Source organism: Neorhizobium galegae (genome assembly GCF_017877135.1).
Lineage (GTDB): Bacteria > Pseudomonadota > Alphaproteobacteria > Rhizobiales > Rhizobiaceae > Neorhizobium > Neorhizobium galegae_A.
The window spans coordinates 56220-111861 of record NZ_JAGIPH010000007.1; the positions used below are offsets into that span (position 1 = coordinate 56220).

Here is a 55642-nt window from a genome sequence, read left to right on the forward strand (position 1 = left end):
AACGAATTTCTCTTCGCCCTGACGTTCACACTGACGGACGAAAACCGCACCGTGCCTGTGGCCATCGGCCTGATTGCCGGCACCAGCCGTTATGAATATCCCTTCGGGCAGATCATGGCGGCGTCCGTCACCGTGACGCTGCCGCTGATTGCCGTGGTCCTCGTCTTCCAGCGACGCATCGTTGCCGGGCTGACGGCCGGGGCCGTGAAGGGCTGATAGAGAAGGAACTGACCCATGGACATGCTTGTCAAACTGTACGACCTGAAACGCGATCCCTCCCTCGACAGCCGCATGGCGGCGCAAGGCATCGTGATCCGTCGGGTGCTGGCACCGGAATTGCCGGCGCTGACGGCCTGGATCGAACCGCGTTTCGGAGCGGGCTGGGCCGCCGAAGCAACCGTTGCTACCATGCGCCAGCCGACCACCTGCTTCATCGCCATCAAGGACGACGAGCTCATCGGCTTTGCCTGCCATGAGGCGACGGCCAAAGGCTTCTTCGGCCCGACAGGGGTCGATCCGGCCGCTCGCGGACAGGGCGTCGGCCACGCGCTGCTGCTCGAAACACTGCTCGACATGCACGCCCAGGGTTATGCCTATGGCGTGATCGGAGGGGCAGGCCCCATGGAGTTCTACCGCAGAAGTGTGGGCGCGGTACCGATCGAAGGCTCCGTGCCCGGCATCTATCGCGGTATGCTGCCGCTGGCGCATCCCACGGAAGTCTCGGGCTGACCCTAAAATTCCTGTGTGCTTAATTTATGGACGCCCAATTTCCTTGACACTTTTTTGAGCCACCTTTACCCCTTTAGACCAACTGGTAAAAAAAGGGGACTGGAGATGACGAAGCAGTTTTTGATGTCGCGCCGCACCGTGCTGGCCTCGGGCATGGCGCTCGGCGCCACGGCCTTTGCGCCGTCCTTGCGGGCCGCAGCACCGCTGAAAGTGGCCGGCATTCACGGCTCGCCGGTGGAAAATGCCTGGAATTCGGTCCTCCACAAGGCGCTGCAGGATGCCGCCAAGGAAGGCGTGATCGAATACGTGTTTTCCGAAGGCGTGTCCGGCACGGATTACCCGCGCGCCATGCGCGAATATGCCGAACAGGGCGCCAAGCTGATCATCGGCGAGACATTTCCGGTGGAAAAGCAGGCGCGTGAAGTGGCCGGCGATTATCCCCAGACCGCTTTCGTCATGGGCTCCAGCGGCAAGCAGGCCGGCGACAATTTTGGCGTCTTCGGCACCTGGAATTTCGACGGCGCCTATCTTGCCGGCATGCTCGCCGGCAAGATGACCAAGTCCAACGTGGTCGGTTCCGTCGGCGCCATGCCTATCCCGGAAGTGAACATGCTGATCAATGCCTTTGCCGCAGGCGTGAAGGCCGTCAACCCGAATGCCAAGCACCTCGTGACCTTCATCGGCACCTTCTTCGATCCGCCGAAGGCGCGCGAAGCAGGCCTTGCCCAGATCGATGCCGGCGCCGACATCCTGTTTGGCGAGCGCATCGGCACGGCCGACGCCGCCAAGGAACGCGGCATCAAGTCCGTCGGCTCGCTCATCGATTACACGCCGCGCTATCCCGAAACAGTCTTTGCCAATGCGCTGTGGAATTTCCGCCCGATCCTCAATGCGGCCATTGCCGATGTGGCGGCCGGCAAGCCGACCGGTCGCGATTACACCGCCTACGGCCTGATGAAGGAAGGCGGCAGCGACATCGTCTTCGTCAAGGGTGTGGCGCCTGCAGAGGCGGAAGCAGCGATGGAAGCCAAGCGCGCCGCGATCAAGGCCGGCACCTTCGAAGTGCCGCGCATCATGGACGAGCCGAAGTAAGCCTGACAATGCACGCCGATGCAACCGCGCTGGCCGAGGCGATCGCAACAGGCCGCCTCTCCAGCCGCGAGGCCATGCAGGCTTCCATCTCTGCCGCGTCCGCCTTTGAGGGGCTGGGCGCGGTCACCTATCTGGATGGGGCAAAGGGGCTGGAGGCGGCGGCCGCCATCGACGCGCTGCCGCACGGTTCGCCGGAACGCGCAGCGATGGCGTTTGGCGGCGTGCCCACGCTTGCCAAGGATCTCGGCGGGCCGTTTGCGGGCTTTCCGGTGGTGGCGGGATCGCGCCTGATGGCGCGCCGGGGCGGACATGTCGATTCCGACCTCGCAAGCCGCTTCCGCAAGGAGGGCCTGTGCGTTTTCGGCCTCACCACCAGCCCCGAATTCGGCCTTGCGCTGTCGAGTGAACCGGATATCGGGCCGGTCTGCCGCAATCCGCTCGATCCGGCCCGCACGGCGGGCGGGTCCAGCGGCGGCGCCGCCGCAGCCGTTGCCGCCGGCATCGTCGCCATTGCCCATGCGACGGACGCGGGCGGTTCGATCCGCGTGCCGGCCGCCTGCTGCGGTCTTGTCGGCCTCAAACCCAGCCGCGGGGCAATGCCCGCCGGCCCCAGTTTCGGCAATCACCTTGGCGGCCTTGCAAGCGAGCTTGCCGTTGCCCGCTCCGTACGCGACATCGCCCGGCTGTTTTTTGCCACAAGCGGCAACGCCCATGGGCCGTTTGCACCCTTTGTCCCGACGCCTGCAAAAGAGGGCACGCTGCGCATCGGGCTTCTGACCGATACCGGCCACCGCTATCCGACCGACCCGGAGCGCAGCTCCGTTATAGAAGAGGCCGGCCGGGCCCTCGAGGCGCTTGGCCACCAGCTGGTGCCCATCGATTTCTCCGCGATCGAGCAGGCGGTTCTGAGCAGCGACAAGGCCTTCGTCGATATCGCAAGCGCCAATCTTGCCAATACGATTGCGACATTCAATCTCGATGCGTCAAAGACCGAAACGCTGACGCAGGCGGTGATTGAACGGGGCCTGCGCCTGTCTGCGACCGACCTGTCGGGCAGCCAGAACGCCATGGTTCTCTCAAGCCGCGATCTGTGGAGACTGTTTGAAGACATCGACTGCCTGCTGTGCCCGATCCTGTCGTCGGCGCCGCTGCCGATCGGCTCCTTCCCGAGCGATCATGGTGACACGGATCTTCATTTTTCACGCATGGCGCGCTTTGCGCCGCTTGCAACGCTTGCCAATGCCTCCGGTTTCCCGGCGATCACCCTGCCTTACGGGTCAGACGGTGACGGACTGCCGCTGCCGGTGCAGATCATGGCGTCGATGGGCGCAGAACCGCTGCTCATCGAGCTTGCGACCCTTCTCGAGCGCGACGAACGCTTTGCGCAGCGTTTCCCCATTGCCGGATTGACAGCATGACGTCCCCCATCCCAGTGCTCGACATCGTTGGCGTCAGCAAGCGGTTCGGCAGCAATCTTGCCAATGACGATATTTCGCTCTCGCTCGCCAAGGGCGAGATCCTTGCGCTGCTCGGGGAAAACGGTGCCGGCAAGACGACGCTGATGAGTATCCTCTTCGGCCATTACGTGCAGGACAAGGGACAGGTGTTGATCGATGGCGTGGCGCTGCCGCCGGGCAAGCCGCGCGCCGCCATTCGCGCCGGCATCGGCATGGTCCATCAGCATTTTTCGCTGGCGGCCAACCTGACCGTGCTCGAAAATGTCACCACCGGCACGGAAAGCCTGTGGTCGGTCGCCTCGCGCCGCAGTGAGGCGCGCGAAAAGCTGCTGGCGATCTCCAGGCGGTTCGGCCTGACGGTCGACCCCGATGCGCGGCTGGGTGACCTGTCGGTCGGCGAGCAGCAGCGAGTGGAGATCCTGAAAGCACTCTACAACGACGCGCGCATCCTTGTGCTGGATGAACCGACGGCCGTTCTCACGCAGGTGGAAGCCGAAACGCTGTTTGCAACGCTGAAGGACATGGCAGCGCAGGGGCTTTCGCTCATCTTCATTTCGCACAAGCTGGACGAGGTGATGGCGGCGGCCGACCGGATCGTGGTGCTGCGCGGCGGCCGCCATGTGGCAGAGCGCCGGGCAAAGGACACCAGCAAGGCCGAGCTTGCCGAACTGATGGTGGGACGCACCGTCACGCGGCCGGTGCGCGAAGCCTCCACTCCGGGCGAAATCGTTCTGGAAGCGGCTGCCGTTTCGGTGCGCGCCCAGGGTGTGGATGTTCTCAAAGCGGTTGATTTTCGTCTTCGCGCCGGAGAGGTGCTCGGTATTATCGGGGTCTCCGGCAATGGGCAGGGCGCTCTGGCGCAACTTCTCTCCGGCACGCTGGCGCGAACGAGCGGCGATTTGATACTGTTCGGCACGCCCGTCGAGGATCGCCTTTCGGTGGCAGACGTCGTTGCAAGCGGCATCGGGCGCATTCCCGAAGACCGCAACCGGGAAGGGGCCATCGGCGAGATGGCGATCTGGGAAAACGCCATCCTGGAGCGCGTGGCCGACTATTCGCGCCGCGGTCTGGTCGATCGCAAGGCCGGCAAGGCGTTTGCCAGCCGCATCATCGATCAGTTCGACGTGCGCGGTGGAACACCCACCAGTCGCACCCGGCTCCTGTCGGGCGGCAACATGCAGAAGCTCATCCTCGGGCGCAATCTTATCAACCGTCCGCGCATATTGCTTGCGGCGCAGCCGGCGCGCGGGCTTGACGAAGGGGCGGTCGCCGCCGTCCATGAACGCATTCTGGAAGCGCGCCGCGCCGGAACGGCGGTCCTGCTGATCTCGGAAGACCTCGACGAGGTCATGGCGCTGGCCGACCGCATCCAGGCGATTGTCGGCGGCAGGCTGTCGCCGCCGATCACGGCGGAGGAGGCCAGCGCGCAAAAACTCGGCCTGATGATGGCCGGTGAATGGCAGGCGGAGCAGACACATGCGGTTTGAGCGGCGCGAACATCGACCCCTCGCACTGGTCCTCCTGACGCCGGTGATGGCCATCGTGGCAGCACTTGCCCTGTCGGGCATTCTGATCGCGATTGCCGGTGCTCCGGTTCTCGAAGCCTATTGGCGCATTCTGACCGGCGCGTTCGGTTCGCGACTGTCGACCACAGAAACGCTGACCCGCGCCACGCCGCTGATGCTGACGGGCCTTGCCGCAGCCGTCGCCTTTCGGGCACGGCTGTGGAACATCGGCGCCGAAGGCCAGCTTTATCTCGGTGCAATTGCAGTGGCGGCGGCAAGCTCGCATCTTCTCGGCGGACTTCCCGCGGCCATCCAGATCCCGGCGCTTCTGGCGATCGGGGCGCTTGCCGGCATGCTGCTGCTCCTCGTGCCGCTCTGGCTTCGCCTGCGCTTCTCAGTCGATGAGGTGGTGACGACGCTGCTTTTGAATTTCGTCGCCGTGCTCTTCGTCTCGATGCTGATCGATACGGTCCTGAAGGACCCGACGGCATTCGGCTGGCCGCAGTCGCAATCGGTGGCAGACGCCGCCATGCTGCCAAAGCTCCTGGCGCGCTCGCGCCTGCATATCGGTCTTGGCCTTGCCGTCGTCCTGGCCTTCATCCTGCAATTCGTGCAGCAGCGCACGGTCTTTGGACTTCGGTCGCGGGCGGCCGGCCTCAATCCGGCAGGTGCGGTCTTTGCCGGGGTGCCGCTCGGGCGCACGCTGGTCGTGGTGGCCTGCATTTCGGGCGGCCTTGCGGGCCTGGCCGGTGCCGTGGAAGTCATGGGCGTCAAGGGTTACGTGACGACCGACCTTTCTCCCGGTTACGGCTATTCCGGCATCGTCGTTGCGATGCTCGCCAATCTCAATCCGCTCGGTGTCGTGCTGGCGGCGCTGTTCACGGCCACCATGTTTGTCGGGGCAGACGGCATGAGCCGGGCCATGCATATTCCGAGCTATATTGCCGATGTGACGGTGGCGCTGTCGCTGCTCACCATGCTGACCGCGATCTTCTTTACCCAGTACAGGATCCGCCGATGAGTGCCGTCCTCGACATACTGGCCTCTGCCGGGCTTTGGGCCGCGGTGCTGCGCATCGCAACGCCGCTTATTCTGGGAACGCTCGGGGCGCTTCTGTGCGAACGATCCGGCGTTCTCAATCTCGGCATCGAAGGCATCATGACATTCGGCGCGATGATCGGCTGGCTTTCGGTCTATAATGGCGCGGATCTCTGGACCGGTTTTCTGATTGCAGCCCTGGCCGGCGGCCTGTTTGGAGCGCTGCACGCGCTTTTGACCGTAACGCTCGGGCTCTCCCAGCATGTGTCGGGCCTCGGCGTCACGCTGTTTGCCTCCAGTTTCAGCTATTATGTCTTTCGACTGGCCGTCCCCGTCGCCGGTTCGCCGCCGACCATCGTACCGTTCAAGCCGATCGCCATCCCCGGCCTTAGCGATCTCCCCTTCATCGGTCCGGCCTTCTTCGTCCAGACGCCGCCGACCTATCTCGCCATATTGCTTGCGCTTCTCCTCGCCTATGTGGTGTTTCGCACCCCGCTTGGCCTTGCCATCCGCATGACAGGGGAAAATCCCCATGCAGCGGAAGCGCAGGGCATCAACCCAATGGCTGTGCGTTATGGCGCGGTCATTGCGGGCTCTGCCCTGATGGGCATGGCCGGCGCCTTCCTGACGCTGTCGGCCTTCAACAGTTTCTTCCCGACCATGGTGCAGGGACGCGGCTGGATCTGCATCGCGCTCGTGGTGTTTTCCTCCTGGCGTCCGGGCCGGGCGCTGGTCGGAGCGCTGCTCTTTGCCTTTTTCGACGGCTTCCAGCTGCGCCTGCAGACCACGCTCGGCGGCGCCGTTCCCTACCAGCTTTTCCTGATGATCCCCTATATCCTGTCCATCGCGGCACTTGCGGTGATGGCGCGGCGCGCGCGCGTGCCCCAGGCCCTGATGCAACCCTACAGGCGCGGCGAGCGCTGAACGAAGGACGTCTTGATGTTCGACCTCATCATCCGCAATGCCAACCTGCCCGATGGACGCCAGGGCTTCGACATCGGCCTCTCCGGCGGCAAGATTACCGCCATCGAAAAGACCCTCGACGCTGTCTGTGGCGAAGAGATCGACGCCACTGGCCGCCTTGTCAGCCCGCCCTTCTGCGATCCGCATTTCCACATGGATGCAACGCTGTCGCTCGGCATGCCGCGCATGAACGTCTCGGGCACATTGCTGGAAGGCATTGCGCTCTGGGGCGAACTGCGCCCGCTTCTGACGAAGGAAGCGCTGGTGGAACGGGCGCTGCGCTACTGCGATCTCGCCGTCTCGCAGGGCCTCCTGTTCATCCGCAGCCATGTCGATACATCCGACCCGCGCCTTGTGACGGCCGAAGCGCTGATCGAGGTGCGCGAACGGGTGGCGCCCTATATTCAGCTTCAGCTGGTGGCGTTCCCGCAGGATGGCTATTACCGGGCCGAAGGCGGCGTGGCCTCGCTTGAGCGGGCGCTCGACATGGGCATCGACATCGTCGGCGGCATTCCACATTTCGAGCGCACCATGGAGGAGGGGCGCATGTCGCTCGAGGCGCTCTGCCGGATCGCGGCCGAACGCGGCCTGCCGGTCGATATCCACTGCGACGAGACCGACGATCCGCTGTCGCGCCACATCGAGACGCTGGCAGCCGAAACCATCCGCCACGGCTTGCAGGGACGCGTTGCCGGATCGCATCTCACCTCCATGCATTCCATGGACAATTACTATGTCTCCAAGCTCATCCCGCTGATGGCCGAGGCAAAGATCAACGTCATTCCCAACCCGCTCATCAACATCATGCTGCAGGGCCGCCACGACACTTATCCGAAGCGGCGCGGCATGACGCGCGTCCGCGAACTGATGGCTGCAGGCCTCAATGTCTCCTTCGGCCAGGATTGCACGATGGACCCGTGGTATTCGATGGGCTCGGCCGATATGCTCGAGGTCGGCCATATGGCCATTCACGTGGCCCAGATGGGTGGGCTTGACGACAAGAAGCAGATTTTCGATGCCCTCACCGTCAATTCCGCAAAGACCATGGGGCTGGAAGGCTATGGCCTGGAGATCGGCTGCAAGGCCGACCTCATCGTGCTGCAGGCGGCCGACGTCATCGAGGCGCTGCGGCTGAAGCCGTCGAGGCTCTATGTGGTCAAGGGCGGCAAGGTGATTTCCCGCACGGCACCGCGCATTGGCGAATTGTTCCTCGACGGCCGCCCCAAATCCATCGACAGCGGGCGCGATTACGTCCCGAAATACTAAACTAAGGAATGGCTTGGCTCGGGTGTGGGGAAGGGAAGCGCCGCGCCCGGGTGCAAGCCACTCTTAATGAACGGGTGGGCGCGACGCTTCATCCGGTCAACGACCGAGGTGCGCGTGGGGTTCCAGCACCTGTCGCCTCAATAGCAGGAGGTTGGGGCGCTTGTTTGGCGGGCACAGTGCAGAGAGCATGGCCTTACTGACACTGGACTCGCGGGCCACCGCCATAGGGCTGGTAGGTGTTGTCTTCTGCCGAGTAGGAGCGGTAGCGGGTCGAACAGGACTGCGCATGATCCGCCGTCACAAAGCCGGTTGAACCTTCAAGACTTGCCTGTTCCACCTGCGGCTCCAGTTCGCCGGCCACCTCCGAGCGCGGGAAATTGTCATCGGCAAAGCTGTCATGACCTTCGGGCGGGGGAGAGGTCGGCTCGTTGGCAGCAACCGTTTCTGCGGCCTTGGCAAGGAAGGGCGAGACGCACTCCCGCCGCCCGCCGCTATAGGCCGTATAGCTGTTGTCGCGCGGGCGGTAGGAACGGTAACGGTTCGCGCACCATTCCAGATGCGCCTCGTTGAACGCAGGTTCCGTCTGCGTCTCCATGGCGGTTTCCGACACGTCTGTCGTGGCGACAGTTCCGGATGCGGCCTGATCTGTATTCGTGCCTTCGCGGGAGGAGACAAGGGTGGCTACCACCTCTCCATCTGCGCCGGAAGCCGGGACCTCGGAGGCCACCTGCACGCCCGGAACGCGTTCCAGCGTGTTGCGTGCCGGATCGACGCGCACCGGTTCACTGGTCCACAGGCTTGCCACGTCCGAGCCGCCAAGTCGCCTCGGCGTTTCGTCGGTATGCAGCAGGAAGGTTGCAACGAAAAGACCCCCGATAAAGGTCATCAGGGACAGTCCGAGGCTTGCAAAAAGCGTAAAGACGCTCTTCATGGCTATGCTCCGCAATTCGATTTCGGAAAGGAATGCGAAGGTCGGGAGCCGGTTCCTCAAAAAAACAACGGACGATTGACGGAACATTTGCGGGAACGGATTAAACCGGTACCGGATTACAGTTAAGGCGGGGGCGTTGGGGCCTTGTCCTGCATTTGGCGCCCTTGGCGGTGGCCGTGACGAGGTACTTTATGTCTGCCTTCAACGAGATCCGCGATGCCGACGGCAAGCAGACGAATGATGCCGGTGACGAGCCCGCAACGCCCCTGCCATATGTTCGGGAGCCGATGATCAACAAGGGGCGGGCGGCGGTGATGATGATGATCGCCGTGACGCTGTTTGCCTTCCTTGACAGTTCAGCCAAGATTGCCGGTGCTGCAGTTCCCTCCCTCGAACTGGTCTGGTTCCGCTTCGTCGTGCATTTCCTGCTGGTCGCGGTCATCCTCAATCCCTGGTGCGCGCCTGAGACCTGGAGAACCGGACATCCGAAACTGCAGACCCTTCGCGCACTGATCCAGATCGTCTGCACGGGCCTCAATTTTCTGGCGCTCAGCCAGTTGCAGATCGCCCAGACCCTGTCGATCCAGTTCACCGGCCCGGCCTTCATCACGCTGTTGTCGATCGTGTGGCTCGGCGAAAAGGTGGGGCGCTACCGCTGGACGGCAATCGCCATCAGCTTTATCGGCGTGCTCGTCATCACCCAGCCGAAGCTTGACGGCATCGAGCCGGCTTTTGGCGTCATGCTTTTGTCCGTCATGATCGGTGCCAGCTACTCCATCCTGACGCGACGCCTGGCCGGCAGTGAATCCCCCGGCAGCATGCTTTTGATCATGGCCGGCCTGCCGGCGCTTCTGCTGACGCCGCTGATGCCGTTCGTGTGGGTGTGGCCGGCGCATCCTTCCACGTGGTTTGCGCTCTTCGCCACCGGCGCGTTTGGTGCGCTGGCGCATTATTTCTACATCGGGGCCCACCGGCTGGCGCCCGCCTCGTTCCTGGCGCCCTTGCAGTATTTCCAGTTCCTGGCGGTTCTGGTGCTGGGCTTTATCGTCTTCGGCGATGTTCCGACGCTGTCCACCTTCCTCGGCGCCGCCATCCTCATCGGGTCCGGGCTCTACATCTGGCACCGCGAACGGGTTCTGGCGCGGGCTGCCACACGTTCCGCGGCCGCTTGACGCACAAAACCATCATCATGTGGAAAAGCGTGTGATGACAAGGTGTTGCATGCAATAAAATGCACAGCTGTGCATTCTTGCTCTTCTCTTGTCTTCAATTGCCTTCTAAAAGAGGGGCGTGGTCAGGGAGGATCATGGCGCGCGACGCGATGTCGCCACTGACTAGAACCGACAATAAACGGGAGGAAACCATGTCTTTCGGCAAAATTCTTGCGAGCACGACCGTATCCGTCGTGGCGATGATGTCTGCGTCCCAGGTACTGGCCGCTACGGAACTGCAATGGTGGCACGCCATGTCGGGTGCCAATAACGAGGTTGTCGATACCCTTGCCAAGGAATTCAACGCCAGCCAGAGCGAATACAAGATCGTTCCGGTCTTCAAGGGAAGCTATCCTGAAACGCTGAATGCCGGCATCGCCGCCTTCCGCGCCAAGCAGGCACCCGCCATCCTTCAGGTGTTTGACGCCGGCAGCGGCGTGATGATGGGTGCCGAAGGCGCCGTCATGCCCGTCGCCGACGTTTTGAAAAAGGGTGGCTTTACCTTCGACAAGGCCAATTACCTCGCCGGCATCGCCGCCTATTATTCCAAGCCCGACGGCTCCATGCTGTCCTTCCCCTACAATTCGTCTTCGCCGGTGATGTACTACAACAAGGACACATTCAAGAAGGCTGGCCTCAACCCCGACGAAGCGCCCAAGACCTGGCCTGAAGTGTTCGAAGCGGCCAAGAAGATCAAGGCGAGCGGCGCCAGCGCCTGCGGCATGACCTCCACCTGGCTCACCTGGATCCAGACCGAGAACTTTGCCGCCTGGAACAACGTGTCCTATGGCACCAATGAAAACGGCCTCGGTGGCACCAAGGTGGAACTGAAGGTCAATGCGCCGCTGTTCGTCCAGCATTTCCAGGCCCTGGCCGATCTCGCCAAGGACGGCACGTTCCGCTACGGCGGCCGCACCTCGGAAGCCAAGCAGCTGTTCACCTCCGGCGAATGCGGCATCCTGACGGAATCCTCCGGTGGTCTTGGCGACATCATCAAATCCGGCATGAACTACGGCATCGGCCAGCTGCCCTATTATCCGGGCGAAGGCCGTCCGCAGAACACCATTCCCGGCGGCGCCAGCCTCTGGGTCTTCGGCGGCAAGTCGGATGCGGAATACAAGGGCATCGCGCAGTTCTTCAATTTCCTCTCGCAGACGCCGATCCAGGCGCGCCTGCACCAGGTGTCCGGCTACCTGCCGGTGACCATGGCGGCTTATGAAGACACCAAGAAGTCCGGCTTCTACGAAAAGAACCCGGCCCGTGAGACGCCGATCCTGCAGATGATGGGCAAGGCGCCGACGGAAAATTCCAAGGGCGTGCGTCTCGTCAACCTGCCGCAGGTTCGCGACATCATGAACGAGGAATACGAGGCGCTTCTCGCCGGCAAGCAGGATGCCAAGACGACGATGGACAAGATCGTCGAGCGCGGCAATGCCGCCATCAAGCAGGCCCAGCGTTAATCCACCCTCCTCGTCAGCCCGGCGGCCTTCGGTCGCGGGCTGACGTCAGAACAGGACAATCGCCGTGCAACGCGTTGTGTTTCCAAACAAGGTGCTCCCCTATTTCCTGGTGGCGCCGCAAATCATCCTGACGGTGATTTTCTTCTTCTGGCCGGCAAGCCAGGCGCTGTATCAATCGATGCAGCGCGAGGACCCCTTCGGCCTTTCAAGCGGCTTTGTCGGCCTCGACAATTTCCGCTTCGTGCTGTCGGATGAGAATTACCTGCATTCGCTGCAGGTGACGGTCATCTTCAGCGCCGCAACCGCCATCCTCGCAATGGTTGTCGCCCTGATGCTGGCAACCGCTGCCGACCGGGTGGTGAGGGGAAAGGGCTTCTATCGCACCATGCTGATCTGGCCTTATGCGGTGGCGCCGGCCGTGGCCGGCATGCTGTGGCTTTTCATGTTCAATCCGTCCATGGGCACGTTCGCCTATATCCTGCGCCGCAACGGCATTGCCTGGGATCCGCTTCTGAACGGCGATCAGGCCATGGTGCTCGTCGTCGTCGCGGCCGCCTGGAAGCAGATCAGCTACAATTTCCTGTTCTTCGTCGCCGGCCTCCAGGCCATTCCAAAATCGCTGATCGAGGCCGCCGCCATCGATGGCGCCCGCGGTGCCCGCCGGTTCTGGACCATCGTGTTTCCGCTTCTGGCCCCGACGACCTTCTTCCTGCTCGTTGTCAACACCGTCTATGCCTTCTTCGACACGTTTGGCATCATCCATGCGGTGACCGGCGGCGGGCCTGCCAAGGCCACCGAAACGCTCGTCTACAAGGTTTATAACGATGGTTTCGTCAACCTCGACCTCGGCTCGTCGGCGGCACAATCGGTCATCCTGATGATCATCGTCATTGCCCTGACGGCCTTCCAGTTCCGCTTCGTCGAGAAGCGCGTGCATTATGCGTGAGGACAGATCATGATTGAAAGACGTCCAATCGCCGGCCTCCTCGGTCATTTCATGCTGATCATCGGCATCATCATCGTGGCCTTCCCGATCTATTACACCTTCGTGGCCTCCACGCTGTCGTCGGGGGAAATCCTGCGCCCGCCGATCTCGCTTCTGCCCGGCAGCCATCTCGTTGAAAACTATTCGACGGCGATCAATGGCGGCGTCGAGCGCGTCTCCGGCGTCAGCCTCGAACGCATGCTGTGGAACACCTTCGTGGTGGCCATGGCGATTGCCATCGGCAAGATCCTCATCTCCTTCATCTCGGCCTATGCCATCGTCTTCTTCCAGTTCCCGTTCCGCATGGGCTTCTTCTGGATGATTTTCGTGACGCTGATGCTGCCGGTGGAGGTGCGCATCCTGCCCACCTACAAGGTGATCGTCGATCTTGGCCTCATCGATACCTACACGGGCCTTACTCTGCCGCTGATGGCCTCCGCCACCGCCACGTTCCTGTTTCGCCAGTTCTTCCTGACGATCCCCGGCGAACTCGTCGAGGCTGCCCGCATCGACAATGCCGGCCCCTTCCGCTTCATGAAGGATATCCTGCTGCCTTTGTCGCGCACAAATATCGCAGCGCTCTTCGTCATCCTCTTCATCTACGGCTGGACGCAGTATCTGTGGCCGCTGCTGGTCACCAACGACGCGCAGATGGCGACGATCATCATCGGCCTTCGCAAGATGGTGGATTTCGCCGACGCTTCTACCCCCTGGAATTATGTCATGGTCACGGCGATCCTCGCCATCATCCCGCCGATTCTGGTGGTGGTTCTGATGCAGCGCTGGTTCGTGAAAGGCCTTGTGGAGACTGAAAAGTAATGGCCAAGATCACCCTCAACAATGTCCGCAAGACCTATGCCGGCACGGTGGAAACCATCAAGGGCGTCTCGCTCGATATCGCCGACGGCGAACTGCTGGTGCTTGTCGGTCCCTCCGGCTGCGGCAAGTCCACACTTCTGCGCATGATTGCCGGGCTGGAAAGCATCACATCCGGCGAAATTTCTATCGGAGACCGCGTCGTCAACACGCTGGAACCGTCCGAGCGCGATATCGCGATGGTGTTCCAGAACTATGCGCTTTATCCGCATATGACGGTCTACCAGAACCTGGCCTATGGCCTGAAAAACCGCAACACGCCGGCTGATGTGATCGAGGCACGCATCAAGAAGGCGGCGACGACGCTCGAAATCGAACAGTATCTGGAGCGCAAGCCGCGCCAGCTCTCCGGCGGCCAGCGCCAGCGCGTCGCCATGGGCCGCGCCATCGTGCGCGAGCCCTCGGCGTTCCTGTTCGACGAGCCTCTGTCCAACCTCGACGCAAAACTGCGCGTTCAGATGCGGGTGGAAATCAAGCGGCTGCAGCGGGCGCTTGCCACCACCAGCGTCTATGTCACCCACGACCAGATGGAAGCGATGACGCTCGCCGACCGGCTGGTGGTGCTGAACGGCGGCCACATCGAGCAGGTGGGCACGCCGATCGAGCTGTACGAGAAGCCGGCGACAACCTTCGTCGCCACCTTTATCGGTTCGCCCTCGATGAACCTTCTGGACCGTGCCCGCGGCGGTTTCGACCTCTCCGGTGTTCCGGAGGCGGCAACCATCGGCATCCGCCCGGAAGACCTGAAGGTGGTCAGCGATGGACAAGTCGCGGGCTATGCCTTGCGCGCGGACGTGACCGTCGGCGCCGTGGAACTCGTGGGCGCCGAAAGCTATGTCTATGGCAAGCTGTCGTCCGGACAGGACATCGCATTTCGCGTCTCCGGCCGTTCGCAGATCGAGACCGGCGCGCAGATGACGGTTGCGGCACATAGCCACGACATCCATCTGTTCGATGCAGGCGGCGCGCGTCTTGCCGGCCATTGATCGCTGACCGGGCGACCATCATGTCGCCCAGTCACCCGCCTATGACGGGTTGGCGAAATCGGAATGTGGCAGTTCGTGGCAATCTGCCTGTAAACCGTTTGCAGAGACCTTAGCCTGCATACTCCTGTGCCGGGAGGAGAGCAGCGGAGAAACGAGAAAGGCCGGAGGGATGAGCTCAACCGCCGTCATGATCAACCTGTTCGGAGCCGTGGCCCTGCTGCTGTTCGGTCTGTCGCAGGTCAAGGACGGCGTGTCGCGGGCTTTTGGCGCCCAGCTTCGCACGGGCCTTTCCACGGGGACGCGCAACGGGTTGCGATCCTTCGTCTCCGGCCTCTTCGCCACGATTGCGCTGCAAAGCTCGACGGCCACCGCGCTGATGACTGCCTCCTTCGTGGAACGGGACCTCATCCGGCCGCGCATGGCCCAGATCGTCCTTCTCGGCGCCAATGTCGGCACCGCCATCACCGCCTGGATCGTCGGCTTTGGCATCGGCTGGCTGTCGCCGCTCCTCATCCTCGTCGGCATCGGCTTTCACCGCAGCAGGGCCAGCAACCGTCAGGGGCTCGGGGCTGCGTTGATCGGCATCGGCATCATGCTTCTGTCGCTGCACCTGATGAGTGCGGCGACCGAGCCCTTGCGGGAATCGCAGGCGCTCTTTGCCTTTATCGGCCTTCTGGACAATGCCTGGCCGGTCGCCTTTGCGCTTGCGGCTTCCATCGCCTTCCTATCCTCGTCCAGCCTTGCCGCAGTGGTTCTCATCCTCTCGGTTGCCGCAACCGGTGCGGTTCCGACGGCGCTGATCCTCGTCCTCGTGCTTGGGGCAAATTTTGGCGGTGCCATTCCGCCCTACATGGCGTCGCTTTCGGCCGCGTCCTCTGCGCGCCGCGTCACGCTTGGCAATCTCATCGTGCGCGGCATCGGCTGCCTGCTGGTACTGCCGCTTGCCGGCTACGGTGCCATGCTTCTGGAAATGCTGCCGACGCCCGGTGCCATGCTGCCGGTCGATGCGCATCTGGCCTTCAACCTGGCGCTTGCCCTGGTGGCCTGGCCCTTCTCAACCTTGCTGTCCGGCTGGATGGCGCGCCTGATCCCGGAAGAGGTGCGGCCCGATCTTGCGCCAAAATTCCTCGACCGCGAGGAACTGTCGAGCCCCGTCGTTGCACTGACCAGTGCCACGCGCGAGGTGCTGGGCGTCGGCGATCTCATCGAGCGTATGCTGATGAAGACATCGGATGCCTTCTCCCAGAACGATCTCTCCCAGCTCACCGAGGTGGCGCAGCTGGAACACCGCGTCGATACGCTGCAGCAGGAGGTGAAGGTCTATCTCTCCATGCTCTCGCGCGTAGGCCTCAGCGAAGACAACAGCCGCCGCTCGATCCACATCATCGACTATGCCATCAACCTGGAACACATCGGCGACATCATCGAAAAGGGCCTGTTGCCGCAGGTCGTCAAGAAAATCTCGCTCGGCCTCAAGTTCTCCGACGACGGCTATGACGAATTGATGCGGCTGATGACGCTTACCATCGACAACCTGCGCGTGGCGCAGACGATTTTCGTCACGCGCGATTTTGACCTTGCCCGTCACATGATGGAGGTGAAGGTGGAGGTGCGGCGGATGGAGAAGGAATCCGCCGAGCGCCACCTCAAACGCCTTCAGGACGGCCGGCTGGAAAGCCTGCAGACCAGCTCGCTGCATCTCGATCTTCTGCGCGACCTGAAGCGCATCAATGCGCATATCGTCTCTGTCGCCCATCCGATCCTGGACGAAAGCGGCCTTCTCGTGGAAAGCCGCCTTCGCGCCTCGCAGTAAACCTGTGCGGCTCAGGCCACGCGCTGCCCTTCGCGCCAGACGGAGCGCACGACCGGCACACCGTCCGTGCGGCGAACCCGCACGAGATCGGCGCGAAGGCCGGGCGCAATGCGGCCACGATCGTCAAGGCCGACGGTGCGCGCCGGCGTTGCCGTCACCATGGCAAGCGCTTGCGGCAGCGTCAGGCCTTCGATGTCGTCTGACAGAACGAAAGGGGCGTGGAGCAGGCTGAACGGCACGTAATCCGAAGAGAGCACGTCGAGCACACCCCGTTCGGCGAGATCGCGCGCCGCAATATTGCCGGAATGCGATTTGCCACGCACCACGTTCGGAGCGCCCATCAAGACGCTCATGCCGGCCTTGTGGGAGGCATCGGCGGCATCGAGGCTGGTCGGGAACTCGGCCAGCCGGACACCGTAGCCGACAGCCTCTTCGACATGGTCAAGGGTCGCATCGTCGTGGCTTGCGATGGTAATGCCGCGGCGATGGCAGAGCGCTGCCAGATGATCGCGGTGCGGGCCGGAATAGCGCGCCGAGGATTCCTGCCGGCGCGCCACGAAGCGCTGGAATTCCTCGTCCGACAGGCCGCGCTTGCTTTTGTAATAGAGCGTGTAGTGCTCCATCGTCTGGAACTGACGCTGGCCCGGCGCATGGTCCATCAGCGACACAAGCCGGACAGCCGGGTCTTCCTCGAAATCGGCGATATGCTCCAGCACGTCGGCGGAGGATACCTCGCAGCGCAGGTGCAGCAGATGGTCGGCACGCAGCCGGTCTTCCTGTTGCGCCAGATGGATCGCATCGGCCATGTCGCGCATCTCGCCGGGGCGAAAGCCGCCGTCCTCGTCCGAGCCCATGCGCAGGCAGTCGAAGACCGTGGTGATGCCCGAGGTGACGACCTGCGCATCATGCGACTGGATGGCGGAAATCTTGTTCCAGCGCACGCCCGGACGCGGCGAATAATGGGCTTCCAGATGGTCCGTATGCAGTTCCACCAATCCGGCAATCAGATAATCGCCCCCGAAATCCTCGCCAAGCGCGCTCGATCCTTCCGCGATATCGGCAATCTTGCCGTCGGCGATCCGGACACTGCCTTCGATGAGGCGGTCTTCGAGAACGATTCGGGCGTTGGACAGAATGATTTCGGGCATGACGGTTTTTCCAGATGCAGGTGGCGCAGGCCGCGCCGGTCAAAAAGTCAGTGGTTGCGCTTGCCGATGAGGCGTGAGCGCAGCGCGTTGGAGATGGCGTCGAAGATGAAGACGACGATCAGGATGAGGATCACCATGTAGGCGACGTTCTTCCAGTTGGTGTTGGTGCGCATCGCTTCCCAGAGCTTGAGACCGATGCCGCCGGCACCGACCGCCCCGATAATGGTGGCCGAGCGGGTGTTGCTTTCCCAGAAGTAGAGCGCCTGGCTGGCAAAGACCGGCAGGACCTGCGGCAGGACACCGAAACGCTGCACGGCAAGCGGCGGCGCGCCAACGGACTTGATGCCTTCACGCTGCTTGTCGTCGATGTTTTCGAGCGCTTCCGAATAGAGTTTTCCAAGCGTGCCGGTGTCGGTGAAGAAGATCGCCGAAATGCCGGCGAGCGGCCCGGGGCCGAAGGCGCGGGTGAAGAACAGTGCCCAGATCAGCATGTCGACCGAGCGCTGGAAATCGAAGAAGCGCTTGACCAGCTGATTGACGGGACGGTTGAGCGTGATGTTGCGCGCAGCGATGAAGCAAAGCGGAAAGGCGACGACAGAGGCAAGCAGCGTGCCGACAAAGGCCATGACGATGGTCTGGAACAGCTTTGTCCAGACATCGAGATGCTGCCAGGATGGATTGTAGAGAATATTGTCGATGGCAAGCGACAGGTTGCTCTGGGCCGGATCCAGCCGCTCGTCGGAGCGGATCAGCGTGAGAACCTCGCTCAACGGCTTGCCGAAATAAGGCGAGTCGATGTCGAACAGAAAACCCGGCCAGCCGAGATAACGTTTGTGGACGATGACCGCATCGCTGCGCACCTCCGCCCAGCCGGAAAAGCCGAAAGCGACCACGATCTTTTCGCCCGGCGCGCGCTGCGTTGCCCACGCGGGAAGCGGGCCGGATGCCCGCACGCTGTCTCGGCCAAGCGAAATGGCAAGCGTTTCACCGGAGCGGGTGATGGTGACGCCGGGCGGTGCCACCTCGATCGTGGCGTCCGGGGTCATTTTCACCACCGCATGGGTCACCACCTCCTCGCTCACCGTCTGGCTGGCGGGCGCTGCGTCACCGGTTCCGATCGGAGCCGGGGCAGGCGCCATGAAGGAGAAAGTGGAGGCGGGTGCGGAAGGCTGGGCTGCGGCAGCAGGGGCGGTGATCGTGCGGGTGATCGTTTCCCGCTTCGCCTGCAGCCAGTCCGGGTTCGGATTGGGGCCGATCGGATCGAAGCGCGAAAATTCCACCTTCATCGTGGCATCATCCCGGATCGCAATCGTCGGGCGCTCCTCATAGGAGACCCAGTCGGCAAGATAGTTGCCGGCAATGGTCCAGTTGGCCGAGGACATCACCTGCGGGACGGAAAACAGCCAGGAGCAGAAGGCGAGGTAAAGAATGCCGCTGGTGAGGATCAGCGGGATCCGGAACCGGCTCCAGACGGAGGCGGTGACCAGATGCGGATGGCGGGCGGCAACGGCGTCGAGATCGGTGGCGGACAGGCTCTGCATGGTCAAATCCTCACACGACCGGACGGAAGGCCTGATCGCCCACCAGCTTGCGGCGCAGCCAGGCGGACAGCTGGTCCACGGCGATGATGGTCAGCAAAAGCAGAAGCACGATCGCAAGCGTCTTTGCCTCATGGCCGCGGGTGATCGACAGGCGAAGCTGCTCGCCGATGCCGCCGCCGCCGACCGCACCGATAATGGTGGAGGCGCGCACGTTGATCTCCAGCCGCAACAGGAAATAGCTGACGAAATTCGGCATGACCTGCGGCACCATGGCAAACCACACGCGCTCGATCCAGCTGGCGCCGGCCGCCTTCAACCCCTCGTCGGGACGCATGTCGGCGTTTTCGATGACCTCGAAGAACAGTTTGCCGAGCGCTCCGATGGTGTGGATGGAGACGGCAATCATCGCCGGGATCGGCCCGAGCGACAGGATGGCGAGAAAGAAGCCGGCGAGCACGATCTCGGGAAAGGCGCGCAGGATTTCCATGAACCGGCGCACGGGGCCGCGGATCCAGACGTTCTTCATCATGTTGCGCGCGGCAAGGAAGGACAGGATGGAGCCGAAGAAGAACCCGATGATGGTGGAGGCGAGCGCAATGTTCAGCGTCTCAGCCATCTTGTAGAAATATTCCGGAATGTAGAGGCTCTGAGTGATATAGTAGCGCCCGTCCGGGTAATCATATTGCAGGCTGCCGTCGAAATAGGGCGAGGGCAGATCAAACAGCGCCCGCCAGATTTCCATGCCGTCACGCGGAACGAGCATTTCGACAAAATCAAACAGGTGCGGCAACCGGTCGATGAACTTGCCGGAATTGCTGTCATTGGCAAACCACAGCGATCCGGTCAGCGCGACAAACAGCACAGCAAGGCTGAGGATGGTGTAACGGCGACGCCCGCGCGCCAGAACCTGCCAATGGGCCTCGATCTGGGCGCCACGTTCTCCCAGAGGGGCATGGGTCGGGCTGGTCTGCATTCTGGGAACTACCATTGGCTGGGGGGTGTGCTGGACTGTCACAGCGGATCAGCCGCCGGAGGATAAGGCTCCGGCGACTGGAAGAAGTCGAGGCGCGCGCCGATCAGCCGCCGATGGTTGCCTTGCGGGCGTCGATGATCGGCTTGTAGAAGCTCTCGTTGACTTCGGCGAAGCCCTTGAAATCGCCGCCTTCGATGGCCGAGAAGCACTTGGGATCCGTCTTCGGCAGCGCCATCATGTAGGCGGTCAGCTTCTTCTTCATGTCGGCCGAGAGCGACGAACGAACGACGATCGGGCCGTTCGGGATGAGCGGCGACTTCCACAGCTCGACGAGGTCGTCCATGTTGACGATGCCCTTGTCGGCCATCTTCTTCAGGTTGCCCGAGGTATAGCCGTCCTTGAAATTGCCAACGCCCGAACCGAAGGTCGTGCCGGCATCGAACGTGCCCTTCAGCACTTCGAGAACGAGGTTTTCATGGCCGCCGCCAAAGCCGGTGGAGCCGACATATTCCTTGACCGGCTTGCCACCAAGAGCGGCCGGCAGCGTCACCGTCGGGATCAGGTAGCCGGAGGTGGAGTCCGGATCGGCAAAGCCGAGCTTCTTGCCCTTGATGTCGGTGACCTTGGTCATGCCGGAATCCTTGCGGGCCACCATGATCGAGTAGTAACCCATCGAGCCGTCGGTCTGGACGGTCGTCAGGATCGGCTCGATAGCCTTCGGATTGGAGAGATAGGCCTTGGCATAGCCGGAAGCGCCGAGTTCTGCGTAATCGAGCGTGCCGCCCAGGAGGCCCTGGATGACGCCGTCATAATCGGCGGCCGGGAAGAGCGAAACCTTCTCGAAGCCGAATTCCTGCTTCAGGTGATCGACCAGGCACTGGTTGTTGCGCAGACGGTCGGCTTCGTTTTCGCCGCCGATCAGGCCGATGCGGAATTCCTTGACGTCCTGGGCATGGGAAGCGCCGGCGAGCGACAGAAGTGCGACGGCGGCAAGAAGGGTCTTCTTCAACATGAGTTCATCTCCTGTGAGAGCGGAATGCGTGAATAGCTTTCAAGAACGTCTTGCCCTTGACGCGGGCTGGCGATCGGGTCGGAACTAGGCGCCGGCTTGTGCGAGCGACCTGTGCTCCGGGGATGGCGTGTCTGCGGCGCCGTGTGCGGCCGCTGGAATGTTGATGCTGGTCGAGGTCATGCTTTCATCGATGCCGGTGCCGTCCTTGTCGGCGCCGTAGATCTCCTGCACGGCCGCGGCCGTCAGTTCTGACGGCTTGCCGTCAAACACCACGCGACCGCGCGCCATGCCGATGATGCGTTCGCAATAGCTGCGCGCCGTATCCAGCGTGTGCAGGTTGGTGATCACGGTAATGCCTTCGCTCTCGTTGATGGCGCGCAGGGCATCCATGACAATCTTGGCGTTCAGCGGATCGAGCGAGGCAATCGGCTCGTCCGCCAGAACCATTTTCGGCGATTGCATCAGCGCACGGGCAATGGCGACACGCTGCTGCTGGCCACCGGAGAGCGTGCCGGCCGGCTGCAGCGCGGTCTGCTCGATGCCGAGGCGCTCCAGCGCTGCAATCGCCATCAGCCTCTCCTCGCGGGTAAAGATGTTGAGGATGCTGAGCGTCGTGGAGCGATGGTTGAGGCGTCCAAGCAGAACGTTTGTGAGAACGTCCAGGCGCGGCACGAGATTGAACTGCTGGAAGATCATGGCGCAATCGCGCTGCCAGTCGCGCAGCGGCTTGCCCTTGAGTTTCGAGACATCCGTGCCACCAAACAGGATGTTGCCCGAGGTCGGATCGGCCAGCCGGTTGATCATGCGCAGCAGCGTCGATTTGCCGGCGCCGGAGCGTCCGATGACGCCGACCATCTGGCCGGAGGGAATATCGAGGGAAACAGCGTCGACGGCGGTATTCTTGCCGAACGTCCGCGTAACGTTGATCAGTCTGAAGTCCATCGTCTTTCCCTTGCGCATCATGCTCTCGGACCATCGCTAGCGCAGCAGTGTAAAGCGCGAATGTCGGATTTGTGTAGGTTCTGTGAAGCCTTTCAAGTTGTTGATCAGAAAAGGGAATCATGTGTATTTCTGGAGAAATTCTTCAGCCGTCAGCGCCCGAAAATCGGCAAGCGCTGCAAAAAGCCGGTCATGGTCCCAGTCCCACCAGGCAAGGGCTGCCATGCGGGCGGCAATGTCTGCGGGAAAGCGTTCGCGGATGAGCTTTGCCGGCACGCCGCCGACAATCGTATAGGGTGCGACGTCCTTGGAAACGACGGCGCCGGCGCCAATCACCGCGCCATTGCCGATGGTAACGCCCGGCAGGACGGTCGCGCCATGGCCGATCCAGACATCGTGGCCGATGGTGATGCGATTTTCGCGCCGCCAGTTGAAGAAGTCATGTTCGTCCTCGGCACCCTCGAAATAGCTCGCGGCCCGATAGGTGAAGTGATGCAGTGTTGCCCGCCACATCGGATGATTGGTGGCGTTGATGCGCACGGCAGCGGCAATATTGGCGAACTTGCCGATGGTGGCGCACCACACGGCGCCGTCGCGCTCGATATAGGAATAGTCGCCCATCTCCACTTCGGAGAGACGGCAGCGTTCGCCGACTTCCGTATAGCGGCCAAGCGTGGTGTCGCTGATGGTGGCACCATCATGGATCAGGGGTTGAAGGCCAAGCTTCTTGCTCATGCGGCAGCCTTCCGCGGAGAAAATGCGGTGACGTCGAGGATGCGGTCGGCAACGGCTTCGCGCACTTCCTCATCATGGAAAATGCCGAGAAGTGCGACGCCGGCCGCCTTCTTGGCCTCGATCATAGAAACAACAACCTTGCGGTTGGCCGCATCGAGCGAGGCCGTCGGCTCGTCCAGCAGCAGGATTGCGTGGTCGGTGATGAAGCCGCGGGCAATGTTGACGCGCTGCTGTTCGCCGCCAGAAAAGGTGGCCGGCGGCAGTTGCCAGAGATCGCGGGGAAGGTTCAGCCGGGCGAGCAGGTCTGCGGCGCGTTCACGCGCTTCCTCTGCTGCGACGCCGCGGGCAACAAGCGGCTCTGCCACCACATCGAGCGCCGAAACACGCGGCACGGTGCGCAGGAACTGGCTCACGTAACCGAGCGCCGAGCGGCGGACATCCAGCACCACGCGCGGATCGGCGCTGGCGATGTCGATGGTTTTGTCCGCATGGGTGATCAGGATCTGGCCTGAATCCACGGCATAATTGCCGTAGAGCATTTTGAGGATCGAGCTTTTGCCGATGCCGGAGGGGCCGCCGAGCACGACGCATTCGCCGCTTGCAACCGAGAAGGAGACATTGGCGACCACGGGCAGCTTCAGCCCGCCGCGCAGGTGCATGGTAAAGCTCTTGGCGACTTCGGAAACGATAAGGGGCGTGGGCATGGAGTTTCTCCGTCACACTTGCAGGATCGAGGAGACGAGCAGCTGCGTATAGGGCTCGCGCGGATCGTCGAGGACACGGTCGGTGAGGCCCTGTTCGATGACATGGCCGTCCTTCATCACCATCATCCGGTGTGAGAGGAGACGCGCGACCGCCAGATCATGCGTGACGACGATGGCGGAGAGGCCGAGATCGTTGACGAGACCGCGCACGAGATCGAGAAGGCGCGCCTGCACCGAGACATCCAGCCCGCCCGTGGGTTCGTCCATGAAGACGAGGCGCGGCGAGGTGACGAGATTGCGGGCAATCTGCAGGCGCTGGCGCATACCGCCGGAAAAGGCGCGCGGCTGGTCGTCGATACGATCCTGCGAGATTTCCACCCGCTCCAGCCATTCCGTTGCCGTCTGGCGAATGCGGCCATAATGGCGGTCGCCGACGGCCATCAACCGTTCACCGACATTGGCGCCGGCCGACACGGTCATGCGCAGGCCATCCGCCGGGTTCTGGTGGACGAAACCCCAGTCGGTGCGCATGAGGAAGCGTCGTTCCGCCTCGCTCATGCGGTAGAGATCACGGTATTCGCCGTCGCGCATATGGTATTGCACGCAGCCGGTGGAGGGCATCAGCCGCGTTGACAGGCAGTTGAGCAGCGTCGTCTTGCCGGAGCCGGATTCGCCGACCACCGCCAGCACTTCGCCCGGCCACAGATCAAACGACACCGCACTGCAGCCGATGCGGCTGCCGTAGAATTTGGAGAGGTCGCTGACCTTCAGAAGCGGGTTCGCGCTCATTCCGCAGCCTCCTGGCTCTGGCCCAGCATCTCGCCGACATGGCCATCGGCGCGCCGTGTTTCGCAATAATCGGTGTCGGAGCAGACGAACATGCGCCCGCCCCGGTCATCCAGCACCACCTCGTCCAGATAGACATGGCGGGCGCCGCAGAGCGCGCAGGGCTTGTCAAAGCTCTGCACCTCGAACGGATGGTCTTCGAAATCGAGGCTGACGACATCGGTAAACGGCGGCACCGCATAGATGCGTTTTTCGCGGCCGGCGCCGAAGAGCTGCAGGGCTTCCGAGCGGTGCATTTTCGGATTGTCGAATTTCGGCGTCGGCGAGGGGTCCATCACATAACGGCCGGCAACCTTCACCGGATAGGCATAGGTGGTGGCGATGCGGCCGTGGCGGGCGATATCCTCGTAGAGTTTGACATGCATCAGGCCGTATTCTTCGAGCGCATGCATCTTTCGCGTTTCGGTTTCGCGCGGTTCGAGGAAGCGCAGCGGTTCCGGGATCGGCACCTGATAGACGAGCACCTGACCTTCCCGCAGCGTGTCTTCAGGGATACGGTGACGGGTCTGGATGACGGTCGCCTCGCCCGTATGGGTGGTGACGGCGACATTGGCGACTTTCTGGAAGAAGGCGCGGATAGAGACCGCGTTGGTGGTGTCGTCGGCACCCTGGTCGATGACCTTCAGCACATCCTGCGGTCCGAGGATGGCGGCCGTCACCTGCACGCCGCCGGTGCCCCAGCCATAGGGCATCGGCATTTCGCGCGAGGCGAACGGCACCTGGTAGCCGGGAATGGCAATGGCTTTCAGGATGGCGCGACGGATCATCCGCTTGGTCTGTTCATCCAGATAGGCGAAATTATAGGCGGCAAGTTCGGTTGCTGGCATGCTCATTCGGCAGCCTCCTGCTGGTCTGTATCCGGGGTCTGATCGGCCGCGTGCTTTGCGCGCATGCGCCTGACAAGGTCGAGTTCGGCCTGGAAATCCACGTAATGCGGCAGCTTCAGGTGCTCCACGAAGCCGGTCGCCTGCACGTTGTCGCAATGGGACATGACGAATTCCTCGTCCTGCGCCGGCGCCACCACGTCTTCGCCGAATTCGTCCGTGCGCAGGGCCCGGTCGACCAGCGACATCGACATGGCCTTGCGTTCGCTCTGGCCGAAGGCCAAGCCGTAACCGCGGGTGAACTGCGGCGGCGCCTTGGCCGAGCCCTTGAACTGGTTGACCATCTGGCATTCGGTGACGCGGATTTCTCCAAGCGATACGGCAAAGCCGAGCTCCGGCACCTCGAACTCCACGTCGACCAGCCCCATGCGGATTTCGCCGACGAAGGGGTGGGTGCGCCCGTAACCGCGCTGGGTGGAATAGGCGAGCGCCAGCAGAAATCCCTCGTCGCCACGGGCAAGCGTCTGCAGACGCAGGTCGCGCGGCATCGGAAATTCCATCGGCTCGCGGGTGATATCGCCGGCCAGATGATCCTCCGGCATGTTTCCATCCGGCTCGATCAGGCCTTCGCCATCGAGAATGTCGGAGACGCGCATGATCGGCGTGCCGTCGCTTTCGCGAAGGGCTGGCTCTTCCACGGCTTCGTCATCCAGAAGCGAGGGGTCGAGCAGGCGGTGCGTGTAGTCGAAGGTGGGGCCGAGAAGCTGGCCGCCCGGCAGGTCCTTGTAGGTGGCAGACACGCGCCGCTCCACCTGCATCCGGCCCGTCTCGATCGGCTGCGAGGTGCCAAAACGCGGCAGCGTCGTGCGGTAGGCGCGCAGCAGAAAGATCGCCTCGATCATGTCGCCGCGCGCCTGTTTGAGCGCAAGGGCGGCCAGCGACCGGTCATAAAGCGAGGCTTCCGCCATCACGCGATCCACGGCAAGGCCCAACTGTTCGATGATCTGGCCGATGGTGAGGCTGGGGAGCGAGCGGTCTCCGCGACGGCGGTCGGCCAGCAGGCGGTGGGCATTGGCGATGGCGGTTTCGCCACCTTTGACGGCAACATACATGGCTTACACCTCCAGTGCGGTAATCTTGCAGGTGCGCGGCAGGCCGATCATCTGACGGCCGGCGGTCAGCACCACGTCGAGACCGCGGGGAAACAGCGCCCGGTTGTCGGTCCACTGGGCAAGGAGTTCCGCCGGGAGCCCCCGTGGCGCCAGATGCGTGACGTCACGGATGCCGGGGCCGGTCAGGTTCAGCGGACGCCCGCCGTCCAGCGCCTCGATCTCGATCACCAGCGTGGTGGAGCGATCCGGATAGTCCTGGGCGCCGAGCGCGAAATGAGCGATGGCGGGAAGGTGCGCACCGGCCTCCAGAAAGGCAAAGCGCGCCTCGCTCTTTTCCCGCGTCAGCGGCGCGCCGCAATGGAAGGCAAGCCAGCCGGGAACGTTCGATTGCGCGATCTTCGGCGACAGCCAGACCGGCGTGTCGTGGTCGCAAAGGGTCAGCATCAGGGCGCCGGCTGCGACACCAAGCGGGGCGGGCGGCATAAGCTCGGGCGTGACAAGGCCAAGACTACCGGGCCGCGCCATGCAATCCATCAGCGTGCGAAACACCGTCTGGCTGTTGTAGACGGCATCCGGGAAGCCGCCGGTGAAGCCTTCATTCCTGTTGTCCATCAGTCTTCTCCTCGCACCATGGTGAAGAAATCCACCTTCGTCGCCGCTGTCTCGTTTTCGCGCCGGGCGGCATCCGCCGCCTGCCGCTGTTCGATCGGGGCAAGCAGGCTGGTTTCGACAAAATCCCGGTGCCGTTCGTTCTGGCCGAGCGCATCGAAAAGCGCGGCAAGTTCTGCGGCGCGCCGGTCCGTGCCAAGACGGTAGCCATGGCCCACGGTGCCGTCGGCCACCCTCACCGTGGCGCGGCTGACGGTGGTTTCGCCGAGGTTGAAGGGCGCACCGCCACCCCCGATGCGACCACGCACCATGACGAGCCCGGTTTCGGGCCCCCGCAGCAATTCATGGCCAGGTCTATCGGCGAGCGCCTGCCAGGCGGCCTCGAGTTCCGGACGGGTGGCGCGGGCAAGGAGGTCGAGACCGCGCTTGCGACCGGTCTCGTGCGGACTGTTCAGAGCTTTGTTCATCGTCAGCCTCATATTGTCTAATAATATAGACAACCATACAATTTAGTGTAGAGATACCCTGCAGGCATGACGGGCTTATGACAAGGAGCAAAATGATCCAGCGACAGAAAGGCGTGGCGCTCTGGCGCCAGATTGCCGACCGCATTCGCGCAAATATCGCCGCGGGCGATTACGACGTCACCGGCCGCGTCCCGGCCGAAACCGCATTGGCGGAAGAATTTGCCGTCAACCGCCACACGGTGCGGGCAGCCCTTGCGGCGCTTTCCCAGGAAGGCATCGTCCGGGCAGAACAGGGGCGCGGCACACTGATTGCCCAGCGCGACAAGTTCGATTTTCCCATCAGCCGGCGCACCCGCTTCACGCAGGGCATCGGCGAGCAGGCGCGCGACCTGCAGGGTGTCCTTCTGTCGGCGCGGGAGGAAGCGGCCAATACAAGTCTTTCCCGATGGCTGAAGGTTGCCCCCGGCACCCGGCTGATCCGGCTCGAAACCGTGCGCAAGGCGGATGGGCGGGCGCTGTCACGCGCGACAAGCTGGTTTCCAGCCGACAGGTTTTCCGGCATCGATACGGTGTTTCAGAAGTCCGGCTCGATCACCCGGGCGCTCGCCGCCTTCGATGTTGCCGATTACCTGCGCGATGTGACCGAGATTTCCGCCGGGCATGCCGAACCGGACGACGTGGCCGATCTTGGCCTGACGCCGGGCGCCATCGTGCTCGTCACCAAGGCGCTCAATACCGATCTCGAAGCCGTTCCCATCCAGTTCGCCATCACGCGCTTTCCCGCCGATCGCGTGCAGTTCACGGTGCGCACCTGACGCCGCACCCTTGCTTCGGTGCCGGGTGGATTATCGCCTAGCCTGCCCCATTTTGACGAGGAATTGCCGGCAAGTCCCTTCGCTTGACTTGCCTGTTATCGATACCATAAATGCCTCCACAGCATGAGGTGAGGGAGGAAAGCATGAGCCTTGAATTGTTCAATCTGGCCGGAAAACGCGCGCTGGTGACCGGTTCGTCGCAAGGCATCGGCTTTGCTCTCGCCAGGGGATTGCAGACAGCCGGCGCAACCGTCGTGCTGAACGGACGCGATGGCGGGAAGCTTGCGGCAGCCTCGCTTGAACTGGGTGGCGTCCAGACGCTTGCCTTTGACGCCACCGATCATGCAGCCGTAAAGGCGGCGGTAGATGGTTTCGAATCGGGGCAGGGTGCCATCGACATCCTGGTCAACAATGCCGGCATGCAGCACCGCGCGCCCCTCGAAGATTTTCCGGCCGATGCGTTCGAGCGCCTGATGCGGACCAACGTATCGAGTGTGTTCAATGTCGGCCAGGCGGTCGCCCGCCACATGATCGCGCGCGGTCGCGGCAAGATCATCAACATTGCCAGCGTCCAGACCGCCCTTGCCCGCCCGGGGATCGCGCCTTATACGGCAACCAAGGGTGCGGTTGCCAACCTCACCAAGGGCATGGCCACCGACTGGGCAAAACATGGCCTTCAATGCAATGCGATTGCGCCCGGTTACTTCGATACGCCGCTCAATGCCGCGCTTGTCGCCGATCCTGCGTTTTCGGCCTGGCTTGAAAAGCGCACGCCGGCGGCCCGCTGGGGAAAGGTCGAGGAACTCGTCGGCGCCTGCATCTTTCTGAGCTCCGAGGCTTCCTCTTTTGTGAATGGACACGTGCTTTATGTCGACGGTGGAATCACAGCGTCTCTCTGACGCGACGCAGCGCCTCGTGCTGATGGGGGTCGCCGGGTCCGGCAAGTCCTCCGTCGGCGAGGCGCTGGCAAGAAAGATCGGCGCCCGCTATTTCGATGGCGACGACCTGCACCCGAAAGCCAATATCGAAAAGATGAGCAGGGGCGAGGCGCTGAACGATGACGACCGCTGGCCCTGGCTGACGCTGGTGGGCGAGGCGTTGGCCAAAACAGACGGCAGACTGATCATCGGTTGCTCGGCGCTGAAGCGCATCTACCGTGACCATATCCGCGCCAAGGCCGAAGGTCCGGTGATCTTCGTGCATCTTTCCGGATCGCGCGCGGTGATTTCGGCCCGCATGGGTGCGCGCACCGGCCATTTCATGCCGACGACGCTGCTCGACAGCCAGTTTGCCGCCCTTGAACCGCCGGCGGCCGACGAACACGCCATCACCGTCGATATTGACCAGAGCCTTGACGGCGTGGTGGCGCAGATTGCCGCAAGACTGGCGGATTGGCAGCCGTAAGCGGCCTTTGGCGGGCACGGATACGGTACGATCCAGCGGGCGATTGCCGATGCGAACAGGCGTCAGCCGGGCCTGTTCTGGGCGGCAACAGCCAAACCTTCGCCGCGCGGATCGTGGGCGCCGATGACATCGCCGCTATCCTCTATACGGATTGCGCCCGCCTGGCCAAACAGGGGCGAAAGGGCAGCAAGAGGCGCAACGACATGGCCGCAGGCTGACATGTCGTTGATGACGGCATGCGGAAGCGAGGCTTCGAGCTTCAGGCTGTCGCGACTGTCGGAAAATGTCTTGCCGAGCAGGAAGCGCGGCTGCGCCAGGGCCTGGTGCGGGCTCATGCCGTGGTCGATCAGTCCCGTCAGCAGCACGGCCAGCGTTTGCGGCTGACCATCGGCGCCCTGCGTGCCATAGATCAGGTGCGGACGCCCATCCTTCAGCGCCATGCCGGGGTTTAAGGTATAAAACGGCCGTTTTCCCGGCGCGACGGCATTGGGATGCGCCGGATCGATGGAAAAGGCAGCGCCCCTGTTTTGCCAGAGAATGCCGGTATCGCCGACCACGACGCCGCTTCCCCAGTCGAAATAGGTGCTTTGCAAGACGCTTGCACTGTTACCCTTGCCATCCACCACGCCAAAAAACACCGTATCCCCGTGCTGATAGGGATGCGGCCAGGAAAGCGCCGTTTCGGATTGAATGGCTGCCGCCTTGGCATCCAGACGGGCGCGGTCAAGGCAGGAGGCGGTAATCGCCTCGACGTCGCCATCGGCAATCTGGCCACGGTCGAGAAACGCCTGTTTCACGGCCTCCACGATCAGATGGTAGCGCGCGCTGCCTTCCGCCGGAAGATTTTTCAGATCAAAGCGGGACAGGATGCCGAGAATGGCAAGGGTCGAGATGCCCTGCGTCGGCGGCGGTGGCGCCAGAAGCGTCAGGCCGCGATAGTCGAGCGTTGCCGGTTCTGCCGTGCGGGTGCGGGTTTGCGCCAGATCCTGCAGCGTGAGCGGCGATCCGGCAGCGAGAAGTCCATCCGCGATGCGTCTGGCCAATTCGCCCTCATAGAACGAGCGGGCACCGTCTCTGGCAAGAAGCCGCAGGCTTTCGGCCAATTGCGGCTGTCGAAACGGGCCGCTCCTGCCGCGGTGGTCGAAAATCGCGCAAAATCCCGGCCACTGCGCAATCTCCTCATCGCGGAAATCAAGCCAGAAACCTTGTGACGCCGTCGGCGCATATCCCTCTTCAGCAAGCTGGATGGCCGGCGCAATCAAGGCCGAAAAGCCGGCCTGTCCGCCCCAGTGCCGCGCGCCGTAGTCCAGCGCATGTTGCCAGCTATCGACCGCAGCCGCCGACGTGATGGCAGACCCCGGCCCCCTCAGCGGGACCGGCTGATCATAGGCGGGCAGGGTCTGCGCCGCAGCCCCGATGCCGAGAAACGAGGCTTTGCGCCCCTGGCGGTCTGCCACCAGCCAGACGGCATCGCCACCCAACCCGCAGAAATGCGGCATGGTCACAGCCAGAACGGCGGCTGTGGCGACGGCAGCTTCAATGGCATTGCCCCCGGCATCCAGCACGGCCGCCCCCGCCGCACTTGCCAGCGGATGCGGGCTGGTGACCATGCCGCCGGCGGTTTTGTGGTGCTCTGGGGTCAGCTCGTCTGTTTCTCATTGATAACATAGGGCGGGACAGCGCAATCGCCGTGCCATCCCGCGAGGATCGGCGTTCGACAGGCAGGCAGGATCGCGCTAAAGTGCATGCACTTTGCAACTAACCTGCCAGTCCATATGGCACTTGGCAAGCGGCGGACCGCGTTGAATTTCAAGCCCATTGCCCGTATGCAGGGCAGGGAAGGCAGGACACGGCATGGCAGCGAAGAAAACGACGGCCCGCGGCGAGGCAGATCGGCTCTCCCTCATCTGCAAGGCGATCCGCCGTGCGATCCTGGAGCGTGCGCTGTTGCCGGGAGACCGGCTGCCGGAAGATGCGCTTGGCGAACGGTTCGGCGCCAGCCGCACGATCGCTCGCCATGCGCTTGGCCAGCTTGCAGCCGAGGGACTGGTGGACCTGCGGCGCAACCGCATGGCCATCGTTGCCGCCCCATCCTTTTCCGATGCGCGTGACATCTTCGATCTGCGCATCGTTCTGGAACGGCAGGTGGTGCGGCATCTGGCGGGAAAGCTGAGCGACCGCGACGTCAGGCAGTTACAGGCCATCATCGCGGCAGAGCATGACGCGCGCCATGGCGCCGATGGCACCGCCATCCGGCTTGCCACCGAATTCCACGTCGCGCTTGCCGAGATGACGGGAAAGCCGATCCTCATCCGCTATGTGACGGAAATCTGTTACCGCGCCGGCCTGGCGCTCTCGGCCTTCGGCCGGCCCCATTCCTCCGACTGTGCGGTGAGCGAACATCTCGACCTCATCGAAGCGATCCGCAGCGGGCCGGCGGAGAGGGCGGCAGACATGATGGAAGCGCATCTGGAGGCCGTGGCCTCCCGCGCGCTTCTTCAGCCATCCGATGCGCGCGGCCGCGACCTCATGAATATCCTGGCGCCCTATGCGGCAGAGCCCGGCTGACGGGCCACACTCGGATCCAGGATCCACTCGGCGCTGTCGTTCCACACATCGGTTTCGATGATCAGCCCGTCACGCACCACAAACCGGTCGACATAGCGGTTATGGTCAAAACCGGTGCCATCCGGCCAGGCCCCATAGAGAAAGCCGAGGCTGTAGACGATGGTTTCCGTTTCGCCCGGCACCACGTCATAGCGCTCGATGCGCTTCTTCACCCAGGCATAGCGGGCCGCATTGAAGCCGGTTGGGCCGGAGGGCGTGTGAAACACCCGATTGCCGGTGAAGCGGCAGAGAAATTCCGGCGCGACAAAGCTGGCCGCCCGCACAGGATCCGGCGCCATCGAAGCCTCAAGATAATCCTTCACCGCCTGCAGATCGCGTTCGGTCTTCTCATGCATGGCGGGGCTCCCTGTTGTCAGCCTTGGCTAAAAGTGCATACAGTTTCAGCTTAAGCGAAACGCGCCCGGAGTTGCAAGCGTGATGACCCCAGATTTCGATGACACGTCTCGCAACGGTGCAGGAAGGCCGGCTTACGACCTCGTGCTGCGCCATGCCCGGCTGCGCGGCCAAAGCGCCCCGGTGGATATCGGGATTGCCGAGGGCCGCATCGCCTGTGTCGGGATTTCACCCGGTGCGACGGGGGCTATGGAAGAAGACGTGGGCGGGCGACTTGTCCTGCCGGGCTTCGTCGATACGCATATCCATCTCGACAAGGCCTGCCTCATCTGCCGCTGTCTCGACGCCGGCGGCGGTTTGAGGGGGGCGATTGCCGCCGTCTCGCGCCTCAAGCGGGATTTTACCGTCGAGGATGTCTACGAGCGCGGCGCCCGCGTCATCGAAAAGGCCATCACGCAGGGCACGATGTACATGCGCACCCATGTGGAGGTGGATCCGCGCGCCGGACTGCGCAGTTTTGAGGCCATCCAGCAACTGAAGCGCGATTATGCCTTTGCGCTCGACCTTTCCATCTGCGTTTTCCCGCAGGAGGGGCTGACCAATGATCCCGGAACCCAAGACCTGCTGGAAGAAGCGCTGTCGAGTGGCGCCGATCTGCTCGGCGGCTGCCCCTATACGGACACCGACCCCTCGGCGCAGATGGACGCCTTGTTTGCCATGGCGGTTACCCATGATGTCGATCTCGATTTCCACCTGGATTTCGACCTTGATCCCTCATGGTCGCATCTGGAGGAGATCTGCCGGCGCACGGAAAAGGCCGGCTGGCAGGGGCGGGTGGCGGTCGGCCATGCGACGAAACTTGCAGCGATGGACGAGGCGGCGTTCAGGCGCCACGTCGCTTTGCTGTCGTCCTGCGGCGTGGCGGTGACGGCACTGCCCTCCACCGATCTTTATCTCAACGGGCGCGATGCCGGATACCGGGCCGTGCGCGGGGTGGCCCCGGTGCATGTACTGGCGGAAGAGGGCATCACCTGCTCTGTTGCCACCAACAATGTCCTCAATCCGTTCACGCCCTATGGCGATGCCTCGCTTCTGCGCATGGCCAATCTCTATGCCAACACGCTGCAGATCGGGCCGGAAGGGTTTGGCCCCTGTCTCGATCTCGTCACCACCTCTGCCGCACGCGTGATGCGCGTCACCGATTATGGCCTGCGCGCGGGCTGCCGCGCCGATCTCATGGTCCTTGACGCGGACGAGGAGACGGAGGCCTTTGGCGGTCTTGCCGCACCGCTCACAGGCTTCAAGGCTGGCCGCCGCAGCTTTATCCGCCCGGCGGCCCAACTTGTCAGGCCGTGAGGAGAACGCAGGCCAGGGCGGACCGGTTGTTTGCGCCGGCCGATTGATCTAGGGGTAGGCGGGAGCGAAGGCGGCAGCGGTGCAACCTTCGCGCCCGCGCGGAGACGGACGTGAAGCATACCACCACCCCCCTTGGCCTTGGCATGATCGACACGGTTCCGCTGCACGAGATCGTCTATCAGCGGCTGAACAAAGCTCTGATGGCAGGCCAGATCCGGCCGGGGCAGAAACTGACCTCGCGCAAGGTGGCGCAGGAACTCGGCACCAGCGACATGCCCGTGCGCGCGGCGCTGTCGCGCCTGCAGGCCCTCAAAGCGCTCGACCCCTTGCCGAACGGCTCTCTTGTCCTGCCGCCGATGACGCGCGAACGCTTTTCGGACCTGACCGCAAGCCGCCTCATCTGCGAACCGGCCGCCACCGAAGCCGCGGCAGGGCGAATCGGCAAGGCAGATCTGAAGATCCTGCGGCGCGAATGCGACGGCCTCACGCAGGCCGCCCGCAACCAGGATATCGACGACTATCTCATGCGCAATTACGAATTCAAATTCAGCATCTACCGGGCGAGCGGCTCGCCCTCGCTGCTCTTTCTCATCGAGACGCTGTGGCTGCAGGTCGGGCCTTTCCTGCGCCAGTTCAGCGGCAGGTTCAATGGCGCGCTGTCCGGCATCCTGGAGATCGACTACCACGAGGATGTGCTGGCAGCCCTGGAACGCGGCGATGCGCAAGCCGCTGGCAAAGCCCTTCGCGCCGACATTGCCGAAGGCGCGCAATTTCTGCTGGCCCATGGCGAATTCGTCTGACGGCAAGGCCGGCCCCGCCACCTTCCACGCGAGATAACGAAAATATTTTTTCGGGGTGCGTGACCCTCCAACGCCTCAAATCCGATCTCATGCGCGTAATTCATCCTTGTCAGCGCGAAATTAACGGTCCAAACTCTCAATCAACAACTGAGGTTTGGGACGGGAGGCGCTTACCTTGCACGTTGATGAAATTATTTTCACGAAAGTCGTCGGCGATTGTACAGAGCCTCTTCAGCGGGCGCTCGATCAGGCAGCGGCCGCCCGTCAGCGACTTGTACTGGCCCCGGGCCTGCATCTCTGCGGCGCGTTGCGCCTGCCGGACGGGCTCGATCTTCATCTCGATGCCGGCGCCACGCTTCAATTTTCAGGCGACCTTGAAGCCTACGCGGAAAACCGCGTCGATGTGATTGCGGAATCCTCCCGGACGGCGATGATGGTGGCCAGGAATGCTTCCGGCATCCGCCTGTCTGGCAAAGGCACGATCGAGGCGCCGGGGCCGGATTTCATTGTCGGCCGCCTGGAGGACATGGGGACGCATGTGCCGGCAGCAGTCCGCCCGCGGGTTCTGGTGCTGGAAAACTGCCGCGACATCACCCTCCAAGGATTTTCGATCCGCTCCTCGCCCATGTGGACCATTCACCTGATCGCCTGCACAGACGTAACCATTGCCGGGTTGTCAATTGACAACGACCGCGAGATGCCGAACACCGACGGCATTGTCATCGACTCCTGCCAGGGCGTCAGCATCCGCCACTGCGACATTGCCACCGCCGATGATGGCGTGGTGCTGAAGACCAGCGAAGGCCCCGATGGCCGGCCCGTCGGCCAGTGCCGCGACATCCTGGCGGAGCACTGCCGGATCGAAAGCCGCAGTTGCGCGCTGAAGATCGGGACAGAGACCCATGGCGATGTGGAGGACATCACCTTCCGCGATTGCGAGATCCTGCGCTCCAACAGGGCGATCGGGATTTTTTCCCGCGATGGCGGGCGTATCCGCAGGGTCGTCAGCCAGCGTATCCGCCTGGATGCCCATGAGACGCCAGATGGCTTCTGGGGATCGGGCGAGGCCATCACGGTCAACGTCATGGACCGACGCGCGACAAAGCCCGCCGGGCGCGTCGAAAACATCGTCTTCGAGGATATTGACGGCACGATGGAAGGTGCAATCAATCTGCTGGCCGATGGGAAGGCCGGCATCGGTGATGTCCGTTTCAGCCGCATCTCCATCGCGCAGGTCCCCGGTCCCTATCAGGGGCGGAAATACGATGTGCGGCCCACGCATTTTGATCTTGCCCCGTCGCCGGATGCGGCGGGCCGGGCCAATGCCTGGGTCAAGGACGAGCATGGCCAGGTGATCGGGCTGGTGCCCTATCCCGGTGGCATGCCGGCGCTGTTTTCGGTGAATGTCGAGGACCTATCTCTCGAGGATGTGCACTTTTCGCGTCCCTCGCCGCTGCCGGATGGGTGGAACGGTGAGGTCATCGATGTGCGCGACGGCGAGCCGCGCATCTGGTCGCAACCGCCGTCCCGGCCTGACCAGAGTTTCGATCGGTGATGGAGGCCGGCTTGGCCAGACGCCAGGGCTTTCACCAATCCCCTTTAAGCGGAGTAGCAGAGCGTGACCATGGACAGGCGGACAGAGCGTAAAGTCGGCATCAAGGACATCTCCCGCGAAGCAGGGGTAGCGATCAGCACCGTCTCGCATGTGCTGAACGGCACGGCGCCCATTTCGCAGGAAGTGCGGCTGAGGGTGCTGGAGGTGGCGCGTCGGCTCGGCTATCTCGCCAAGCGCCAGCAGAAAGGGGCGATTGCGTCTCTCACCACGCTTTACCTCGCTGTTCCTCCCGGCAACCTGCCGCACAACGACATCAATCTCGTCTCCTGGACGCTTCTGACGGCGCTGTCGCGCGAATGCGAGCGGCGCGGCATCCGCGTCGTCGCCCATATTGGCGCACCGGAACTCAATGCCGCGGACATCATTGCCGGCGCGCGCGCGGCGTCGGCGGAAGGCGTCGTGCTGGTCTATGACGACAATCCGAAACTGTTGCGCGCTCTTGCGGCCGCCGATCTCGCGGTGGTGCTGCTGAACGGCGAGGACCCGACGATGAGTGTCGATACGGTGGCCCCCGCCAACCGCTATGGTGCACGCCTTGCCACGGAATGGCTGTTGTCGCGTGGCCATCGCCGCATCCTGCACCTGACCTGGCGCGGACGCTCAACCATCATGCGCCGGCTCGACGGTTTTCATGATGCCTATGTCGAGCGCGACCTGCCGCGCGAGCTGGGCGAGGTACTGTATGCCCGCGGCTACGAGCCCGATCATGCCCGCGAGGTCTTGCGCAAGTTCGTTGCCGAGCGCGGCGGGCTCGATGGATTCACCGCCGTCTTCTGTGCTGCCGACAATCTGGCCATCGGCGCGTTGACCGAACTCCAGGCACAAGGCTTTGCCATTCCAAAGGATATTGCGGTGGTCGGCTTCGACGGCGTGGCGCCTGGCGAGCTGACCATGCCGGCGCTGACGACGGTGAGGGTGCCGCTCGACGCACTGGCCTCTTCGACAATCCAGATCCTGGAAAATCGACTGTCGGTACTGGGCGTGACCTATCCTGCCTGCCGTATCGAACTGGGTTGCCAGCTGATCGAGCGGGAGAGCGGCGGCCTTCCCTTGTCGAAACCCCAGATCCGGCATTTCGATGCCGTGTCAGTCTGACCTCTTCACGCCTTCGCCAAGACAGGACAATCCGATGCTGATGCAGCCCGAAATTCTTTCCGAAACGCTTTCTCGCGTCGCCGTCGGCCTTGCCCGCCTGAAGGGCATCAATGAAACCGTGGCCGTTCCGGACGGGAGCTATGAACTGCAGTTCGACGAGTGGGACTGGGAAGTCGGGGTCGGCATCTACGGCCTCATCCGCCACGCGGAAGCCATTGGCGATCGTTCGCTGATGGAAGCGATCGGCCGCTGGTATGACTGGCAGATCGGCCGCGGCCTGCCGCCGCGCCAGGTGAATTCCTCCTCGCCGATGCTGGCACTGGCCGTGCTGATCGACCACATCAAGCGCCCGGACTGGGAAGCGCTGGTCAAGGACTGGGCCGACTGGCTGATGACCAAGCTTGCCCGCACCGAGGACGCCGGCTTCCAGCATGTGGTGAAGGAGCGCATGAATAACGGCGAGCTCTGGGACGACACGCTGTTCATGACCTGCCTGTTCCTTGCCCGCGCCGGCCAGCGGTTCGGGCGACAGGACTGGATCGAGGAAGCCTTCTATCAGTTCCTCGTGCACGAGCGCTTTCTCGCCGATCCGGTCACCGGCCTCTGGTATCACGGCTGGACGTTCCACGGCCGCCACAACTTCGCCAAGGCCTTCTGGGCGCGCGGCAATTCCTGGATCACGGTCGCGATACCCGAACTGTTCAGCCTCGTGGCCCATGTGCCGGAGCATTTGAAGCGTCACCTGACCCATGTGCTGCAGGCGCAGGTGCGCACGCTTGCCGAACACCAGCGCCCCAATGGCATGTTCAACACGCTGGTCTGCGATCCCGTCTCGCCGGAGGAAACCTCTGCGACCGCAGGCATCGCCTACGGCATCCTGCGCGGCATCGATCTCGGCCTCCTGGACAAGGATTTGAAGCCTGTCGCCCGCAAGGCGCTTGACGCGGTGATGCAACGCATCGATGAGACGGGGATCGTTCTGGAAGTGTCTGATGGCACGCCGATGGGCCATACGCTCGACTTCTATCGCCAGATCCCCAATGTGCCGGCACCCTACGGTCAGGCGTTGGTGATGCTTCTTCTGGTGCGCGTGATGGCGGAAAAAGAGGGCTGACGCCTCCCCGTCAAGGGACGGGCGGGTGGAGGTTTCGGTCCTCCTGGAAAGGGCGGCGCCGGCAAGTCTGGCGCCGCCCTTTTTTCTTGCGGCAAACGGTCAGGCGAGCGCGACGGCGGCGCCGGTCTTGGCAGATTTCAGCGCCGCATCGGCAAGCTTCAGCGCAATCAGGCCGTCTTCGGCAGACGGCGAGGCGGCCGCGCCCTTCTCGACCGTATCGATAAAGGCCTTGATTTCGGCGGCATAGGCTTCCGTATAGCGCGTCATGAAGAAATCATGCAGCGGCGGGCGGGTGTAGCCGTCCTTGTTGGCGACTTCGATCGACACCGGGCGCTGGTTTTCCGCCGCAACGGACCCCAGCGAACCATGCACTTCGATGCGCTGGTCATAGCCGTAGGTGGCGCGGCGCGAATTGGAAATCACCGCCTGACGGCCGCTGGCTGTGGTGAGGATCAGGCTCGCGGAGTCGTAATCGCCGGCTTCGCCAATCTTCGGATCGACCAGAACCGCACCGGTTGCGAAGACCGAGACGATCTCTTCGCCGAGCAGGAAGCGCGCCATGTCGAGATCGTGGATGGTCATGTCGCGGAAGATGCCGCCGGACACCTTGATGTACTCGACCGGCGGGGCGCCCGGGTCACGGCTGGTGATCGTCACCATTTCCACCTTGCCGATGGTGCCCTTGTCGATTTCCTTGCGAACGGCCTGGAAGTGCGGATCGAAGCGGCGGTTAAAGCCAAGCATCACCTTGGCGCCGGTTTCCTTCACCACGTCGATGCAGGCCTGTGCGCGGGCCACATCGAGATCGATCGGCTTTTCGCAGAAGATCGCCTTGCCGGCGCGGGCAAATTTTTCGATGAGGTCCGCATGCGTATTGGTCGGCGTGCAGATGATGACGGCGTCCACATCCTTGTTGGCCAGAACGGCATCGATGGTGCTGACCTCGCAGCCCGCATCGTCGGCGATCGCCTTGGCCGCGGCTTCCATGGCATCCACCACGGCCACCAGCTTTGCACGCGGGTCGGATGCGATCGCCTTCGCATGCACCTTGCCGATACGTCCGGCGCCCAAAAGGGCCAATCTCGTTACCATGGGTTCTCCTCCACATCGGGTCTTGGGTCCGGATCGGAAGCCATTTTCCGAAACCGGATTTGGAATATATGTTCCATTTTGCTAGAGTGTGACCATATTCGTGTCAAGCAGAGAAAAAGGACGGATGGATGGCAGCAGTGCCCGCAAGCGTGAAGGAGTTCGAGGAGCGGCTGCTGGAGGTGTCCGCCGCACTGCCCAAGCGGCTGAAGCAATGCGCCGATTTCGTCGCCTCGAATACTGACCGGATTGCCGTATCGACGGTGGCCGAAATGGCGGAAGGGGCGGGCGTGCAGCCGTCTGCCTTCATGCGCTTCTGCCAGATCATGGGATTTTCCGGCTATTCGGAGATGCAGCGCCTGTTTCGCGAGAGCTATGTCGGCGGCTGGCCGGATTATGCGACCCGCATCGACCACCTGCGCGACATGGGCGAACACAGCGGCCCGCGTCTGCTCGCAGAATTCGTAGAGGCAAGCCGCGCTTCGCTCGAAAATCTCCTGAAATCCGTGGATCCTCAGGCGCTTGAAGAGGCTGTCGATATTCTGGCCTCTGCCAATCTGGTGCATGTCATCGGCCTGCGCCGCTCGTTTGCAGTGGCAAGCTACATTGCCTATGCGCTGGAAAAGATGCGCGTGCCGGCCATGCTGCATGGGGCAGCCGGCCGGCTCGAAAGTGTGAGCGCCATCCGCCCAGGCGATGCTTTGCTCGCCATCACTTTCTCGCCCTATTCGCAGGAAACGCTGGAGCTGGTGGAAACCGTGCGCGGCCGCGAGGTGCCGGTGGTGGCGCTCACCGATGCGGCGGTGAACCCGTTGCGCAAGATGGGCGCGACGATCCTTGCCGTCTCCGAAGTGGATTTCGGCGCCTTCCGCTCGCTCTCTGCGACGCTGTGTCTCGCCATTGCCCTCTCTACGGCGGTGGGAACGCGGCGCAGCACCTGAATATTCGTATTGAAACTCTTCAAAATGGAATTTATAGTCCAAAACCAGACAGACCGGCGCGGGAGACGCCGGATGGGGCGCGCCATGCGCCGGTTGCCATCTTCGGCCAAGGGAGGGCCTCTTGAAGCCACTCGACGTGATCACGATCGGACGCTCGTCCGTTGACCTCTATGGCGCCCAGGTGGGTGGCCGGCTGGAGGACATGAGCTCCTTCAACAAATATATCGGCGGCTCGCCGACCAACATTGCCGCAGGCGCTGCCCGCCTCGGCCTCAAAAGCGCGGTCATCACGCGTGTCGGCGACGAGCATATGGGCCGCTTCATCCGCGAACAGCTGGTGCGCGAAGGTGTTGACGTGCGCGGTGTGGTGACCGACCCGGAGCGGCTGACCGCGCTGGTTCTGCTCGGCATCCGTGACGAAAACCAGTTCCCGCTGATCTTCTACCGCGAAAACTGCGCCGACATGGCGCTGTGCGAAGACGATATCGATCCGGATTTCATCGCCGAATCCCGCTGCGTCACCGTGACGGGCACGCACCTCTCGCATACGCGAACGGAAGCGGCGGTGATGAAGGCGCTGAAGCTTGCGCGTGAAAACGGTGCGAAAACCGCGCTCGACATCGATTATCGCCCGAACCTGTGGGGCGTGGCCGGTCATGGCGATGGCGAAAGCCGCTTTGTGGAATCGGCCAAGGTCACCGCCAAGCTGCAGAGCACGCTGCACCTGTTCGACCTGATTGTCGGCACCGAAGAAGAATTCCATATCGCCGGTGGCTCGACCGATACGCTGGAGGCGCTGCGGGCCGTGCGCAAGGTGTCCAAGGCGGCACTCGTCTGCAAGCGCGGACCGATGGGAGCGGCAGTCTTCGAAGGCGAGGTTCCCGACAGTCTCGACAAGGGCCAGACCGGCCCCGGTTTCCCGATCGAAGTTTTTAACGTGCTGGGCGCGGGCGATGGCTTCATGGCTGGCCTGCTGAAAGGCTGGCTGACGGGTGAGGATTGGCCGACGGCGCTGAAATATGCCAATGCCTGCGGCGCCTTCGCCGTGTCGCGCCATGGCTGCACGCCCGCCTATCCTAGCTGGGAAGAGCTGCAGTATTTCTTCAAGACCGGCATCAAGAACAAGGCGCTGCGCAAGGATGCAGCACTCGAGCAGGTTCACTGGTCCACCAACCGCAAGGGCGACTGGTCGACCATGCGCGTCTTCGCCTTCGATCACCGTATTCAACTGGAAGCCATGGCCGAAGAAGCCGGCGTTCCGACGGATCGAATCGGCGCCTTCAAGAAGCTCTGCCTCCAGGCTGCGACGACGGTCGCGGGCGGGCAGGGCGGTTATGGCATTCTCTGCGATAGCCGCCTGGGCAGGGAAGCACTCTATGCCGCGGCTGGAACGGGATTGTGGATCGGCCGCCCCGCCGAATGGCCGGGTTCTCGGCCGCTGACGCTGGAGCCGGAGCTGGGGCTTGATTGCGGCGGGCTTGGCGAATGGGCCGCCGAACATGTGGTGAAGGTCCTCTGCTTCTATCATCCCGACGACACGACCGAGATGAAGGAACGCCAGGAAGAAACCGTGAAGCGCCTTTTTGAAGCGGCGCGGCGTAACCGTCTGGAATTCCTGCTGGAAGTGATTCCGTCAAAGGTCGGTTCTGTCGATGACGAGACAACGGCAAAGATCATCGACCGCTTCTACGAAATCGGCGTCTATCCCGACTGGTGGAAGCTGGAGCCGATGAAGTCTCAAACCGCCTGGGCCAACGCCTGTGCTGCGGTCGAACGTCACGATGCCTATACACGCGGTATCGTGGTATTGGGTCTGGATGCACCGCAAGCAGAGCTTGAGGAAAGCTTTGCGCTGGCCGCGGGCTTCGATCTGGTCAAGGGCTTTGCCGTGGGCCGCACGATCTTCGGCGATGCCGCCCGCAAGTGGCTCGCGGGTCAGATCACCGATGAGGCCGCCGTGGAGGATATGGTGGCGAGATACAAGAGCCTGTGCGCAATCTGGGATGGAGCGCGCGCCAAGGCCAAGGGAGGAAAGGCATGACAACGATCCGTTTGACGGCAGCGCAGGCTTGCGTGCGCTATCTCGCCAACCAGCTGAACGAAGATGGCGTTCCCTATATCGCGGGTGTCTGGGCCATCTTCGGCCATGGCAATGTTGCCGGTATAGGTGAAGCGCTCTATGGAATCCGCGAGGAACTGCCGACCTATCGCGGCCAGAACGAGCAGAGCATGGCGCATGCGGCAATCGCCTACGCCAAGCAGCTTGGCCGTCGCCGCGCCATGGCGGTGACCTCTTCCATTGGTCCCGGTGCGCTGAACATGGTGACGGCTGCGGCATTGGCGCATGTCAACCGCCTGCCGGTATTGTTCATTCCGGGCGATGTGTTTGCCAATCGCGGCCCCGATCCGGTTCTGCAGCAGATCGAGGATTTCGAGGATGGCACGATTTCCGCCAATGACTGCTTCAAGCCGGTCAGCCGCTATTTTGATCGTATCGAACGTCCCGAACAGCTTCTGACGGCGCTGCCGCGTGCGTTTCGCACCCTGACGGACCCGGCCGATTGCGGCCCGGTGACGCTCGCCTTCTGCCAGGATGTGCAGGCCGAGGCCTATGATTATCCCGAAAGCTTCTTTGCGAAGAAGACCTGGCGCTTCCGTCGTCCCGAACCGGATGTCGTGGAACTGGAAGCGGCGATTGCCGCAATCAAGGCCGCGAAGAACCCGGTGATTGTCGCCGGCGGCGGCGTGCATTTTTCGGGTGCGACGGAAACGCTGAAGGCTTTTGTCGAAAGGCATCAGATCCCGGTTGTCGAAACGCAGGCCGGCAAGTCGGCGCTCGCCTGGGATCATGACCTGAACTTCGGACCTGTCGGCGTCACGGGCTGCGAAAGCGCCAATGTGGTTTCCGAACAGGCCGGTCTGGTGATCGGCGTCGGCACCCGCTTCCAGGATTTCACCACCGGTTCCTGGGCTTTGTTCAAGAACCCGAACCGCAAAATTCTCGCCCTCAACGTGCAGGCCTATGACAGCGCGAAGCATGATGCGATCCCGCTGGTTGCGGATGCGAAGGTCGGGTTGGAGAAGATTTCGGCAGCTCTTGGCGATCATCGCTTTGCGGCACCGGATGCGAGCCTGAAAGCCAGCTGGTTCGAGAAGGCCGATGCGGTCACCGCCGCGCCGAAGGAGGCCAACACGCTGCCGACCGACATGCAGGTGATCGGCGCCGTACAGCGCGCCTCGCGCGACAACACGGTGGTCATGTGCGCGGCAGGCACCATGCCGGGAGAACTTCACCAGTTGTGGAAGGCCAAACTGCCGCTTTCCTATCACATGGAATACGGCTTCTCCTGCATGGGCTACGAGATTGCCGGCGGCCTTGGCATCAAGATGGCCGAACCCGAGCGCGACGTGATCGTCATGGTGGGCGATGGCTCCTACATGATGATGAATTCCGAACTGGCCACTGCCGTTGCCATGGGCGTGAAGATCACGGTCGTCATCACCGATAACCGGGGCTATGGCTGCATCAACCGGCTGCAGATGGGCACCGGCGGCGCGGAGTTCAACAACCTCTACGCCCACACCAATCAGGCAAACCCGATTGCCATCGATTTCGCCGCCCATGCAGCGGCGATGGGCGCGCAGTCGTCGAAAGTCGCGTCCATCGCCGAGCTGGAAACGGCCCTCGATGCCGCCCGCGCCGCGACCGTTCCGACCGTCATCGTCATCGATACGGACCCCTATCCGACACCGGATGCCGGTGGCCATTGGTGGGATGTGGCCGTGCCGGAAGTCTCGGCCCGCAAGCAAGTCAACACGGCGCGCGCCGCCTATGAAGCTGCCCTGAAGGAAAGACAGTAACATGATCCTCTTCGGTACCAACCCGATTGCATGGTCCAATGACGACGACCGCTCGCTTGGCGCGCATATCAGCCTCGAACAGTGCCTGGATGAAACCGCAAAGATCGGCTTCGACGGCATCGAGAAGGGCCACAAGCTGCCGACCGATCCGGCGGGGCTGAAATCCGTGCTGGAGCCGCGCGGCCTCAAATTCGTCTCCGGCTGGCACTCGCTGAACCTCTTGACCAACAGCATCGAAGAGGAAAAGGTCGCCATGCAGCCCTTCCTCGACGTGCTGAAGGGCATGGGCTGCAAGGTCATCATCGTCTGCGAAACCTCCAATGCCATCCACGGCGCCGACGATACGGCTCTTGCCGACCGGCCAAAACTTGCCGAAGCCGATTGGGAAAAGTTTGGCGCAGGTGTTGAGGCGCTGGCCGAGTTCTCCGCCTCCCAGGGCATCTCGCTGGTCTACCATCACCACATGGGCACGGTGGTCGAGAGCGAAGCGGAAATCGATCTGCTGATGCAGCATACCGGCCCGCATGCCAAGCTGCTGCTCGACACCGGCCATTGCTATTTCGGTGGCGGAAACCCGGAAGCTGTTGCGAAAAAATACATGCATCGCGTCGGCCATATCCACGCCAAGAACGTGCGCCCGGTGATTGCCGAGCAGGTTCGCAATGAAAAGCTCTCCTTCCTTGAAGGCGTGCGTCGCGGCGTGTTTACCGTTCCGGGCGATACCGAAGGCGGCGTCGACTTCCCGCCCGTTCTCAAGATTGCCGCAGAACACGGTTATCAGGGCTGGATCGTCATCGAGGCGGAACAGGACCCGGATGTGCGCAATCCCTTTGAATATCAGAGCCTCGGCTTGAAATCGCTGAAGGGCTTCGCCAAGGATGCGGGCCTGATCCCGGCCTGAGCCTGCCTCTTTACCGAAGGAACGACCTTTTGAAATTTCTCGATCCCCACCATCCGTTCTTCAAGCCTTTGTGGCGGCGCATCCTGACCGCCCTCTTGCCGTTAGCATGGGGTGCGGTGGAACTGTACAACGGCTCCACTGGCTGGGGATTGATGTTTCTCGTGGCCGGCGCCTATGCCGCCTACGAACTGCTGATCATCTATGATCGCACCATGGCACAAGCGGCCGCCGAGGAGGCGCGAAAAAATGCCGCAAAGGGAGATGAGGAATGAGCGATCTGCTGCGCAAGCCGACGGCCAAGACCGGCAAGGTCCATGACATTACGCCAGAAAGCGCCAACTGGGGTTATGTCGGCTTTGGTCTTTATCACCTGAAGCCCGGCGAAAGCGCTGCCGAGCAGACCGGCGAAACGGAAGTCATTCTCGTGCTCGTCGAAGGCAAGGCAGAGATTTCCGGTGGCGGCAAGGTCTTTGGCGAACTCGGCGACCGCATGAACGTCTTCGAGAAGAAGCCGCCGCACTGCGTCTACATCCCGGCCGGCGCCGATTGGTCTGCGACCGCCACGACCGACTGCACGCTGGCCATCTGCACCGCGCCGGCCAAACCGGGGCGCGAGGCTGAGGTTATCGGGCCTGCCGGCATTGCGCTCACCGAACGCGGCAAGGGCGCCAATACCCGCCACATCTTTCCGATCGCCATGGAAGAGCGCGACGTGGCCGACAGTCTTCTGGTGACGGAAGTCTTCACGCCGTCCGGCAACTGGTCCTCCTATCCGCCGCACCGCCATGACGAGGACAATTTCCCCGCCATGACATATCTGGAAGAGACCTATTACCATCGCCTCAACCCCGACCAGGGGTTTGGTTTCCAGCGCGTCTTCACCGAGGACGGCTCGCTCGACGAGACCATGGCCGTCTCTTCCGGCGATGTGGTTCTGGTGCCGAAGGGGCATCACCCCTGCGGCGCCCCCTACGGCTACGAGATGTATTACCTCAACGTCATGGCGGGGCCGTTGCGCAAGTGGCGCTTTGCCAACCATCCGGATCATGACTGGATTTTCAAGCGCGACAATCCGTGAGCTTGGCCTGTCTTGCAGATGCATGGGCTTGAATGTCTCTCAATTGAGAGACATAATATCCATCGTCACATGGAGAGCCCGATGAGCAAGACGGCAATGCTGCATATCCGCGTCGATGAAACGCTGAAGGCCGAGGCCTCCGAAAAGCTCGCAAGCGTCGGCCTTACCGTGTCCGATGCCGTGCGGATCCTTCTGACACGGGTTGCCCGCGAAGGCGGCCTTCCGGCCGGGCTCACCAGCGATCCGGACGCCTATGACCGCTGGTTCCGCGCCAAGGTGCAGGAGGCGCTGGACGACAGCCGTCCGCCGCTTGCCCATCAGGATGTGATGGACGACATGCAGGCCCTTATCGACAGGAAGCGCCGTGCCCGTTCTTGAATGGCGCCAGACTGCGCGTGCCGATCTCTTTGCCCTCATCGATTACATATCCGATCACAATCCCGATGCGGCGCAATCGCTGAAAAACGAGATCGAAACGAAAGCGCTTCACCTGCTGGCCTATCCAAAATCCTGCCGCATGGGCCGGGTGACGGGCACACGCGAACTGGTGGTGCGTGGCAATTATATCCTGATCTACATCGAGGACACACGCGCCGTCACCATCCTGCGCGTGCTGCATGCCGCCCAGCAATGGCCGCCGGCCGTGGGGGAAGTGGATGAGGCAGCCATCGGCGACGAGGGAGACGGCGAGGACTGAGCCTGAGATTGCGATAGGCCCGTCTTTTGCCCGTCAACCGCCGGCCATCAAAGGCCCGATGCGGGGATGAGCTCCTGCAAAGCGGATCGAACCGCCTTTTGGCGCGCAGACGAACCATACTGCGCAAGCACGAAGCTGCGGCCCTCCTCGACCAACCTCTTTTTCAGCGCCGGATTTTTGAGCACCTGCGCCAGCTGACGGGCAAAGTCGTCAACAGTCTCTGCCGCAAGGTAATGCTGCCCGGCCTTCAGACCGAGGCCTTCCACGGCCTTTTGCGTGGCGACCACGGGGCAGCCGGTTGCCAGCGCTTCCAGAACCTTCAGGCGTGTGCCGCTGCCCTGGCGCAAGGGAATGGCCGCCACGGCGGCTGCAGCATAGATCGGGCGCAGATCCGCCGGATCCGCCGTCAACCGCGCGCCGCCCTCTTCCAGCAGGCGGGCAAGCTTGCCCCCCGGGCTTCGGCCACAGACATGCAAGCGTGCATCGGGCACCAGGCCGACGAGCTTCGGCATGATCCGGGCGGAAAGTTCGCGCACGGCAAGTTTATTCGGGGCATAGCCCAGATGGCCGACGAAGAGCACTTCATTGCCGGGCGAGAAAGCCGGGGCGGAGGCTGGCGCTTCCAGGCACCAGGCCGGAATGGGATTGGGCACAAGCGCGAGTTGCCGCTTCTCGCCCATGCCCGCAACGAGATCCAGATCCTGCTGCGAGCATGTCCAGACCGCAGTCGCAAGCCGCACGGCCTTCCTGTCGGCGGCCTCGGCCTTCCGGAACCGCCTTACTGCGAGAAGCGCGCCGAGAGGGCGCAACCACCGGGGCCAGCGCGACAGGCGGATATCCCGGTAAAGCCGGCTTTCGACATTGTGGAAATCAACGATGATGGCAAGATCCGCAAAGCGTGCACGCACCCGTTCGATGGCGCTCAGTAAGCCGACGCCTTCAAAGATGATTGCCTGCGGCCGGTCGCGTTCGATGCGCTCGATCAGGGCGCTGATCTCATCCTCTGCAAGCGGACTGACGGTCGCCGGGAGGCTTTTGTCGCGTCGCGTTGTCCGCGCAATAAAAATTCGGTTAGCGCTAGCAAACGCAGAGACGTCCCTATAATTAGCATTGTTACGAATTTCTCCTCCGGATGTTTTTCGGTCCCCCTCCGATAGCTCTACTTGCAGATATGACATCAATCCCAACCCCTGGCATTCCACGCGTCTTGCATCAGACGTGGCATACATTTCCCGTTCCTATCGAAACAGGGGATACTGCAAGCTGGCAACGTCTTAATCCCCGCTGGCAATATCAGTTCTGGGACGATACCGCACTGCGCGATTTCATGGCTGGCCAGTTTCCCCAGCTTCTGCAGGTCTATGATGGCTATACCTATCCCGTGCAGCGGGCTGACCTTGCTCGCTACTGTCTGCTGAAACATTTTGGCGGCGTGTATGCCGATGTCGATACGCGTTGCCTGCAGTCGCTAGAGCCTCTGGCAGGCGATCCGCGCGTGATCCTGTGCGAAGAGCCGCGCGACAGGCAGCACCACGCCCATCGCCGCGGTCTGCCGGCCCTCCTCTTCAACGGAACCATGGCAAGTCCCGCCGGCCATCCGCTCTGGGACGCCGTGATCGACCACTGCCTGCGCATGTCATCGCGGACAACCGGCAATGTGCTCGAAACGACCGGCCCTCTGATCCTTAGCGCGGCTGTCGCGCAATGGGCGCAGCCGGATGAGATCGCGCTGCATTCCTCGCATCTCTTTGCAGAAAGCGACAGCGACCGCTGCCCGCCGGCCGAGCGGTTCGGCCCGTTCCGGGATCTGTGTGTGTCGCAGCACTTCTGGCAAGGGAGCTGGTTCCGCGAGCGCCCGCCGCATGCTCTCAAACGCGCGGTGACCAAGCTGCGCAAGCTCCGTCATCGTCTTCGAGGCAGAAGGCCAGGGCTTGCGGCCCTCCGCGCCCGTATGGACGAAACCCTGCTGCACCGGGAGATCCCGGCAGACGAGCGATTTCCGAAAGTGACGATCCTGATCCCGGTGCGCAACGGCGCCTCCACGCTCGCACGCAATCTCGATGCTATCCTCGGGATCGATTATCCGAAGAACCGCATCCAGATCGTCTATGGCGAAGGCGATAGCAGCGATGAAACGCCGGAGATTTTGAAGGGCCTGATTGCCCGCCATGCCGCGACATTTGCCGGAATGCGGCGATTGGAAACCCGCCGCAACGCTCCGCATTTTCCCCATGCCCGGCGGTGGCGGCCCGCCTTCCAGGCAAAGCGGCGTGCCGGTCTTGCACGGGCACGCAACGAACTGGTGCGACAGGTACTCACTGATGATTCAGACTGGATCCTGTGGATGGATGCCGATGTCATCGGCCTGCCGAGCGATCTGCTGACGGCGCTGCTTGCCGTGCGTGAAAAGATCGTGACGCCCGACTGCGTCCTTGAGTCCGATGGCCCAAGCTACGATCTCAACGCGTTTCTCGACATCGGAGAGCCGGGGGAGGTGGAGTATATGCGCCATGTTCGCGGCGGGATATTCCAGCCGCCGGTCAACTACTGGGCGCGGCGTCACCTGGACGACTTGCGCTATCTCGATCGCGTGCCGCTGAACGGCGTGGGCGGCACGGTCCTGCTGGTGCGGGCGGACCTGCACCGGGCGGGGCTGCTCTTTCCGGAAACACCCTATCGCGATCTTCTCGAAACGGAAGGATTGGGTCAGTTGGCGCGGGATCTGGGCATCGTCCCGGTTGGCCTGCCAAGCGTTCAGGTGCTGCATGATCGACAGTGATCGCCCCGCGGGCTCTGCGCCGGTCGTGCGCACCGCCATCCTCATCCTCACCTGCAGCATCTCTTCGGCCAAACGGCTGGAAAATGCCCGTGCGCAGGCCCATGATGTCTTCGGCCAGGCACCGGTGCGCGTGGTGGACGGGTTCATCGGCCGCGATCCGGAAATCGACCGGATCTATGATACGGAAAAGGCCCGCCGCTGGTGCAAACGCATCCCGACCCGCAGCGAAATTGCAGCCTATGCCACCCATCGGCTCGGCTGGCAGACGCTGCTCGACAGCGATTTCGACCATGCCCTTCTGCTTGAGGACGATTTCTACATTCGCGACCCCGAGATCGTGCGCCAGGCCGTCGATCGTGCCGGCGAATTGCTCGCCCAAGGGCGTCATATCGTCAAGCTCTTCGATTTTCCGCGCGACCGGTCGCGCAATCTCGGCGTCTGGACGCGCGCAGGCGGCATGTCGCTGGTCAAATGGCAGCGCACCCGCGCCGGTCTCGTCGGCTACCTGATCTCTCGGGAAGGGGCAAAGCGCTTCCTTTCCCGCAAGCGGGTCTTCCGCGTGGTCGATGAGGATATCAAGTTCTTCTGGGAACTCGGGCTCGATATCTGGTCCATTCCGGGCAACCCGATCTGCGAAACAGCCATGGTGCTCGGCGGAAGCCTGCTGCAGGAGGATAGAAAGCGGGCGCGGGGACGCAACCTCATGCGCTCGCTGAAGGGCATCGTGCTGACACTGCACCGAGACTGGTTTACGCGGTACCATTTCCGGCGCTACCGGCGCCTGCATCGGTCGACGGAAAGCACCTGATTTCGGCAGATGCCGGACGTCACCGAGCACACTGCACCACTGTGCTCCCCCGGCCTGAGATCACTTTCATACAGTTCGATCATCTAATTTGTGCAATGCAGCAACAAATCCTGTAGAAAGGCGTTGGACACAAGGCTGCGCCATCCCGGTGCGGCGGCTAGGATTTAAAATGCGCTCTCTTTCCGACACGTTGCAACGGCTGGAACGCCTTCGCGCCCGCACGGGCCAGTTCGCCCGGCAACAGGGGGCGGACCCGGCTGGCGGTGCACTGACCTCCTTCACCGGTTTCGGCTCAAATCCCGGTGCACTCGGGGCAAAGCTCCATGTGCCGGACCTGATGGTAGGAAAGCCGCCGGTCGTCGTGGTGCTGCATGGCTGCACCCAGACGGCAGACGCCTATGACCAGGGATCGGGCTGGTCGAAACTCGCCGACGAGCAGGGCTTCATCGTTCTCTATCCCGAGCAGGCTCGCGCCAACAATGGCAATCTGTGCTTCAACTGGTTCGTGCCGGAAGACAGCCGTCGCGGTTCGGGCGAGCTCGCCTCCATCCATCAGATGATCGAGACGGTGATCACGCGCCATGATGCGGACCCGAAGCGGGTCTACATAACCGGACTTTCCGCCGGCGGCGCCATGGCCAATGCGATGCTGGCGGCCTATCCGGAGATGTTTGCCGGCGGCGCCATTATCGCAGGCCTGCCCTTTGCAACGGCTGCCACCGTGCCGGAGGCCTTCGACCGGATGCGCGGCCACGGGCTTCCAAGCGAACAGGAATTGCAGCGCCGGCTGAACGATGCCTCCGACCACCAGGGGCCATGGCCGACCGTTGCGGTCTGGCATGGCACGGCTGACAGCACCGTTGCCGAAGCCAATGCGCAGGCCATTCTGGCGCAGTGGCGGGGCGTGCATGGCGTGGCCACGGATGCGGCCCATCAGGACAAGGTTGCCGGCCACGACCGCATTGTCTGGACGGATGCGCGCGGGCGCAGCCTTCTCCAATATTACCGGATCGGGGGCATGGGACATGGAACGCCGGTGGATGCCACGACCGGAATGGAAAAACCCGGTCCCTACATGCTCGACATCGGCCTTTCCTCTACCCGCATGATGGCGCAGAGCTGGGGCCTGATGCCCGATGGCATCAAGGCTGAGGTGGGTAGCCGCCGGGCAGCGTCCAAGCAGATGCCGCCGGACGCCCGCACCGCGCATGCAGCAGGCAGCATTCAGGGCCTTATCGAAGGCGCGCTGCGCTCAGCCGGCCTGATGCGGTAACACGAAAAACATGCCGCGCGCCGTGCGGGCGCGGGGCAGCCCGGTCAGGGGTCTGAAGATCGGGTCAGGCGGCGTAGCGGGATACCGCCAGATCCTTCGTCTCGATATCCGCCTTGTGGCCGCTGACGATGTCGGCAAGCACCTTGGCCGAGCCGCAGCTCATCGTCCAGCCCAGCGTGCCATGGCCGGTGTTGAGGAAGAGATTGCGCACGCCGGTGGCGCCGATGACCGGCGTGCCATCGGGCGTCATCGGGCGAAGGCCAGACCAGAAGTCCGCCTTCGTCACATCGCCGCCGGGGAAAAGATCGGTGACGGAATGTTCGAGCGTGCGCCGGCGCGCCAGGCCCAGATCATTGGTATAGCCTGAAATTTCCGCCATGCCGCCGACACGGATGCGATCGCCAAGCCGGGTGATGGCGATCTTGTAGGTCTCGTCCATCACGGTGGATTCCGGCGCGCGCGTCGCATCGGTGATCGGAATGGTCAGCGAATAGCCCTTGACCGGATAGACCGGCAGGCGAATGCCGTGCGGCTTGACGAGCATCGGCGAATAGCTGCCGAGCGCCACGACGACGGCATCGCTTGTCATGCGGCCGCGACCGGTGATCACTCCCTTCACCGTACCGCCCTCCACCTCGAGCGCCTTGATGTCAACGCCCCACTGGAAGGTGACACCCAGCGCTTCAGCCTTTTTCGCCAGCGCATTGGTGAACTTGAAGCAGTCGCCGGTCTCGTCCTTCGGGGTCAGAAGCCCACCCACGATCTTTTCGCGCACATGGGCGAGCGCCGGCTCAGTGCGGATACAGCCGGCCGGGTCGAGCACTTCGTAAGGAATGCCATCGGCTGCGAGCGCCTTCACGTCCTTGGCAGAAGCTTCCAGCTGCGCTTCGGTGCGAAACAGCTGGAGCGTGCCCTGCATGCGCTCGTCATAGGCAATGGCCGTGTCTGCCCGCACTTCGGCAAGCGCCAGGCGGCTGTAATCGGCAAGGCGAAGCATTCGGCTCTTGTTCAGCGCATAACGCTCCGAGGTGCAGTTGGAGAGCATGCGGAACATCCAGGACAGCATGGCCCGATCCAGCTTCGGGCGCAGGATGAGCGGCGCATGTTCCATGAAGATCCACTTCAGCGCCTTTTGCGGAATGCCGGGGGCGGCCCAGGGCGAGCAGTAGCCGAAGGACACTTCACCGGCATTGGCAAAGCTCGTTTCCAGTGCTGGACCGGGCTGACGGTCGACAACCGTCACCTCATGGCCGGCCTTTGCCAGGTAATAGGCGGAGGTAACCCCGACGACGCCGGCTCCGAGAATGGTGATCTTCATGGTCTTCCCCTTTTTATTGTGTCGTTCGGTCAGCGGTACTGGCGGAAATAGCGGTGGCCGAGGCCGGTCAGGATCTCCCAGGAAATCGTGCCGGCGGTTTCCGCCACCTCTTCCAGCGTCTGGTGCTGCCCGATGAATTCGACGAGACTGCCAAGCGCCAGCATGCCCGGTTCAAGATCGCTGATGTCGATGATGGTGCTGTCCATCGAGACGCGCCCGACGATGGGAAGGCGGTGACCCTTGAAAAACAGCGCCCCGCGATTGCTGAGCGTGCGCGGCAAACCGTCCGCATAACCGAGCGCGACGGTGGCAAGCGTCCGTTCGCTGTCGGTCACATAGGTGGCCGAATAGCCGACGGCGGTGCCGGCCGGCACGGTGCGGGCCTGGATCACCCGTGCCTCGATCGTCACCACCGGCTCCATGGGCCGCTCGAGGATATCGGTCGGGCGTGCGCCGTAAAGGGCAATACCGGGCCGCACCAGCGCGCCGCGATAGCTTTCACCGAGAAAGGCACCGGCAGAATTGCCGAAACAGACGGGAACGCCGGGGAAGATACTGGAAAAGCGACGCATCATCTCGGCCTGGGACGCATTGTGCGGATCCTCCGCCTCATCCGCGCAGGCGAGATGGCTCATGATATAGAGGATGTCGATGCCGGAAAGCAGCGCCGGATCAATAGCGAGAGCCTCCGCCTCGACGCTTGCCATGCCGAGCCGGGACATGCCCGTGTCAAACTGCAAGAGGGCCTTCAGCCTCTCTCCGACGAGCCCGGCTGCTGCGCGCCAGCGCATGACCTGCTCCAGAGAGTTCAGCACGGGGACGATACCGCGTGCGGCGCAATCCTCTTCGGTGCCGGGCTGCAGGCCGTTCAGCACGTAAAGGGCGGCATCGCGTGGCAGAAGCGGGCGAAGGATGACAGCCTCTGCATATTGCGCGACGAAGAAATCCCGGCACCCTTCGGCGTACAGCGCCGGCGCCACCACCTGGGCGCCCAGCCCATAGGCGTCGGCCTTTACCACGGCGGCGGCTTTGGCCGGCGAAACGGTGGTCGCGATGCGGCGGTAATTGCGCTTGAGAGCCGACAGATCGATGGTGAGGATGCCCGGCGCGCCGGCCTTTTCCCACGTGATGGAATGCGACATGTCCATGGCAACCCCGCGCAACTGATGGAAAAAATGTAGCGCAGAGAACTTGCGCGTTTTGAGCATATCTTGCGTGAAAGACGCAATAATGCTCAATTCGAGCGCAAGATCACCGTAATTCCGAAGGAAACGCGCATGGCCGCGACACTGGACGCCATCGACCGCAACATCATCCGCCTGCTGCGGCTCGACGCGCGCATGAGCAGTTCGAAAATGGCCGACGTGGTGGGCCTTTCACCGTCGGCCTGCCTGCGGCGCATCAAGCTGATGGAGGAGGCGGGCATCATCCGCGGCTACACGGCGCTGATCGGTTCCGGCGAGGAAGGCAGCACACTGGCGGTGATGATCAATATCACGCTCGACCGCCAGACGGAGGATTATCTCAACCGGTTCGAGGATGCGGTGCGCAAGCGCCCGGAAATCCGCGAATGCTACCTGATGACCGGCGACTGGGATTATTTCCTGCGCGTCGAGGTGGAGAGCCCGAAGGAATTCGAGGCGATCCACACCGATATCCTATCAAAACTTCCCGGCGTCACGCGCATCCATTCGAGCTTTTCGATCCGCAACGCGCTCGCGCGCGGCAAGCGCGGATAACCAGCCTTCAGGCGGTGGCCCGGGCGCCGAGGCGACGCGCGGCAGCAGCGTCAAACAGCATGGCTCTCAAGGCGCGAACGGTCGCGGTGTCCGTCTGCAGCATCTCGCGCGCTGCAAAGCTTAAGTCCACCAGTGGGCTGTCGCCCTCGATGAAGCGGGCCGAACAGGAGGCGTGGAGTTCGGTTATGTCCATCCGCTCGAGAAGGAGTCCGGCCGTCTGCGGGCGAACGCCGGATCCAGGCATAATGGTGATGCGATCACCCGCCTGCGCCATCAGGGCGGCCAGCATGTCAATGCCCTCCAGCGCCGTCTGCCTGCCGCCGGAGGTGAGGATGCGGGAAAAGCCAAGACCGATCGCCTCTTCCAGCGCCTGCGGCTTGTCCGGCGTCAGATCGAAGGCGCGGTGAAGTGTCAGATCCAGCCCTTCGGCATGGCGGCAGAGTTCGCGCAACGTCCTCGTATCCAGCCGACCGTTGGTGCGGCTTGCTCCCAGCACGACGCCGGTCAGGCCTGCGGCACGCGCCGCATCGATATCGGCCTTCATGATGGCGATTTCCGCCGCCGAAAAGATGAAGTTGCCGGCGCGAGGCCGGATCATCGCCGTGACCGCCACATCCTGGCAGCCGGCGAGATCCATGAAGCCACGCGAGGGCGTCAGCCCGCCGACCGACAGCGCCGAACACAGCTCGATACGGCCGGCGCCGCCGTCGAGGGCTGCAAAAAGTCCGGCGGCATTGTCGACGCAGATTTCAAGGATCGGCTGCACGGTGCCTGGC

General features: G+C 62.9%; 55 protein-coding genes (1 of these 55 running past the window's edge). 35 read left to right on the forward strand and 20 right to left on the reverse strand.

Annotation, left to right across the window (positions count from 1 at the left end; translation table 11 throughout):
- The 8 genes from J2858_RS18850 to J2858_RS18885 form a co-directional block, all read left to right on the forward strand.
- Window positions 1-216, forward strand: the final stretch of a protein-coding gene (locus J2858_RS18850) for a carbohydrate ABC transporter permease (protein ID WP_210106396.1). It extends 663 nt beyond the left edge of the window; the window shows 216 of its 879 coding nt (coding positions 664-879); its start codon lies off the left edge, out of view; its stop codon occupies window positions 214-216.
- Window positions 217-234: 18 nt separating this feature from the next.
- The gene (locus tag J2858_RS18855; protein ID WP_210106397.1) at window positions 235-729 is read left to right on the forward strand and encodes a GNAT family N-acetyltransferase; all 495 of its coding nucleotides are present in this window, start codon (window positions 235-237) and stop codon (window positions 727-729) included.
- 105 nt (window positions 730-834) lie between these two features.
- A complete protein-coding gene (locus J2858_RS18860) occupies window positions 835-1821 on the forward strand; it encodes a BMP family protein (protein ID WP_210106398.1) in 987 nt (328 codons plus the stop codon).
- An 8-nt stretch (window positions 1822-1829) separates the two neighbouring features.
- Window positions 1830-3239, forward strand: coding sequence for an amidase (locus J2858_RS18865; RefSeq protein WP_210106399.1), 1410 nt, complete (start codon window positions 1830-1832; stop codon window positions 3237-3239).
- Window positions 3236-4765, forward strand: coding sequence for an ABC transporter ATP-binding protein (locus tag J2858_RS18870; protein ID WP_210106400.1), 1530 nt, complete (start codon window positions 3236-3238; stop codon window positions 4763-4765). Before J2858_RS18865 ends, J2858_RS18870 begins: the two co-directional genes overlap by 4 nt.
- A complete protein-coding gene (locus J2858_RS18875; RefSeq protein WP_210106401.1) occupies window positions 4755-5804 on the forward strand; it encodes an ABC transporter permease in 1050 nt (349 codons plus the stop codon). The genes J2858_RS18870 and J2858_RS18875 overlap by 11 nt, the downstream gene beginning before the upstream one ends.
- Window positions 5801-6745 carry an ABC transporter permease gene (locus J2858_RS18880; RefSeq protein ID WP_210106402.1) on the forward strand — a complete coding sequence of 315 codons (945 nt, stop codon included), beginning with the start codon at window positions 5801-5803 and terminating at the stop codon, window positions 6743-6745. The genes J2858_RS18875 and J2858_RS18880 overlap by 4 nt, the downstream gene beginning before the upstream one ends.
- 15 nt (window positions 6746-6760) lie before the next feature.
- Complete coding sequence (locus J2858_RS18885) at window positions 6761-8050, forward strand: amidohydrolase family protein (RefSeq protein ID WP_210106403.1); 1290 nt, start codon at window positions 6761-6763, stop codon at window positions 8048-8050.
- Between the two features lie 193 nt (window positions 8051-8243).
- Here J2858_RS18885 and J2858_RS18890 read toward each other — a convergent pair whose 3' ends face one another.
- Complete coding sequence (locus tag J2858_RS18890; protein WP_210106404.1) at window positions 8244-8981, reverse strand: BA14K family protein; 738 nt, start codon at window positions 8979-8981, stop codon at window positions 8244-8246.
- A 191-nt stretch (window positions 8982-9172) separates the two neighbouring features.
- On the opposite strand from J2858_RS18890, the gene J2858_RS18895 reads away from it, so the two are divergent.
- The 6 genes from J2858_RS18895 to J2858_RS18920 all read left to right on the forward strand — a co-directional run bounded on the left by J2858_RS18895 (window position 9173) and on the right by J2858_RS18920 (window position 16312).
- Window positions 9173-10153, forward strand: coding sequence for a DMT family transporter (locus J2858_RS18895; protein ID WP_210106405.1), 981 nt, complete (start codon window positions 9173-9175; stop codon window positions 10151-10153).
- Window positions 10154-10344: 191 nt separating this feature from the next.
- Entirely contained in the window at window positions 10345-11652 is a 1308-nt protein-coding gene (gene ugpB, locus J2858_RS18900; protein ID WP_210106406.1) for a sn-glycerol-3-phosphate ABC transporter substrate-binding protein UgpB, read from the forward strand.
- Window positions 11653-11716: 64 nt separating this feature from the next.
- Window positions 11717-12598 (forward strand): sn-glycerol-3-phosphate ABC transporter permease UgpA, encoded by an 882-nt coding sequence (gene ugpA / locus J2858_RS18905; RefSeq protein WP_210106407.1) that lies wholly within the window; start codon window positions 11717-11719, stop codon window positions 12596-12598.
- Between the two features lie 9 nt (window positions 12599-12607).
- On the forward strand, window positions 12608-13456 hold the full coding sequence (gene ugpE, locus J2858_RS18910; protein WP_210106408.1) for a sn-glycerol-3-phosphate ABC transporter permease UgpE: 849 nt from the start codon (window positions 12608-12610) through the stop codon (window positions 13454-13456).
- Window positions 13456-14499, forward strand: coding sequence for a sn-glycerol-3-phosphate import ATP-binding protein UgpC (locus J2858_RS18915; RefSeq protein WP_210106409.1), 1044 nt, complete (start codon window positions 13456-13458; stop codon window positions 14497-14499). Before ugpE ends, J2858_RS18915 begins: the two co-directional genes overlap by 1 nt.
- Before the next feature lie 169 nt (window positions 14500-14668).
- A complete protein-coding gene (locus tag J2858_RS18920; RefSeq protein ID WP_210106410.1) occupies window positions 14669-16312 on the forward strand; it encodes a Na/Pi cotransporter family protein in 1644 nt (547 codons plus the stop codon).
- 11 nt (window positions 16313-16323) lie between these two features.
- Here J2858_RS18920 and J2858_RS18925 read toward each other — a convergent pair whose 3' ends face one another.
- The 12 genes from J2858_RS18925 to phnG form a co-directional block, all read right to left on the reverse strand.
- A complete protein-coding gene (locus J2858_RS18925) occupies window positions 16324-17460 on the reverse strand; it encodes an alpha-D-ribose 1-methylphosphonate 5-triphosphate diphosphatase (protein ID WP_210106411.1) in 1137 nt (378 codons plus the stop codon).
- A gap of 47 nt (window positions 17461-17507) precedes the next feature.
- The gene (gene phnE, locus J2858_RS18930) at window positions 17508-19001 is read right to left on the reverse strand and encodes a phosphonate ABC transporter, permease protein PhnE (RefSeq protein ID WP_210106412.1); all 1494 of its coding nucleotides are present in this window, start codon (window positions 18999-19001) and stop codon (window positions 17508-17510) included.
- A 10-nt stretch (window positions 19002-19011) separates the two neighbouring features.
- Window positions 19012-19974 (reverse strand): phosphonate ABC transporter, permease protein PhnE, encoded by a 963-nt coding sequence (gene phnE, locus J2858_RS18935; protein ID WP_210106413.1) that lies wholly within the window; start codon window positions 19972-19974, stop codon window positions 19012-19014.
- A gap of 103 nt (window positions 19975-20077) precedes the next feature.
- Window positions 20078-20986, reverse strand: a complete 909-nt coding sequence (phnD, locus tag J2858_RS18940; RefSeq protein WP_210106414.1) for a phosphonate ABC transporter substrate-binding protein — start codon at window positions 20984-20986, stop codon at window positions 20078-20080.
- Window positions 20987-21070: 84 nt separating this feature from the next.
- Window positions 21071-21928 (reverse strand): phosphonate ABC transporter ATP-binding protein, encoded by an 858-nt coding sequence (phnC, locus tag J2858_RS18945; protein WP_210106415.1) that lies wholly within the window; start codon window positions 21926-21928, stop codon window positions 21071-21073.
- Between the two features lie 117 nt (window positions 21929-22045).
- Entirely contained in the window at window positions 22046-22660 is a 615-nt protein-coding gene (locus J2858_RS18950; RefSeq protein WP_210106416.1) for a DapH/DapD/GlmU-related protein, read from the reverse strand.
- Entirely contained in the window at window positions 22657-23364 is a 708-nt protein-coding gene (phnL, locus tag J2858_RS18955; RefSeq protein WP_210106417.1) for a phosphonate C-P lyase system protein PhnL, read from the reverse strand. Before phnL ends, J2858_RS18950 begins: the two co-directional genes overlap by 4 nt.
- Before the next feature lie 12 nt (window positions 23365-23376).
- A complete protein-coding gene (gene phnK / locus J2858_RS18960) occupies window positions 23377-24153 on the reverse strand; it encodes a phosphonate C-P lyase system protein PhnK (RefSeq protein WP_210106418.1) in 777 nt (258 codons plus the stop codon).
- Complete coding sequence (locus J2858_RS18965; RefSeq protein WP_210106556.1) at window positions 24150-25037, reverse strand: alpha-D-ribose 1-methylphosphonate 5-phosphate C-P-lyase PhnJ; 888 nt, start codon at window positions 25035-25037, stop codon at window positions 24150-24152. The genes phnK and J2858_RS18965 overlap by 4 nt, the downstream gene beginning before the upstream one ends.
- 2 nt (window positions 25038-25039) lie before the next feature.
- Entirely contained in the window at window positions 25040-26146 is a 1107-nt protein-coding gene (locus J2858_RS18970) for a carbon-phosphorus lyase complex subunit PhnI (protein ID WP_210106419.1), read from the reverse strand.
- Between the two features lie 3 nt (window positions 26147-26149).
- Window positions 26150-26758 (reverse strand): phosphonate C-P lyase system protein PhnH, encoded by a 609-nt coding sequence (phnH, locus tag J2858_RS18975; protein WP_210106420.1) that lies wholly within the window; start codon window positions 26756-26758, stop codon window positions 26150-26152.
- Window positions 26758-27222 (reverse strand): phosphonate C-P lyase system protein PhnG, encoded by a 465-nt coding sequence (gene phnG / locus J2858_RS18980; protein WP_210106421.1) that lies wholly within the window; start codon window positions 27220-27222, stop codon window positions 26758-26760. Before phnG ends, phnH begins: the two co-directional genes overlap by 1 nt.
- A gap of 92 nt (window positions 27223-27314) precedes the next feature.
- Here phnG and phnF point away from each other — a divergent pair, with 92 nt between their 5' ends.
- The 3 genes from phnF to J2858_RS18995 all read left to right on the forward strand — a co-directional run bounded on the left by phnF (window position 27315) and on the right by J2858_RS18995 (window position 29441).
- On the forward strand, window positions 27315-28037 hold the full coding sequence (gene phnF / locus J2858_RS18985; protein WP_245366706.1) for a phosphonate metabolism transcriptional regulator PhnF: 723 nt from the start codon (window positions 27315-27317) through the stop codon (window positions 28035-28037).
- A 143-nt stretch (window positions 28038-28180) separates the two neighbouring features.
- Window positions 28181-28936, forward strand: coding sequence for an SDR family oxidoreductase (locus J2858_RS18990; protein WP_210106423.1), 756 nt, complete (start codon window positions 28181-28183; stop codon window positions 28934-28936).
- Window positions 28905-29441 carry a gluconokinase gene (locus tag J2858_RS18995; protein ID WP_245366707.1) on the forward strand — a complete coding sequence of 179 codons (537 nt, stop codon included), beginning with the start codon at window positions 28905-28907 and terminating at the stop codon, window positions 29439-29441. Before J2858_RS18990 ends, J2858_RS18995 begins: the two co-directional genes overlap by 32 nt.
- Before the next feature lie 62 nt (window positions 29442-29503).
- On the opposite strand, the gene J2858_RS19000 is transcribed toward J2858_RS18995, so the two are convergent.
- Window positions 29504-31051, reverse strand: coding sequence for a gamma-glutamyltransferase family protein (locus J2858_RS19000; RefSeq protein WP_210106424.1), 1548 nt, complete (start codon window positions 31049-31051; stop codon window positions 29504-29506).
- A 244-nt stretch (window positions 31052-31295) separates the two neighbouring features.
- Here J2858_RS19000 and J2858_RS19005 point away from each other — a divergent pair, with 244 nt between their 5' ends.
- A complete protein-coding gene (locus J2858_RS19005; RefSeq protein WP_210106425.1) occupies window positions 31296-32009 on the forward strand; it encodes a GntR family transcriptional regulator in 714 nt (237 codons plus the stop codon).
- Here the strand turns inward: J2858_RS19005 and J2858_RS19010 are convergent.
- On the reverse strand, window positions 31988-32404 hold the full coding sequence (locus J2858_RS19010; protein ID WP_210106426.1) for a nuclear transport factor 2 family protein: 417 nt from the start codon (window positions 32402-32404) through the stop codon (window positions 31988-31990). The two genes, J2858_RS19005 and J2858_RS19010, sit on opposite strands and share 22 nt — an antisense overlap.
- An 82-nt stretch (window positions 32405-32486) precedes the next feature.
- On the opposite strand from J2858_RS19010, the gene J2858_RS19015 reads away from it, so the two are divergent.
- The 5 genes from J2858_RS19015 (at window position 32487) to J2858_RS19035 (ending at window position 38382) form a co-directional block, all read left to right on the forward strand.
- A complete protein-coding gene (locus tag J2858_RS19015; protein WP_210106558.1) occupies window positions 32487-33758 on the forward strand; it encodes an amidohydrolase family protein in 1272 nt (423 codons plus the stop codon).
- Between the two features lie 110 nt (window positions 33759-33868).
- Entirely contained in the window at window positions 33869-34558 is a 690-nt protein-coding gene (locus J2858_RS19020; RefSeq protein WP_348635508.1) for a GntR family transcriptional regulator, read from the forward strand.
- A 175-nt stretch (window positions 34559-34733) separates the two neighbouring features.
- The gene (locus J2858_RS19025; protein WP_210106427.1) at window positions 34734-36113 is read left to right on the forward strand and encodes a glycoside hydrolase family 28 protein; all 1380 of its coding nucleotides are present in this window, start codon (window positions 34734-34736) and stop codon (window positions 36111-36113) included.
- A 69-nt stretch (window positions 36114-36182) separates the two neighbouring features.
- Window positions 36183-37268, forward strand: a complete 1086-nt coding sequence (locus J2858_RS19030; RefSeq protein ID WP_210106428.1) for a LacI family DNA-binding transcriptional regulator — start codon at window positions 36183-36185, stop codon at window positions 37266-37268.
- Between the two features lie 34 nt (window positions 37269-37302).
- Entirely contained in the window at window positions 37303-38382 is a 1080-nt protein-coding gene (locus J2858_RS19035) for a glycoside hydrolase family 88/105 protein (RefSeq protein WP_210106429.1), read from the forward strand.
- Window positions 38383-38481: 99 nt separating this feature from the next.
- On the opposite strand, the gene iolG is transcribed toward J2858_RS19035, so the two are convergent.
- Entirely contained in the window at window positions 38482-39474 is a 993-nt protein-coding gene (gene iolG / locus J2858_RS19040) for an inositol 2-dehydrogenase (protein WP_210106430.1), read from the reverse strand.
- A 128-nt stretch (window positions 39475-39602) separates the two neighbouring features.
- Here iolG and J2858_RS19045 point away from each other — a divergent pair, with 128 nt between their 5' ends.
- The 8 genes from J2858_RS19045 to J2858_RS19080 all read left to right on the forward strand — a co-directional run bounded on the left by J2858_RS19045 (window position 39603) and on the right by J2858_RS19080 (window position 46949).
- Window positions 39603-40412: a MurR/RpiR family transcriptional regulator gene (locus J2858_RS19045; protein WP_210106431.1), complete on the forward strand. Its 810-nt coding sequence runs from the start codon at window positions 39603-39605 to the stop codon at window positions 40410-40412.
- A 121-nt stretch (window positions 40413-40533) separates the two neighbouring features.
- Entirely contained in the window at window positions 40534-42453 is a 1920-nt protein-coding gene (locus J2858_RS19050; RefSeq protein WP_210106432.1) for a bifunctional 5-dehydro-2-deoxygluconokinase/5-dehydro-2-deoxyphosphogluconate aldolase, read from the forward strand.
- Window positions 42450-44273 (forward strand): 3D-(3,5/4)-trihydroxycyclohexane-1,2-dione acylhydrolase (decyclizing), encoded by a 1824-nt coding sequence (gene iolD / locus J2858_RS19055; RefSeq protein ID WP_210106433.1) that lies wholly within the window; start codon window positions 42450-42452, stop codon window positions 44271-44273. Before J2858_RS19050 ends, iolD begins: the two co-directional genes overlap by 4 nt.
- A 1-nt stretch (window position 44274) precedes the next feature.
- Window positions 44275-45174, forward strand: a complete 900-nt coding sequence (gene iolE / locus J2858_RS19060) for a myo-inosose-2 dehydratase (protein ID WP_210106434.1) — start codon at window positions 44275-44277, stop codon at window positions 45172-45174.
- A gap of 29 nt (window positions 45175-45203) precedes the next feature.
- Window positions 45204-45446, forward strand: a complete 243-nt coding sequence (locus J2858_RS19065; RefSeq protein ID WP_210106435.1) for a hypothetical protein — start codon at window positions 45204-45206, stop codon at window positions 45444-45446.
- Window positions 45443-46252, forward strand: coding sequence for a 5-deoxy-glucuronate isomerase (iolB, locus tag J2858_RS19070; RefSeq protein WP_210106436.1), 810 nt, complete (start codon window positions 45443-45445; stop codon window positions 46250-46252). The genes J2858_RS19065 and iolB overlap by 4 nt, the downstream gene beginning before the upstream one ends.
- Before the next feature lie 81 nt (window positions 46253-46333).
- On the forward strand, window positions 46334-46630 hold the full coding sequence (locus tag J2858_RS19075) for a type II toxin-antitoxin system RelB/DinJ family antitoxin (RefSeq protein WP_210106437.1): 297 nt from the start codon (window positions 46334-46336) through the stop codon (window positions 46628-46630).
- Window positions 46617-46949 (forward strand): type II toxin-antitoxin system RelE/ParE family toxin, encoded by a 333-nt coding sequence (locus J2858_RS19080; protein ID WP_210106438.1) that lies wholly within the window; start codon window positions 46617-46619, stop codon window positions 46947-46949. The genes J2858_RS19075 and J2858_RS19080 overlap by 14 nt, the downstream gene beginning before the upstream one ends.
- A 47-nt stretch (window positions 46950-46996) precedes the next feature.
- On the opposite strand, the gene J2858_RS19085 is transcribed toward J2858_RS19080, so the two are convergent.
- Window positions 46997-47857 (reverse strand): glycosyltransferase, encoded by an 861-nt coding sequence (locus tag J2858_RS19085; RefSeq protein ID WP_210106439.1) that lies wholly within the window; start codon window positions 47855-47857, stop codon window positions 46997-46999.
- Window positions 47858-48120: 263 nt separating this feature from the next.
- Here J2858_RS19085 and J2858_RS19090 point away from each other — a divergent pair, with 263 nt between their 5' ends.
- From J2858_RS19090 to J2858_RS19100, 3 genes are all read left to right on the forward strand, one after another.
- Window positions 48121-49728 (forward strand): glycosyltransferase, encoded by a 1608-nt coding sequence (locus J2858_RS19090; RefSeq protein WP_245366709.1) that lies wholly within the window; start codon window positions 48121-48123, stop codon window positions 49726-49728.
- The gene (locus J2858_RS19095) at window positions 49715-50536 is read left to right on the forward strand and encodes a glycosyltransferase family 25 protein (protein WP_210106441.1); all 822 of its coding nucleotides are present in this window, start codon (window positions 49715-49717) and stop codon (window positions 50534-50536) included. The genes J2858_RS19090 and J2858_RS19095 overlap by 14 nt, the downstream gene beginning before the upstream one ends.
- A 169-nt stretch (window positions 50537-50705) precedes the next feature.
- Window positions 50706-51809 (forward strand): extracellular catalytic domain type 1 short-chain-length polyhydroxyalkanoate depolymerase, encoded by a 1104-nt coding sequence (locus tag J2858_RS19100; RefSeq protein WP_210106442.1) that lies wholly within the window; start codon window positions 50706-50708, stop codon window positions 51807-51809.
- A gap of 64 nt (window positions 51810-51873) precedes the next feature.
- On the opposite strand, the gene J2858_RS19105 is transcribed toward J2858_RS19100, so the two are convergent.
- The gene (locus J2858_RS19105) at window positions 51874-53127 is read right to left on the reverse strand and encodes a D-amino acid dehydrogenase (RefSeq protein ID WP_210106443.1); all 1254 of its coding nucleotides are present in this window, start codon (window positions 53125-53127) and stop codon (window positions 51874-51876) included.
- A gap of 29 nt (window positions 53128-53156) precedes the next feature.
- Window positions 53157-54275, reverse strand: a complete 1119-nt coding sequence (alr, locus tag J2858_RS19110) for an alanine racemase (RefSeq protein ID WP_210106444.1) — start codon at window positions 54273-54275, stop codon at window positions 53157-53159.
- A 129-nt stretch (window positions 54276-54404) separates the two neighbouring features.
- On the opposite strand from alr, the gene J2858_RS19115 reads away from it, so the two are divergent.
- Window positions 54405-54866, forward strand: coding sequence for an Lrp/AsnC family transcriptional regulator (locus tag J2858_RS19115; protein WP_210106445.1), 462 nt, complete (start codon window positions 54405-54407; stop codon window positions 54864-54866).
- A 7-nt stretch (window positions 54867-54873) separates the two neighbouring features.
- Here J2858_RS19115 and J2858_RS19120 read toward each other — a convergent pair whose 3' ends face one another.
- On the reverse strand, window positions 54874-55632 hold the full coding sequence (locus tag J2858_RS19120; RefSeq protein ID WP_210106446.1) for a copper homeostasis protein CutC: 759 nt from the start codon (window positions 55630-55632) through the stop codon (window positions 54874-54876).
- Window positions 55633-55642 lie beyond the last annotated feature (10 nt).

What these genes read in the sequence shown, in the direction of transcription:
- J2858_RS18855 (WP_210106397.1), top strand. Translation starts at nt 235, where the DNA reads ATGGACATGCTTGTCAAACTGTACGACCTGAAACGCGATCCCTCCCTC.
- J2858_RS18860 (WP_210106398.1), top strand. Translation starts at nt 835, where the DNA reads ATGACGAAGCAGTTTTTGATGTCGCGCCGCACCGTGCTGGCCTCGGGC.
- J2858_RS18865 (WP_210106399.1), top strand. Translation starts at nt 1,830, where the DNA reads ATGCACGCCGATGCAACCGCGCTGGCCGAGGCGATCGCAACAGGCCGC.
- J2858_RS18870 (WP_210106400.1), top strand. Translation starts at nt 3,236, where the DNA reads ATGACGTCCCCCATCCCAGTGCTCGACATCGTTGGCGTCAGCAAGCGG.
- J2858_RS18875 (WP_210106401.1), top strand. Translation starts at nt 4,755, where the DNA reads ATGCGGTTTGAGCGGCGCGAACATCGACCCCTCGCACTGGTCCTCCTG.
- J2858_RS18880 (WP_210106402.1), top strand. Translation starts at nt 5,801, where the DNA reads ATGAGTGCCGTCCTCGACATACTGGCCTCTGCCGGGCTTTGGGCCGCG.
- J2858_RS18885 (WP_210106403.1), top strand. Translation starts at nt 6,761, where the DNA reads ATGTTCGACCTCATCATCCGCAATGCCAACCTGCCCGATGGACGCCAG.
- J2858_RS18890 (WP_210106404.1), bottom strand. Translation starts at nt 8,981, where the DNA reads ATGAAGAGCGTCTTTACGCTTTTTGCAAGCCTCGGACTGTCCCTGATG.
- J2858_RS18895 (WP_210106405.1), top strand. Translation starts at nt 9,173, where the DNA reads ATGTCTGCCTTCAACGAGATCCGCGATGCCGACGGCAAGCAGACGAAT.
- ugpB (WP_210106406.1), top strand. Translation starts at nt 10,345, where the DNA reads ATGTCTTTCGGCAAAATTCTTGCGAGCACGACCGTATCCGTCGTGGCG.
- ugpE (WP_210106408.1), top strand. Translation starts at nt 12,608, where the DNA reads ATGATTGAAAGACGTCCAATCGCCGGCCTCCTCGGTCATTTCATGCTG.
- J2858_RS18915 (WP_210106409.1), top strand. Translation starts at nt 13,456, where the DNA reads ATGGCCAAGATCACCCTCAACAATGTCCGCAAGACCTATGCCGGCACG.
- J2858_RS18920 (WP_210106410.1), top strand. Translation starts at nt 14,669, where the DNA reads ATGAGCTCAACCGCCGTCATGATCAACCTGTTCGGAGCCGTGGCCCTG.
- J2858_RS18925 (WP_210106411.1), bottom strand. Translation starts at nt 17,460, where the DNA reads ATGCCCGAAATCATTCTGTCCAACGCCCGAATCGTTCTCGAAGACCGC.
- phnE (WP_210106412.1), bottom strand. Translation starts at nt 19,001, where the DNA reads ATGCAGAGCCTGTCCGCCACCGATCTCGACGCCGTTGCCGCCCGCCAT.
- phnE (WP_210106413.1), bottom strand. Translation starts at nt 19,974, where the DNA reads ATGCAGACCAGCCCGACCCATGCCCCTCTGGGAGAACGTGGCGCCCAG.
- phnD (WP_210106414.1), bottom strand. Translation starts at nt 20,986, where the DNA reads ATGTTGAAGAAGACCCTTCTTGCCGCCGTCGCACTTCTGTCGCTCGCC.
- phnC (WP_210106415.1), bottom strand. Translation starts at nt 21,928, where the DNA reads ATGGACTTCAGACTGATCAACGTTACGCGGACGTTCGGCAAGAATACC.
- J2858_RS18950 (WP_210106416.1), bottom strand. Translation starts at nt 22,660, where the DNA reads ATGAGCAAGAAGCTTGGCCTTCAACCCCTGATCCATGATGGTGCCACC.
- phnL (WP_210106417.1), bottom strand. Translation starts at nt 23,364, where the DNA reads ATGCCCACGCCCCTTATCGTTTCCGAAGTCGCCAAGAGCTTTACCATG.
- phnK (WP_210106418.1), bottom strand. Translation starts at nt 24,153, where the DNA reads ATGAGCGCGAACCCGCTTCTGAAGGTCAGCGACCTCTCCAAATTCTAC.
- J2858_RS18965 (WP_210106556.1), bottom strand. Translation starts at nt 25,037, where the DNA reads ATGCCAGCAACCGAACTTGCCGCCTATAATTTCGCCTATCTGGATGAA.
- J2858_RS18970 (WP_210106419.1), bottom strand. Translation starts at nt 26,146, where the DNA reads ATGTATGTTGCCGTCAAAGGTGGCGAAACCGCCATCGCCAATGCCCAC.
- phnH (WP_210106420.1), bottom strand. Translation starts at nt 26,758, where the DNA reads ATGGACAACAGGAATGAAGGCTTCACCGGCGGCTTCCCGGATGCCGTC.
- phnG (WP_210106421.1), bottom strand. Translation starts at nt 27,222, where the DNA reads ATGAACAAAGCTCTGAACAGTCCGCACGAGACCGGTCGCAAGCGCGGT.
- phnF (WP_245366706.1), top strand. Translation starts at nt 27,315, where the DNA reads ATGATCCAGCGACAGAAAGGCGTGGCGCTCTGGCGCCAGATTGCCGAC.
- J2858_RS18990 (WP_210106423.1), top strand. Translation starts at nt 28,181, where the DNA reads ATGAGCCTTGAATTGTTCAATCTGGCCGGAAAACGCGCGCTGGTGACC.
- J2858_RS18995 (WP_245366707.1), top strand. Translation starts at nt 28,905, where the DNA reads ATGTCGACGGTGGAATCACAGCGTCTCTCTGACGCGACGCAGCGCCTC.
- J2858_RS19000 (WP_210106424.1), bottom strand. Translation starts at nt 31,051, where the DNA reads ATGGTCACCAGCCCGCATCCGCTGGCAAGTGCGGCGGGGGCGGCCGTG.
- J2858_RS19005 (WP_210106425.1), top strand. Translation starts at nt 31,296, where the DNA reads ATGGCAGCGAAGAAAACGACGGCCCGCGGCGAGGCAGATCGGCTCTCC.
- J2858_RS19010 (WP_210106426.1), bottom strand. Translation starts at nt 32,404, where the DNA reads ATGCATGAGAAGACCGAACGCGATCTGCAGGCGGTGAAGGATTATCTT.
- J2858_RS19015 (WP_210106558.1), top strand. Translation starts at nt 32,487, where the DNA reads ATGACCCCAGATTTCGATGACACGTCTCGCAACGGTGCAGGAAGGCCG.
- J2858_RS19030 (WP_210106428.1), top strand. Translation starts at nt 36,183, where the DNA reads ATGGACAGGCGGACAGAGCGTAAAGTCGGCATCAAGGACATCTCCCGC.
- J2858_RS19035 (WP_210106429.1), top strand. Translation starts at nt 37,303, where the DNA reads ATGCTGATGCAGCCCGAAATTCTTTCCGAAACGCTTTCTCGCGTCGCC.
- iolG (WP_210106430.1), bottom strand. Translation starts at nt 39,474, where the DNA reads ATGGTAACGAGATTGGCCCTTTTGGGCGCCGGACGTATCGGCAAGGTG.
- J2858_RS19045 (WP_210106431.1), top strand. Translation starts at nt 39,603, where the DNA reads ATGGCAGCAGTGCCCGCAAGCGTGAAGGAGTTCGAGGAGCGGCTGCTG.
- iolD (WP_210106433.1), top strand. Translation starts at nt 42,450, where the DNA reads ATGACAACGATCCGTTTGACGGCAGCGCAGGCTTGCGTGCGCTATCTC.
- iolE (WP_210106434.1), top strand. Translation starts at nt 44,275, where the DNA reads ATGATCCTCTTCGGTACCAACCCGATTGCATGGTCCAATGACGACGAC.
- iolB (WP_210106436.1), top strand. Translation starts at nt 45,443, where the DNA reads ATGAGCGATCTGCTGCGCAAGCCGACGGCCAAGACCGGCAAGGTCCAT.
- J2858_RS19075 (WP_210106437.1), top strand. Translation starts at nt 46,334, where the DNA reads ATGAGCAAGACGGCAATGCTGCATATCCGCGTCGATGAAACGCTGAAG.
- J2858_RS19090 (WP_245366709.1), top strand. Translation starts at nt 48,121, where the DNA reads ATGACATCAATCCCAACCCCTGGCATTCCACGCGTCTTGCATCAGACG.
- J2858_RS19095 (WP_210106441.1), top strand. Translation starts at nt 49,715, where the DNA reads ATGATCGACAGTGATCGCCCCGCGGGCTCTGCGCCGGTCGTGCGCACC.
- J2858_RS19100 (WP_210106442.1), top strand. Translation starts at nt 50,706, where the DNA reads ATGCGCTCTCTTTCCGACACGTTGCAACGGCTGGAACGCCTTCGCGCC.
- J2858_RS19105 (WP_210106443.1), bottom strand. Translation starts at nt 53,127, where the DNA reads ATGAAGATCACCATTCTCGGAGCCGGCGTCGTCGGGGTTACCTCCGCC.
- alr (WP_210106444.1), bottom strand. Translation starts at nt 54,275, where the DNA reads ATGGACATGTCGCATTCCATCACGTGGGAAAAGGCCGGCGCGCCGGGC.
- J2858_RS19115 (WP_210106445.1), top strand. Translation starts at nt 54,405, where the DNA reads ATGGCCGCGACACTGGACGCCATCGACCGCAACATCATCCGCCTGCTG.